Source organism: Mariniluteicoccus endophyticus, assembly GCF_054780035.1.
On the sequence record NZ_BAAGXC010000020.1, the window covers coordinates 111453 to 168491 of the forward strand.

General features: G+C 70.1%; 53 protein-coding genes (2 of these 53 running past the window's edge). 22 read left to right on the forward strand and 31 right to left on the reverse strand.

The genetic code is table 11. The features are described from left to right. Both ACYVGD_RS09875 and ACYVGD_RS09880 read left to right on the forward strand, forming a co-directional pair. A protein-coding gene (locus ACYVGD_RS09875; protein ID WP_460743291.1) for an isoprenyl transferase crosses the window boundary here: on the forward strand, positions 1-698 show its 3' portion. Its footprint begins 133 nt before the window's first position; only the last 698 of its 831 coding nucleotides appear in the window; its start codon lies off the left edge, out of view; the stop codon is at positions 696-698. A 73-nt stretch (positions 699-771) separates the two neighbouring features. Further along, positions 772-2298, forward strand: coding sequence for an APC family permease (locus ACYVGD_RS09880; protein ID WP_460743293.1), 1527 nt, complete (start codon positions 772-774; stop codon positions 2296-2298). 151 nt (positions 2299-2449) lie between these two features. On the opposite strand, the gene leuA is transcribed toward ACYVGD_RS09880, so the two are convergent. Beyond that, on the reverse strand, positions 2450-4189 hold the full coding sequence (leuA, locus tag ACYVGD_RS09885; protein WP_460743295.1) for a 2-isopropylmalate synthase: 1740 nt from the start codon (positions 4187-4189) through the stop codon (positions 2450-2452). 306 nt (positions 4190-4495) lie between these two features. Here leuA and ACYVGD_RS09890 point away from each other — a divergent pair, with 306 nt between their 5' ends. Genes ACYVGD_RS09890 through ACYVGD_RS09910 form a run of 5 tightly spaced genes read left to right on the forward strand, consistent with a single transcriptional unit; the run spans position 4496 to position 9484 of the window. Continuing rightward, on the forward strand, positions 4496-5332 hold the full coding sequence (locus tag ACYVGD_RS09890) for an ABC transporter ATP-binding protein (RefSeq protein WP_460743297.1): 837 nt from the start codon (positions 4496-4498) through the stop codon (positions 5330-5332). 2 nt (positions 5333-5334) lie between these two features. Further along, positions 5335-6207 (forward strand): ABC transporter permease, encoded by an 873-nt coding sequence (locus tag ACYVGD_RS09895; protein ID WP_460743299.1) that lies wholly within the window; start codon positions 5335-5337, stop codon positions 6205-6207. Positions 6208-6249: 42 nt separating this feature from the next. Continuing rightward, positions 6250-7305: an ABC transporter substrate-binding protein gene (locus ACYVGD_RS09900; RefSeq protein WP_460743301.1), complete on the forward strand. Its 1056-nt coding sequence runs from the start codon at positions 6250-6252 to the stop codon at positions 7303-7305. A gap of 2 nt (positions 7306-7307) precedes the next feature. Next, positions 7308-8567, forward strand: a complete 1260-nt coding sequence (locus ACYVGD_RS09905; RefSeq protein ID WP_460743303.1) for a CaiB/BaiF CoA transferase family protein — start codon at positions 7308-7310, stop codon at positions 8565-8567. Continuing rightward, positions 8564-9484 (forward strand): beta/alpha barrel domain-containing protein, encoded by a 921-nt coding sequence (locus ACYVGD_RS09910; protein WP_460743305.1) that lies wholly within the window; start codon positions 8564-8566, stop codon positions 9482-9484. Before ACYVGD_RS09905 ends, ACYVGD_RS09910 begins: the two co-directional genes overlap by 4 nt. Positions 9485-9488: 4 nt before the next feature. Here the strand turns inward: ACYVGD_RS09910 and ACYVGD_RS09915 are convergent, their stop codons facing one another. From ACYVGD_RS09915 to ACYVGD_RS09945, 7 genes are all read right to left on the reverse strand, one after another. Continuing rightward, complete coding sequence (locus ACYVGD_RS09915) at positions 9489-10265, reverse strand: IclR family transcriptional regulator (protein WP_460743307.1); 777 nt, start codon at positions 10263-10265, stop codon at positions 9489-9491. A gap of 21 nt (positions 10266-10286) precedes the next feature. Continuing rightward, positions 10287-11702 carry an argininosuccinate synthase gene (gene argG / locus ACYVGD_RS09920; RefSeq protein WP_460743309.1) on the reverse strand — a complete coding sequence of 472 codons (1416 nt, stop codon included), beginning with the start codon at positions 11700-11702 and terminating at the stop codon, positions 10287-10289. 48 nt (positions 11703-11750) lie between these two features. Next, the gene (era, locus tag ACYVGD_RS09925; RefSeq protein WP_460743311.1) at positions 11751-12689 is read right to left on the reverse strand and encodes a GTPase Era; all 939 of its coding nucleotides are present in this window, start codon (positions 12687-12689) and stop codon (positions 11751-11753) included. Between the two features lie 272 nt (positions 12690-12961). Next, positions 12962-14299 (reverse strand): hemolysin family protein, encoded by a 1338-nt coding sequence (locus ACYVGD_RS09930; protein WP_460743313.1) that lies wholly within the window; start codon positions 14297-14299, stop codon positions 12962-12964. A gap of 1 nt (position 14300) precedes the next feature. Then, a complete protein-coding gene (gene ybeY / locus ACYVGD_RS09935; protein ID WP_460743315.1) occupies positions 14301-14759 on the reverse strand; it encodes an rRNA maturation RNase YbeY in 459 nt (152 codons plus the stop codon). Further along, positions 14756-15703: a PhoH family protein gene (locus tag ACYVGD_RS09940; protein WP_460743317.1), complete on the reverse strand. Its 948-nt coding sequence runs from the start codon at positions 15701-15703 to the stop codon at positions 14756-14758. Before ACYVGD_RS09940 ends, ybeY begins: the two co-directional genes overlap by 4 nt. A 179-nt stretch (positions 15704-15882) precedes the next feature. Then, positions 15883-16332: a DUF5709 domain-containing protein gene (locus ACYVGD_RS09945; protein ID WP_460743319.1), complete on the reverse strand. Its 450-nt coding sequence runs from the start codon at positions 16330-16332 to the stop codon at positions 15883-15885. A 48-nt stretch (positions 16333-16380) separates the two neighbouring features. Between ACYVGD_RS09945 and ACYVGD_RS09950 the strand changes: the two genes are divergently transcribed. Together ACYVGD_RS09950 and ACYVGD_RS09955 are read left to right on the forward strand one after the other, a co-directional pair. After that, positions 16381-16806, forward strand: coding sequence for a hypothetical protein (locus ACYVGD_RS09950; protein WP_460743321.1), 426 nt, complete (start codon positions 16381-16383; stop codon positions 16804-16806). 210 nt (positions 16807-17016) lie between these two features. After that, positions 17017-17718: a queuosine precursor transporter gene (locus tag ACYVGD_RS09955; protein WP_460743405.1), complete on the forward strand. Its 702-nt coding sequence runs from the start codon at positions 17017-17019 to the stop codon at positions 17716-17718. On the opposite strand, the gene ACYVGD_RS09960 is transcribed toward ACYVGD_RS09955, so the two are convergent. The 6 genes from ACYVGD_RS09960 to hrcA are packed head-to-tail and all read right to left on the reverse strand — an operon-like array spanning position 17705 to position 23329. Next, positions 17705-18721, reverse strand: coding sequence for a nucleoside hydrolase (locus ACYVGD_RS09960; protein ID WP_460743323.1), 1017 nt, complete (start codon positions 18719-18721; stop codon positions 17705-17707). The genes ACYVGD_RS09955 and ACYVGD_RS09960 overlap by 14 nt on opposite strands. Further along, positions 18718-20013 (reverse strand): tRNA guanosine(34) transglycosylase Tgt, encoded by a 1296-nt coding sequence (tgt, locus tag ACYVGD_RS09965; protein WP_460743325.1) that lies wholly within the window; start codon positions 20011-20013, stop codon positions 18718-18720. Before tgt ends, ACYVGD_RS09960 begins: the two co-directional genes overlap by 4 nt. A 19-nt stretch (positions 20014-20032) precedes the next feature. Beyond that, complete coding sequence (locus ACYVGD_RS09970; protein WP_460743327.1) at positions 20033-20401, reverse strand: hypothetical protein; 369 nt, start codon at positions 20399-20401, stop codon at positions 20033-20035. A gap of 2 nt (positions 20402-20403) precedes the next feature. Then, the gene (locus ACYVGD_RS09975) at positions 20404-21141 is read right to left on the reverse strand and encodes a 16S rRNA (uracil(1498)-N(3))-methyltransferase (protein ID WP_460743329.1); all 738 of its coding nucleotides are present in this window, start codon (positions 21139-21141) and stop codon (positions 20404-20406) included. Further along, the gene (gene dnaJ, locus ACYVGD_RS09980; RefSeq protein WP_460743331.1) at positions 21138-22301 is read right to left on the reverse strand and encodes a molecular chaperone DnaJ; all 1164 of its coding nucleotides are present in this window, start codon (positions 22299-22301) and stop codon (positions 21138-21140) included. The genes ACYVGD_RS09975 and dnaJ overlap by 4 nt, the downstream gene beginning before the upstream one ends. Before the next feature lie 11 nt (positions 22302-22312). Further along, positions 22313-23329: a heat-inducible transcriptional repressor HrcA gene (gene hrcA, locus ACYVGD_RS09985; protein ID WP_460743333.1), complete on the reverse strand. Its 1017-nt coding sequence runs from the start codon at positions 23327-23329 to the stop codon at positions 22313-22315. Positions 23330-23397: 68 nt separating this feature from the next. Here hrcA and ACYVGD_RS09990 point away from each other — a divergent pair, with 68 nt between their 5' ends. Next, the gene (locus ACYVGD_RS09990; RefSeq protein WP_460743335.1) at positions 23398-24297 is read left to right on the forward strand and encodes an MBL fold metallo-hydrolase; all 900 of its coding nucleotides are present in this window, start codon (positions 23398-23400) and stop codon (positions 24295-24297) included. An 18-nt stretch (positions 24298-24315) separates the two neighbouring features. Here ACYVGD_RS09990 and ACYVGD_RS09995 read toward each other — a convergent pair whose 3' ends face one another. Further along, complete coding sequence (locus ACYVGD_RS09995) at positions 24316-25110, reverse strand: inositol monophosphatase family protein (protein ID WP_460743337.1); 795 nt, start codon at positions 25108-25110, stop codon at positions 24316-24318. 80 nt (positions 25111-25190) lie between these two features. Between ACYVGD_RS09995 and ACYVGD_RS10000 the strand changes: the two genes are divergently transcribed. Further along, positions 25191-26264, forward strand: a complete 1074-nt coding sequence (locus ACYVGD_RS10000; RefSeq protein WP_460743339.1) for a LacI family DNA-binding transcriptional regulator — start codon at positions 25191-25193, stop codon at positions 26262-26264. Positions 26265-26292: 28 nt separating this feature from the next. Here ACYVGD_RS10000 and ACYVGD_RS10005 read toward each other — a convergent pair whose 3' ends face one another. After that, the gene (locus ACYVGD_RS10005) at positions 26293-27150 is read right to left on the reverse strand and encodes a DUF3097 domain-containing protein (protein ID WP_460743341.1); all 858 of its coding nucleotides are present in this window, start codon (positions 27148-27150) and stop codon (positions 26293-26295) included. 124 nt (positions 27151-27274) lie between these two features. Between ACYVGD_RS10005 and ACYVGD_RS10010 the strand changes: the two genes are divergently transcribed. After that, on the forward strand, positions 27275-27466 hold the full coding sequence (locus ACYVGD_RS10010) for a hypothetical protein (RefSeq protein ID WP_460743343.1): 192 nt from the start codon (positions 27275-27277) through the stop codon (positions 27464-27466). A gap of 15 nt (positions 27467-27481) precedes the next feature. Here ACYVGD_RS10010 and hemW read toward each other — a convergent pair whose 3' ends face one another. Beyond that, positions 27482-28696 (reverse strand): radical SAM family heme chaperone HemW, encoded by a 1215-nt coding sequence (hemW, locus tag ACYVGD_RS10015; protein ID WP_460743345.1) that lies wholly within the window; start codon positions 28694-28696, stop codon positions 27482-27484. Between the two features lie 123 nt (positions 28697-28819). Here hemW and ACYVGD_RS10020 point away from each other — a divergent pair, with 123 nt between their 5' ends. The 8 genes from ACYVGD_RS10020 (at position 28820) to rpsT (ending at position 37180) form a co-directional block, all read left to right on the forward strand. Continuing rightward, positions 28820-29722 carry a carbohydrate ABC transporter permease gene (locus ACYVGD_RS10020; protein ID WP_460743347.1) on the forward strand — a complete coding sequence of 301 codons (903 nt, stop codon included), beginning with the start codon at positions 28820-28822 and terminating at the stop codon, positions 29720-29722. After that, positions 29709-30581: a carbohydrate ABC transporter permease gene (locus ACYVGD_RS10025; RefSeq protein WP_460743349.1), complete on the forward strand. Its 873-nt coding sequence runs from the start codon at positions 29709-29711 to the stop codon at positions 30579-30581. Before ACYVGD_RS10020 ends, ACYVGD_RS10025 begins: the two co-directional genes overlap by 14 nt. 57 nt (positions 30582-30638) lie before the next feature. Next, positions 30639-31991, forward strand: coding sequence for an ABC transporter substrate-binding protein (locus tag ACYVGD_RS10030; RefSeq protein ID WP_460743351.1), 1353 nt, complete (start codon positions 30639-30641; stop codon positions 31989-31991). A 378-nt stretch (positions 31992-32369) separates the two neighbouring features. Then, entirely contained in the window at positions 32370-34229 is a 1860-nt protein-coding gene (gene lepA, locus ACYVGD_RS10035; RefSeq protein ID WP_460743353.1) for a translation elongation factor 4, read from the forward strand. Further along, the gene (locus tag ACYVGD_RS10040) at positions 34226-34804 is read left to right on the forward strand and encodes a nucleosidase (protein ID WP_460743355.1); all 579 of its coding nucleotides are present in this window, start codon (positions 34226-34228) and stop codon (positions 34802-34804) included. The genes lepA and ACYVGD_RS10040 overlap by 4 nt, the downstream gene beginning before the upstream one ends. 148 nt (positions 34805-34952) lie before the next feature. Further along, positions 34953-35501, forward strand: coding sequence for a rhomboid family intramembrane serine protease (locus tag ACYVGD_RS10045; RefSeq protein WP_460743407.1), 549 nt, complete (start codon positions 34953-34955; stop codon positions 35499-35501). A 92-nt stretch (positions 35502-35593) separates the two neighbouring features. Then, positions 35594-36796, forward strand: coding sequence for an ornithine--oxo-acid transaminase (gene rocD / locus ACYVGD_RS10050; RefSeq protein ID WP_460743357.1), 1203 nt, complete (start codon positions 35594-35596; stop codon positions 36794-36796). A gap of 120 nt (positions 36797-36916) precedes the next feature. Further along, positions 36917-37180, forward strand: a complete 264-nt coding sequence (gene rpsT, locus ACYVGD_RS10055) for a 30S ribosomal protein S20 (protein ID WP_460743359.1) — start codon at positions 36917-36919, stop codon at positions 37178-37180. 53 nt (positions 37181-37233) lie between these two features. Here the strand turns inward: rpsT and holA are convergent, their stop codons facing one another. The 5 genes from holA to ACYVGD_RS10080 all read right to left on the reverse strand — a co-directional run bounded on the left by holA (position 37234) and on the right by ACYVGD_RS10080 (position 43409). Continuing rightward, positions 37234-38205: a DNA polymerase III subunit delta gene (holA, locus tag ACYVGD_RS10060; RefSeq protein ID WP_460743361.1), complete on the reverse strand. Its 972-nt coding sequence runs from the start codon at positions 38203-38205 to the stop codon at positions 37234-37236. A 53-nt stretch (positions 38206-38258) separates the two neighbouring features. Then, positions 38259-38726, reverse strand: a complete 468-nt coding sequence (locus tag ACYVGD_RS10065; RefSeq protein ID WP_460743363.1) for a class F sortase — start codon at positions 38724-38726, stop codon at positions 38259-38261. Between the two features lie 308 nt (positions 38727-39034). Next, positions 39035-40198, reverse strand: coding sequence for a hypothetical protein (locus ACYVGD_RS10070; RefSeq protein ID WP_460743365.1), 1164 nt, complete (start codon positions 40196-40198; stop codon positions 39035-39037). Further along, positions 40195-42537 (reverse strand): ComEC/Rec2 family competence protein, encoded by a 2343-nt coding sequence (locus tag ACYVGD_RS10075; protein WP_460743367.1) that lies wholly within the window; start codon positions 42535-42537, stop codon positions 40195-40197. Before ACYVGD_RS10075 ends, ACYVGD_RS10070 begins: the two co-directional genes overlap by 4 nt. Beyond that, on the reverse strand, positions 42534-43409 hold the full coding sequence (locus ACYVGD_RS10080; RefSeq protein ID WP_460743369.1) for a helix-hairpin-helix domain-containing protein: 876 nt from the start codon (positions 43407-43409) through the stop codon (positions 42534-42536). Before ACYVGD_RS10080 ends, ACYVGD_RS10075 begins: the two co-directional genes overlap by 4 nt. Positions 43410-43703: 294 nt before the next feature. Here ACYVGD_RS10080 and ACYVGD_RS10085 point away from each other — a divergent pair, with 294 nt between their 5' ends. Beyond that, positions 43704-44687 carry an endonuclease/exonuclease/phosphatase family protein gene (locus ACYVGD_RS10085; protein ID WP_460743371.1) on the forward strand — a complete coding sequence of 328 codons (984 nt, stop codon included), beginning with the start codon at positions 43704-43706 and terminating at the stop codon, positions 44685-44687. Positions 44688-44705: 18 nt separating this feature from the next. Here ACYVGD_RS10085 and leuS read toward each other — a convergent pair whose 3' ends face one another. Further along, a complete protein-coding gene (gene leuS, locus ACYVGD_RS10090; RefSeq protein WP_460743373.1) occupies positions 44706-47201 on the reverse strand; it encodes a leucine--tRNA ligase in 2496 nt (831 codons plus the stop codon). A 213-nt stretch (positions 47202-47414) separates the two neighbouring features. Here leuS and ACYVGD_RS10095 point away from each other — a divergent pair, with 213 nt between their 5' ends. Continuing rightward, positions 47415-48149, forward strand: a complete 735-nt coding sequence (locus tag ACYVGD_RS10095; RefSeq protein ID WP_460743375.1) for a VIT1/CCC1 transporter family protein — start codon at positions 47415-47417, stop codon at positions 48147-48149. On the opposite strand, the gene ACYVGD_RS10100 is transcribed toward ACYVGD_RS10095, so the two are convergent. The 8 genes from ACYVGD_RS10100 to ACYVGD_RS10135 all read right to left on the reverse strand — a co-directional run. Continuing rightward, entirely contained in the window at positions 48139-49113 is a 975-nt protein-coding gene (locus tag ACYVGD_RS10100) for a carbohydrate kinase family protein (protein WP_460743377.1), read from the reverse strand. The genes ACYVGD_RS10095 and ACYVGD_RS10100 overlap by 11 nt on opposite strands. A 9-nt stretch (positions 49114-49122) precedes the next feature. Continuing rightward, on the reverse strand, positions 49123-50097 hold the full coding sequence (locus ACYVGD_RS10105; RefSeq protein ID WP_460743379.1) for a DUF4192 domain-containing protein: 975 nt from the start codon (positions 50095-50097) through the stop codon (positions 49123-49125). 100 nt (positions 50098-50197) lie between these two features. Next, entirely contained in the window at positions 50198-51346 is a 1149-nt protein-coding gene (locus ACYVGD_RS10110; RefSeq protein ID WP_460743381.1) for a glycosyltransferase, read from the reverse strand. Positions 51347-51379: 33 nt separating this feature from the next. Beyond that, the gene (locus ACYVGD_RS10115; RefSeq protein ID WP_460743409.1) at positions 51380-52660 is read right to left on the reverse strand and encodes a glycosyltransferase; all 1281 of its coding nucleotides are present in this window, start codon (positions 52658-52660) and stop codon (positions 51380-51382) included. Continuing rightward, positions 52591-53523: a DMT family protein gene (locus ACYVGD_RS10120; RefSeq protein ID WP_460743383.1), complete on the reverse strand. Its 933-nt coding sequence runs from the start codon at positions 53521-53523 to the stop codon at positions 52591-52593. The genes ACYVGD_RS10115 and ACYVGD_RS10120 overlap by 70 nt, the downstream gene beginning before the upstream one ends. A 96-nt stretch (positions 53524-53619) precedes the next feature. Next, entirely contained in the window at positions 53620-54639 is a 1020-nt protein-coding gene (locus ACYVGD_RS10125) for a L,D-transpeptidase family protein (protein WP_460743385.1), read from the reverse strand. 240 nt (positions 54640-54879) lie between these two features. Further along, positions 54880-55758 carry a 3-methyladenine DNA glycosylase gene (locus ACYVGD_RS10130; protein ID WP_460743387.1) on the reverse strand — a complete coding sequence of 293 codons (879 nt, stop codon included), beginning with the start codon at positions 55756-55758 and terminating at the stop codon, positions 54880-54882. A gap of 401 nt (positions 55759-56159) precedes the next feature. Then, positions 56160-57039, reverse strand: partial view of an FAD:protein FMN transferase gene (locus ACYVGD_RS10135; protein WP_460743389.1) — the 3' portion only. 23 nt of this gene lie beyond the right edge of the window; the window shows 880 of its 903 coding nt (coding positions 24-903); the start codon falls outside the window, past its right edge; the stop codon is at positions 56160-56162.

Below are 57039 nucleotides of genomic sequence, written 5' to 3' on the forward strand. Positions count from 1 at the left end.
GGGCGAAGCAGCGCGGGCTGAAGCGCACCGAGGGCCACGCCCGCGGCGAGGACGCACTCTTCGACGTCATCGAGGGTGCCATCGAGGTCGGTGTGAAATACCTGTCCGTCTACGCGTTCTCGACCGAGAACTGGAAGCGATCGCCCGACGAGGTGCGCTGGCTCATGGGCTTCAACCGCGACGTCATCCACCGCCGCCGCGACCAGCTCGACGCGATGGGCGTAAAGATCCGGTGGGCGGGACGCCGCCCGAAGCTGTGGGGCTCGGTCATCCGCGAGCTGGAGGAGGCCGAGGAGCAGTCGAAGGACAACGACGTGCTCACATTGCAGTTCTGCGTGAACTACGGCGGCCGCGCCGAGATCGTCGACGCCGTCCGCGAGATCGGTCGGCTGGCTGCGGAGGGGAAGATCGACCCGACCCGCATGACCGAGGACCGTTTCCGCCAGTTCCTGGACGAGCCCGAGATCCCCGACGTCGACCTGTTCGTCCGCAGCTCGGGTGAGCAGCGCACTTCGAATTTCCTGCTGTGGCAGTCGGCATACGCGGAGATGGTGTTCCTCGACACGTTGTGGCCTGACTTCGACCGTCGCGACCTGTGGCGCGCGATCGAGACATACGCCCACCGTGACCGCCGCTTCGGCGGCGCGCTCCCCAACGAGGTGCCCGAGACGCACGGACGCTCTGGACATCTGTCCTGAGCGTCTCATGAGAGTTCCGACCAGACTGTCGGGATCTGTCGACAGGTGCCGGGCGCATACGTAACGTGAGCCCATGGAGAACGATCAACCCACCCCTGAGCCGTCACGCTCCGTCCTTCGCAAGAAGGATGTCGAGACCGTCATCCACCAGAACGACCAAGACCCGACCGAGGAGGGCGGCGGCGCCAAGCTGCAGAAGCGTCTGGGCGCTCTCGACCTCATGGGCGTGGGCATCGGCATGGTCATCGGCACCGGCATCTTCACGCTGACCGGCGTCCAGGCGAAGTACAACGCCGGTCCCGCCGTCGTCATCGCCTTCCTCGTCGCCGGGGTCGTCAGCCTCTTGGCCGCCCTCTGCTACTCCGAACTGGCGTCGTCGGTCCCGACCGCGGGCAGCGCCTACACCTACGCGTACACGACGATGGGTGAGATCTTCGCGTGGATCATCGCCTGGGACCTCGTCCTCGAGTTCGCGCTGGGCGCCTCGGTGGTGGCGCGCGGCTGGTCGGGCTACCTGGGCTCGATGCTGGGCCTGCCGACGCAGTGGTTCGGCGAGAAGTCGACCGTCAACATCGGCGCCGTCATCATCACGCTGGTGCTGGGCCTCATCGCCGCACGCGGCATCAAGGAGTCGAAGTTCGTCACGAACGCCCTGGTCGTCGTCAAGGTGTCGGTCTGCGTGTTCGTCGTCGCCCTCGGCGCATTCTTCGTCAAGACCCAGAACTGGGTGCCGTTCGTGCCGCCGTCGGCGCCCTCCGACCCGAGCCAGTCCAAGGGCGGGCTGCGCGAGCCGCTGTGGCAGTTCGTGACGCAGGCCGAGCCCACCGCGTTCGGCGTCCCCGGCATCCTCATGGCCACGGCCGTGGTCTTCTTCGCCTACAGCGGTTTCGAGGTCGTCGCCAACATGGGCGAGGAGGCGAAGAACCCGGCGAAGGACATGCCGAAGGGCATCATCGGCACGCTGCTGATCTGCACCCTGCTCTACATGGCAGTCTGCCTCGTCGTGACCGGCATGGTCCACTACACCGACCTCGACGAGGGCGCCCCCATCGCCGAGGCCTTCAAGGCCGTGGGCCAGGGATGGGCCGGCATCCTCATCTCGATCGCCGCGCTGTGCGGCCTGACGTCGGTCATCCTCATCGACATCATCGCCATGGGCCGCATCATGTTCGCCATGTCGCGCGACGGCCTGCTGCCGCCGTCGGTCGGCCACGTCAACCCGAAGACGAACACCCCGACGCGCGTGACCTGGGCGACGACGATCGCCGTCGCCACGCTGAGCGCGCTGGTCCCGCTGAAGGACCTTGCCGACATGGTGTCGATCGGCACGCTGTTCGCGTTCTTCATCGTGTCGCTCGCGGTCATCGTGCTGCGCCGCACCCGCCCCGACATGGAGCGTCCCTTCCGCGTCCCGCTGGCCCCGTTCGTGCCTGCAGTCTCCGCGCTGGCGTGCGCGGCGCTGATGGCGAGCCTCGGCGTCGACACGTGGATCCGGTTCGTGGTCTGGATGGCACTGGGCCTGTTCATCTACTTCGTCTACGGTCGACGCCACTCCCACCTGGGGCGTGGGGAGTCGGCCTCGACGTCGTCGATGGAGTAGGTCGCAGGCTCAGCGGTCGAGCCCCAGGCTCGCCACCACCTTGCCGGAGGCGTCCCAGACCTCGGCGCGGCCGACGGCCGCCGCCCGCAGCATGGACACGTGCGGCGGCCGGGTTCCACCGGCCGCCGCACAGTCGTCCTTCCAGAGGGCCTCAGGAGGCGCGGTTCACCGCGTTCACCACGGCCTTCAGCGAGGCCGTCACGATGTTCGCGTCGATCGCGACCCCCCACACGACCTGGGCGTCCTCACCCTCACCGACCTCACACTCGACGTACGCGGCGGCCTGCGCGTCACCACCGGTCGACAGCGCGTGCTCGGTGTAGTCGAGGACGCGTACCTTTTGACCGACCGACGCCAGCGCGTCGACGAACGCCGAGACGGGGCCGTTGCCCTCGCCGTGAACGGCGGTCTCCTTGCCCCGGACCCGCAGGGTGGCATCGACGGTGTCAGTCTCACCGTTGGAGCTGGTGGCGTTGACCTTCGCGAACTCCAGCGGGCCGGTCGCCTTCAGGTATTCAGCCTCGAAGACCTCCCAGATCTTCGCCGACGGGATCTCACCGCCTTCGGAGTCGGTGTGGGCCTGGACGACGCGCGAGAACTCGATCTGCAGGCGGCGCGGCAGGTCCATGCGGTGCTCGGACTTCATGATGTAGGCCATTCCGCCCTTGCCCGACTGGGAGTTGACGCGGATCACGGCCTCGTAGGTGCGGCCGACGTCGTGCGGGTCGATCGGCAGGTAGGGCGCCTCCCAGTCGATCTCGGAGACGTCGATGCCCTGTTCCTTGGCCTTCTTCTCCAGAGCCTCCAAGCCCTTCTTGATGGCGTCCTGGTGGGAGCCGGAGAAGGCGGTGTAGACCAGGTCGCCCGCGTACGGGTGGCGCGGGTGCACGGGCAGGTTCGTGCAGTACTCGACCGTCCGGCGGATCTCGTCGATGTCGGAGAAGTCGATCTTGGGGTCGATGCCCTGGCTGAACAGGTTCATGCCCAGGGTGACCAGGTCCACGTTGCCGGTGCGCTCGCCGTGGCCGAACAGGCAGCCCTCGACGCGGTCGGCGCCGGCCATGAGGGCCAGCTCGGTGGCGGCGACGGCGGTGCCGCGGTCGTTGTGCGGGTGGAGAGACACGGCGACGTTCTCGCGGTTGCGGACGTGGCGGATGAAGTATTCGATCTGGTCGGCGTAGGTGTTCGGTGTGGACATCTCGACCGTCGCCGGCAGGTTCAGGACGATCTCGCGGCCCTCACCCGGCTGCCACACGTCCATGACCGCATTGCACACCTCGACGGCGTAGTCGGTCGGCGTCTGGGTGAAGATCTCCGGCGAGTACTGGTAGCCAAACTCCACGTCCGCCAGGTATTGCTCGGCGTACTTCATGACCATCTCGGTGCCGCGCGTCGCCAGGGCGATGCACTCGGCCTCGTCGACCTTGAACACGACGCGTCGGAACAGCTCGGCGGTCGCGTTGTACATGTGGATGTTGGCGCGGTGGGCGCCGGCCAGCGACTGGGCGGTGCGGTCGATCAGGTCCTCGCGGGCCTGGGTCAGGACGGAGATCGTCACGTCCTCGGGGACGGCCTCCTCCTCGATGAGCTGGCGGACGAAGTCGAAGTCGGTCTGGGAGGCCGAGGGGAAGCCGATCTCGATCTCCTTGTAGCCCATGCGCACCAGCATGTCGAACATGCGGCGTTTGCGGTTGGGCGTCATCGGGTCGATGAGGGCCTGGTTGCCGTCGCGCAGATCCGTCGAGAGCCAGCGCGGGGCCTCGGTGACCTTCTTCGTCGGCCAGGTGCGGTCGGGCACGTCAACGGGCTGGAAGGCCGTGTATCGGCCGAACGGCATGGGGCTGGGTTGCTGGACAGGCTTGGACTGGGGTCGCGTTCCGAAGGGGTTCATCATGTCTCCTCGCTCGTGCGGGTGGTGGGGCGGACACACCGAACTCCGCAGCGAGGGGGCCGCCCGTCAGTGGGCCTCGCTGCGGCAGTTAAGGAGGAGAGCCCCTCGGAGCACGCACGCCATGCGGACACCTTACGAGGTCGGCCACGGGCCGGACACCCCCGTCCCGCGATCCGGACCGCGGGGACGCATCCCGCCCACCGGACCGTCTCAAATATCGAAAGGATCTGTTCACAGAGCGAACGACTGCCTACGGTGTGATCCACATCATGACGCGAGACCCACGATGTGGGATGAGGGGCATCAATGACGAGCAACTCCGCGCCAGCGGGCAGCGACACCCAGATCGCCGTGGAGCTCACGGGCTGCACACGTACGTTCACGACACCCGGCGGGGGCACCTACGACGCCGTACGCGACATCACGCTGTCCGTCCCCGCCGGCCGGTTCGTGTCGATCGTCGGTCCGACGGGATCGGGCAAGTCGACCATCCTGAACATGGCGGCGGGACTCCTGAGCCCCACCGCGGGCCGCGTCCAGTCGTTCGGCACGCCGGTCCAGGGGGTCAACCGGCGAGCGGCGTACATGTTCCAGCAGGACGCCCTCCTCCCCTGGAAGACCGTGCTGGACAACGTCGCCCTCGGGCTGACCATGGCGGGTACGCCGAAGGGCGAGGCGCACGCCCGCGCCGAGGAGTGGCTGGCCCGCGTCGGCCTCAAGGGCTTCGGCAACCGCTACCCGCACCAGCTCTCCGGCGGCATGCGCAAGCGCACCGCCGTCGCGCAGGCGTGGATCGTCGACCCCGACATCCTGTTCATGGACGAGCCCTTCTCCGCGCTCGACGTGCAGACCCGCCAGATCATGGAGAACGAGCTCCTCCAGCTGTGGGGCGACTCCGGCAAGGCCGTCGTGTTCATCACCCACGACCTCGACGAGGCCATCGCCCTGTCCGACGAGGTCGTCATCCTCGGCGCGGGTCCCGGGTCCACCATCGTCGCCCGCTACGACATCAGCCTCCCCCGCCCGCGAGACCTGCTCGACATCCGCGACGACCCGGGCTTCGTCGAGATCCATCGCGAGATCTGGTCGCGACTCAAGCAGGAGGTCGAGAAGACCTACGCCAACCAGGCGAACCAGGAGTGACGATGTCCAAGACCACCACCACAACCGCGAACCCGAGCGCCGACGCCTCAAGGAAGGCGCTCGGCGACAACCCGCTCAGCGAGGTCGGCGTGGGACGGCCCCGCCGTGAGACGCCGGGCTGGCTCATGCGCGTCTACCAGCTCGCGCTGGCCGTCGTGCTACTCGTGGCCTGGGAGCTCCTCGGCCGTGCCGGGGTCATCGACGAGTTCTTCTTCCCGCTGCCCTCTGCGATCTTCGCCACGATGGGCACCTGGATCGCGTCGGGCTACATCTTCCCCCACTTGTGGGTGACGGTGCAGGAGGCCCTCCTGGCCTTCGTCATCGGCGTGGCGGCAGGTCTCTTCCTCGGCTTCCTGCTGGCCCGCGTACGCTTCCTCGAACGCCTACTGGACCCGTTCCTACAGATGTTCAACGCGCTCCCCCGCGTCGTCCTCGCGCCCATCTTCCTGCTGTGGTTCGGGCTGGGCATCTGGTCGAAGGTCGCCTTCGGCGTGACGCTGGTCTTCTTCATCGTCTTCTTCAACACCCTCGAGGGTGTCCGCAGCGTCGACCGGGTCCTCATCAACAACGCCCGCATGCTCGGCGCCAAGGAGTCCGACCTCCTCAAGCACGTGTTCATCCCGAGCGCCCTGACCTGGATCTTCTCAAGCCTCCACATCTCGGTCGGTTTCGCCATCACGGGTGCGGTCGTCGGTGAGTACCTGGGCGCCTCGGCGGGTGTCGGCTATGCGATCGCCCAGGCCCAGGGTGTCTTCGACACCAAGGGCGTCTTCGCCGGCATGTTCATCCTCATGATCGTCGTCCTCGTCGTCGACGTCCTCGTCAACCGTCTCGAGCGCTACCTGCTGCGCTGGCGTCCCACGACCCAGTCCTGAACCACCCGCACCCGTCTTCTTCCAGCGTCGAAAGGACCAACCATGAACCGGAAGAGCTTTCTCTCTTTGAGCGTCGCCGCCATCGCGGGCGCCGCACTCACTGCCTGCGGGACCCCCGCCTCGGCCCCGCCCGGCCAGGGCGGGTCCAACGGCTCCGGCTCGGGTGGCGGCAGCAAGGTGGTCATCGGCGTCGGCGGGCAGACGCTGCTCACCTACCTGCCGACGACGCTCGCCCAGCAGCTCGGCTTCTACAAGGAGGCTGGCCTCGACGTCGAGCTGCAGGACCTCCAGGGCGGCTCGAAGGCGCTCACGGCCATGATGGGCGGCTCCACGCAGGTCACCTCCGGCTACTACGAGCACACGATCCAGATGCAGGCGAAGAACCAGCAGATCAAGGCCTTCGTGGACATGGGCCGCTCGTCGGGCGTCGCCCTGGTGGTCGCCCCGAAGAACAAGGACACCATCAAGTCGATCGCCGACCTGAAGGGCAAGACGGTCGGTGTGACGGCTCCCGGGTCGTCGACCGACATGTACCTGAAGTACGCCCTCACCAAGCAGGGCCTGAGCAAGGACGCAGCCTCCGTAGCCGCCGTCGGCGCCGGCTCAGGTGCCGTCGCCGCCGTCCAGAACAACCAGGTCGACGCCGCGGTGATGCTCGAGCCCGACATCACCGTGCTCAACAAGCGCATCGGCTCCGACCTGCCGGTCATCGGCGACCTTCGTTCGCTCGACCAGGTCAAGGCCACCTACGGCGCGGACGCCTGGCCGTCGTCGTGCCTGTACGCGAAGTCGGACTGGCTCGAGAAGAATCCCGAGACCGCCAAGAAGCTGGCCCAGGCCATCGCCAAGACCCTGCAGTGGATCCAGACGCACAGCGCCCAGGAGATCGCCGACAAGATGCCGGAGGCGTACGCCGGCGGCGACAAGGCGCAGTACGCGGCCGTCATCGAGAGCCTCAAGCACACCCTCAGCACCGATGGCCGGTTCACCGAGGACGGCGCGAAGGCTGTGCTCGAGACGCAGCGCGTGGCCAACCCGGAGGTCGGTGAGAAAAAGATCGACCTCGCCCAGACCTACACCAACCAGTACCTCGGCTGAGCATGGCTGACATCGTCGCCCCGCTCGCCGGGGTACGCGTCCTCGAGCTGGGCAACTACATCGCCGCGCCCACCGCCGGCCGGCTGTTGGCCGACTTCGGCGCGGACGTCATCAAGGTCGAGCGGCCGGGGACCGGTGACGAGTTGCGGCGCTGGCGCCTCCACGGCGGGACGACCTCGTTGTTCCACCGCACGATCAACCGCAACAAGCGCTCCATCGTCATCGACCTGAAGTCCGAGGCGGGCCGCCGCACCGTGCTGGAGCTCGTCGGACAGGTCGACGCCGTGCTGGAGAACTTCCGTCCCGGAACCCTCGAGGCATGGGGTCTGGGGCCCGACGTGCTCGAGGAGGCCAACCCCGGGATCGTGCTGACTCGCGTGTCGGCGTACGGACAGACCGGGCCGCTGGCGACCCGTCCCGGGTTCGGGTCGGTGGCCGAGGCGTACGGGGGCCTGCGTGAGCTCGTGGGTGACCCCGACCGGGCCCCGGTCCGGGTCGGCGTGTCGATCGGCGACACGCTCGCGGGACTGTACGCAGCCTTCGGCACGCTGATGGCGCTCTACCAGCGCTCGGAGCTGGGGGTGGGCCGGGGTGAGCCGACCTCCGTCCCGCTCGGGCAGCGCACGGTCGACGTGGCGCTCCACGAGGCGGTCTTCTCTACGCTGGAGGCACTCGTGCCGGAGTACAGCGCGTACGGAGTCGAGCGCCACCGCATGGGTGGGCGGCTGGAGGGCATCGCCCCCACGAACTCGTACGTGTGCGGAGACGGGGCGAGCATCGTGGTCGGCGGCAACGGCGACAGCATCTTCGGCCGGCTGATGCGGCTCGTCGGCCGCCCCGACCTCGCCGACGACCCGACTCTGGGCGACAACGCCGGGCGCTGGGCGCGTCGCGACGAGCTCGACGAGGCCATCGGCGGCTGGGCGGCCGGTCGGACGGCGGCCGAGGCGCTGGCGGAGCTCGACCGCGCCCAGGTCCCGTCGGGCCCGATCCACCGGGCCCGCGACATCGTCACCGATCCGCAGTTCACCGAGCGGGCCATGGTCCAGTACCTGCCGACCGACGACGGCGAGCGGGACCTCGGCGAGGTGGCCTTCCCCGGCATCACGCCGATCATCGGCGACCGTTCCCTGCCGATCCGCAACCTCGGCCCCGACCTCGGTGCCGACTCAGTCGGGGTGCTGGAGGACCTGCTGGGGCTCGATCGCGCAAGGGCCACAGACCTGGCCGACGAGCTCGCCGGACGGGCGGTGGCCCCGTGACCGCCCGCATCCGTGACGTGACCCTTCGCGACGGGTTGCAGCTGACGGACGGGCGTCTGTCGGCCGCTGACCGGGTCGGCCTGGTCCGGGCGCTGCTCGCCCTGGGTGTCGACAGTCTGGAGATCGGGTCGATGGCACGCCCGGACCTCGTGCCTTCGATGGCCCCCACCCTGGAGGTCGTCGCAGCCCTCACCCCCGAGGAGCTGGAGCGGTGCTGGGTCTGGGTCGCGACGCCCGGCCAGGTGGCTCGCGCCGCCGCGGCGGGCGTACGCGGGGTGCAGTACTGCCTCAGCGTGACCGACGAGCACAACCGCGCCAACGTCGCCCGGACGACCGAGCAGAGCATGGCCGCGCTGCCGGAGGCGCTGGAGATCGCCGCCGCGCATGACGTCGCCGTACAACTGTGCCTCGCAACCGCCTTCACCTGCCCGTTCACCGGACCCGTCGACCCGGAACGGGTGCTGACGCTCGTCGCCGATGAGCGTGGCGCGGGCTGCTCCGACGTCGTCGTCGCCGACACACTGGGTCAGGCCAACCCGGCAGAGGTGCGCGACCTGGTCCACCACGTCGTGGTGGAGGCCGCGGACCGACCGGTGTCGTTCCACGGCCACGACACGTGGGGCATGGGGGTCGCGAACGCGCTGGCAGCCATCGAGGCGGGTGCCGACACCGTCGACGGCGCGCTGGGTGGCCTGGGCGGCTGCCCGTTCGCGCCGGGTGCCTCCGGCAACACCGCGACGGAGGACCTGGTGTTCGCCCTTCGCCCGGACTGGCTCGACCAGGACGGGTTCCGCACGCTGGTCGGACTGGGCGAGGGGGTCCTCGCGTCGCTCGGTCAGGAGTCGCGGTCCCGCAGCGCGCAGGGCGCGAGGTCGAAGGCCGGGTCATTCGGCTGGACGTTCGCTGCGGCCGGCTGAACCCTCAGGACGATGTCGGGGCTCGCCCACCGAGCATGCGGGTGATCCGGTGGGCGGCGCCGACGACCGGCTCGACCCACTCGGAGAGTCGGCCGCTGGGCATGCGGAACGTCGGCCCCATCACGGTGACCGCGCCCACCACCTCGGCATGGGCGTCGAACACGGGGGCGGAGAGTCCGCTCGCCCCCGACTCGCGTTCTCCGACGGTGATCGCGAACCCGTCCTCGCGGGCCTGCACCAGTGCCCTGCGGAGCGCTTCGGGATCGGTGATCGTCCGCTCCGTGAGCGGTGCGAGACCGCCGGACAGCACCCGTTCGGCCAGCTCCGGGTCGTGAGCGAGCAGCACGTGACCGGCCGAGCCTGCGTGGACGGGCATCGCCTGCCCCACTCGCATGGGCCGGCGTACGCCGTGGCGGGTCTCGGCGACGGCCGTGCACACCCGCACTCCCGCCGAGGCCTGGTAGAAGCACGCGGTCTCCCCCAGCTCGTCACGCAGGTCTGACAGCACCGGCCGGACGACCTCGAGCACGTCGACGCCTCGCGCCGCCGCGGCCGCCCAGTAGGCCACGCGTACGCCGATGCGCAACCCCTGGGCGTCCCGGTCGAGGAAGCCCTCGTCGACCAGGTTGGCCACCAGCCGCTGGAGCGTCGAGGCGGGAAGGCCGGTCGCCTCTCGGAGGTCGCCCAGGCTCAGCACCGGACGTTCCAGCGTGAAGCTGTCGAGGATAGCGCTGATCTTGCCAAGCACGAGCAGCTGGCCGGCGCTGCGTTCCTCGGGCATGGCGACAGCCTAGGGGGTCGGTCAGTCGGTGCCGAACTCCATGGCCGCGCGGTCGAGCGCCTCCTGGTCGTCGTCGGGACCGATGCCGCCGGCGATCTGTTTGCCGCCGCCCTGCTCGAGCTCGCCGACGAGCTCGGCGGTCGCGCCGCCGACGATGCCCATCTGGGCGTACTGCTCGAGGCGCGAGCGCGAGTCGGCGATGTCGAGGTTGCGCATGGTGAGCTGGCCGATGCGGTCCTCGGGGCCGAACGCGGCGTCACCGACGCGCTCCATCGACAGCTTGTCGGGGTGGTAGGAGAACGCGGGACCGTCGGTCTTGACGAACTGGTAGTCGTCACCGCGGCGCAGGCGCACCGTGACCTCTCCGGTGACGGCCGAGCCGACCCAGCGCACCAGCGACTCGCGCAGCATGAGCGACTGCGGGTCCATCCAGCGGCCCTCGTACATGAGGCGGCCCAGACGGCGTCCCTCGTTGTGGTAGTTCGCGATCGTGTCCTCGTTGTGGATCGCGTTCAGAAGCCGCTCGTACGCGATGTGGAGCAGCGCCATGCCCGGGGCCTCGTAGATGCCGCGCGACTTGGCCTCGATGATGCGGTTCTCGATCTGGTCGGAGACGCCGAGCCCGTGGCGTCCGCCGATCTCGTTGGCCTTCATGACCAGGGCGACGGCGCTGTCAAACGTCTCACCGTTGACCGCCACGGGGCGCCCCGACTCGAAGGCGATCGTGACCTCCTCGGTGGCGATCTCGACGTCCTCGCGCCACGACGCGACACCCATGATCGGCTCGACGATGTCGAGGCCCGAGTCGAGGCGCTCAAGGTGTTTCGCCTCGTGGGTGGCACCCCAGATGTTGGCGTCGGTCGAGTAGGCCTTCTCCTTGGAGTCTCGGTAGGGCAGGTCGCGCTCGGACAGCCACTGACTCATCTCGTCGCGGCCGCCGAGCTCGTTGACGAAGTCGGTGTCGAGCCACGGCTTGTAGATGCGCAGGTTCGGGTTGGCCATGAGGCCGTAGCGGTAGAACCGCTCGATGTCGTTTCCCTTGTAGGTCGACCCGTCGCCCCAGATGTCGACGCCGTCCTCCTTCATGGCGCGCACCAGGAGCATGCCGGTGACGGCGCGGCCCAGCGGCGTGGTGTTGAAGTAGGTCTTGCCGGCGGTGCGGATGTGGAACGCGCCGCACATGAGGGCGACGAGGCCCTCCTCGACCAGCGCCTCACGGCAGTCGACCAGGCGCGACAGCTCGGCGCCGTATTGCTCGGCACGACTGGGCACCGACGCGATGTCGGGCTCGTCGTACTGGCCGATGTCAGCCGTGTAGGTGCAGGGGATGGCCCCCTTCTCACGCATCCACGCGACAGCGACCGAGGTGTCGAGACCACCCGAGAAGGCGATACCGACACGCTCACCGACAGGGAGACTCGTCAAGACCTTGGACATGGCCCCCACGCTAGCGCATAACTATTCCGAGTGTCGAATGAGTATTCCTCAGAAGCCGAGGCGGTTGAGGTACTTGGGGTCGCGCTGCCACTCCTTGAGCACCTTCACGCGCAGGTCGAGGTGGACCGGCGTGCCGAGCAGCGCGGTGATCTGGTGCCGAGCCGCGGTGCCGACCTCGCGCAGGCGCGAGCCCTTGTGGCCGATCATGATGCCCTTCTGGGAGTCGCGCTCGACGATGAGGTTGGCGAAGATGTCCAGCAGCGGCTTGTCGTCGGGTCGCCCCTCACGCAGCCCCATCTCCTCGATGGTGACGACGATCGAGTGGGGCAGCTCGTCGCGTACGCCCTCCAGCGCGACCTCACGGATGATCTCGGCCACCAGCGTCTCGGTGGGCTCGTCGGTGATCTCGCCGTCGGGGTAGTACTGCGGGCCCTCCGGCAGCAGCGACACCAGCACGTCGCACACGTCGTCGACCTGCGCGCCCTCCACGGCCGACACCGGCACGATGTGCTCCCACGTGATGTCGAGCTTCTCCTCCAGCGCCTGGATGGCCATGAGGTGCTCCCGCATGCGCGTGTCGCCGACGAGATCGGACTTGGTGGCCAGCGCCACGAGCTTCGGGCGACGCTCGAGCTTGGCGATCTCACCGACGAGGAACGTGTCGCCCGGACCGATGCGCTGGTCGGCGGGCAGGCAGACGCCGATGACATCGACCTCCGACCAGGTGTCGTGGACGAGGTCGTTGAGACGCTCCCCCAGCAGCGTGCGCGGCTTGTGCAGACCCGGGGTGTCGATCAGCACCAGCTGGGCGTCGGGCCGATGGACGATGCCGCGGATGGCGTGACGCGTCGTCTGCGGCTTGTTCGACGTGATCGCGATCTTCGAGCCGACGAGCGCGTTGGTCAGGGTCGACTTGCCAGCGTTCGGGCGGCCGACGAAGCAGGCGAAGCCGGAGCGGAAGCCCTCGGGAGCATTGGTGAGTTCCATGATTCGACCATTCTCCCCCACCCGCGCCACTTGCGCACCCGCCGACCCCACCCGGCCCCAGGCTCGGCCCGTGTCCCAGCCGCACGTCGCCGCACCGCCCGAGACTGAGGCCGTCGCACGCCGCCACGGTTCTCCGTGCCGCTGCCGGAGACTGGCAGGAGGGTCGCTGGCCGTCGACCGAGGGCGACTGGTTGTACGCCGGCCGTGAGAGCAGCAGACTCCGACGACGCGGGGCCTGCGACGTGGGAACGCCCGCCGGGGGAGGGAAAGACCTAGGTCGCCCGGTCGGCCGACTCGGCGGCAAGGGCCGCGGCGGCGGAAACGCCCGGCTCCTCGTCCTCGCCCAGGAGGCGTGTGACAAGGACCGTCCCGACCTGGTTGCGACGCCCGGTCCCCCGCTCGGCGGTGAGCTCAAGGCCGTGGACCTGGACGACCGAACCCGGGATCGGCACCTTGTTGAGCTCCTTGGCCATGAGGCCGCCGACGGAGTCGACGTCCTCGTCCTCGAGCTCGAGGCCGAACAGGTCCCCCACCTCGTCGAGCGGCAGGCGCGACAGCACGCGGTAGCGGTCGGGGCCGAGCTCCCGGACGGGCGGCACCTCCGCGTCGTACTCGTCGACGATCTCGCCGACGATCTCCTCAAGGATGTCCTCGATGGTCGCCAGACCCGACGTGCCGCCGAACTCGTCGACGACGATCACGAGGTGGGAGCGGGTCAGCTGCATCTCACGCATCAGCTCGTCGACCGGCTTCGAGTCGGGGCAGAACACCGGCGCACGCATCATCGACGCGACCCGCTCGGAGGTCTGGGCAGTGGCGTTGTCGTAGACGCGCTTCATGACGTCCTTGACATAGAGGACGCCCACCACGTCGTCGAGTCCCCCCTCGCCGATGACGGGGATGCGGGAGAAGCCGGAGCGCAGCGCCAGCGACAGGGCCTGACGAAGCGTCTTGTGCTCCTCGATGAACACGACGTCGGTGCGCGGGACCATGACCTCCTTGACGATCGTGTCGCCGAGGTCGAACACCGAGTTGATCATCCGGTGCTCCCGGGCCTCGATGAGGTCGCTGGCCACGGCCTTGTCGACGAGCTCGCGCAGCTCGGCCTCGGACGCGAACGGGCCGTCGGAGAAGCCGCGACCCGGGGTCAGGGCGTTGCCGAGCAGGATCAGCAGCTGGGGCAGCGGTCCGAGGATCGTGTTGAGGAACGCGATGGGTCCGGCCGCCGCGCAGGCGACCGCGTCGGGGTGCTGGCGGCCGAGCGTACGCGGGGCCACGCCCCACGCGATGAACGACACCAGCACCATGACGCCGATGGTGATCAGCAACCGCTGCCACAGCGGCTCGACGTGGGAGAAGACCACGAGCGAGACCAGCACGATCGAGGTGATCTCGAACAGCGTGCGCAGGAACAGCGCGGTGTTGAGGTAGGGCGCCGGGTCCTCGGTGATCGACAGCAGCCGCTTCGCCCCCGACCGCTCCTCCTCGACGAGGTGTTCGGCGCGCGCCTTCGAGAACGAGTACAGCGCCGACTCCGCGGCCGCCAGCAGGCCGGCCGCGACGGCCAGCACCAGCGAGACGAGCAGCAGGACGATGTGGAACGTCGTCACGTCATCGGCTCCGCTGCTGGCCCCACGCCGCGATCAGGTCGTCCTTGAGGCCGAACATCTCGGCCTTCTCCTCATCGGTCGCGTGGTCGTAGCCGAGCAGGTGGAGCATGCCGTGAACCAGCAGGTATTCGGCCTCATCGGCCGGCTCGCGTCCGTGCTCGGCGGCCTGGCGGCCCGTCACCGCCGGGCACAGCACCACGTCACCGAGATGGCCGATCGGCGGTTCCTCGTCGTCGGCCGGCGGGCGCAGCTCGTCCATAGGGAAGGACAGCACGTCGGTCGGCCCGGGCTCCCCCATGTGCTTCTCGTGATAGGCCGACATCGTGTCCTCGTCGACCATGAGGATCGACAGCTCGGCCTGGGGATGGATCCGCAGCTCGTCCATCACGAACGTGGCGAGAGCGACGAGACCGTGTTCGTCGAGCTCGGCACCGGACTCGTTGTTGAGCTCGACGGTCACGGGCGTCCTTTCCTCTGGTGGGCCTTCACGGGCCTGGTGGTCTCGAACCGGTCGTACGCGGCCACGATCCGCCCGACGAGGCGGTGGCGTACGACGTCGTGGTTGGTGAGCTGGCAGAACGCGATGTCCTCGACGCCGTCGAGGATGTCCTGGACGCCGCGCAGGCCCGACTGGGTGCCGCCGGGCAGGTCGACCTGGGTGACGTCGCCGGTGACGACGATCTTGGAGTTGAAGCCGAGACGCGTCAGGAACATCTTCATCTGTTCCATCGAGGTGTTCTGGGCCTCGTCGAGGATGATGAACGCGTCGTTGAGGGTGCGGCCGCGCATGTAGGCCAGCGGGGCGACCTCGATCGTGCCGGCGGTCAGCAGGCGCGGGATCGAGTCAGGGTCGAGCATGTCGTGGAGCGCGTCGTACAGCGGGCGCAGGTAGGGGTCGATCTTGTCGGTGAGCGTACCCGGCAGGAAGCCCAGGCGCTCACCGGCCTCGACCGCGGGGCGCGTCAGGATGATGCGGTTGACGTCCTTGTTCTGGAGCGCCTGGACCGCCTTGGCCATCGCCAAATAGGTCTTGCCCGTGCCGGCCGGGCCGATGCCGAACACGACTGTGTGGTGGTCGATCGCGTCGACGTAGCGCTTCTGGTTGAGCGTCTTGGGCCGGATGGTCTTGCCCCGGCTCGACAGGATGTTGGCGGTGAGCACCTCGGCGGGGCTCTCGGCCTCGTGGTCGCGCATCATGCCGATGATGCGCTCGACCGCGTCGCCGGTGAGGCCCTGCCCGGTGCGGATGACCGCCACCATCTCGGTGATGACGTCGGCCCCCAGTGCCAGGTCCTCCGGTGATCCGGTGAGCGTGATGTCGTTGCCGCGGACGTGGATGTCGGCGTCAAGCTCGGCCTCCAGCGCGCGCAGGAAGGAGTCGGCAGGTCCGAGGATGTGGACCATGTCGATCGACGCCGGGATCGTGATGCGTCGGGACGCCGGCGCGCCGGCCTGTCCGGGGTGGTCGACCTGTTCGGGTCTGATGGGAGCCTCCGTGTCGGTGTCGCATGGTGCAGCGCGTCCGCGCGTGCGTAGACACAGTGTAGTGAGCGCCCCCGACAGCGGCACGCCGGTTGGTTCCCCTACTGGCCCCGGGTGCCCTCCCACTCCTCGTCGATGACGTGCATCGCGGCCTCCTCGGCGCTCGCCGCGGCGCCGTCGATGCCGACGTCCTCGCCGACGAGCTGGGCCTCGCGGTCCTCACCGGGGTAGCCGTGGTTGGCGTCGACCAGTCGGCCGGCCCGGACCAAGCCGATCTCCGCGGGCGACTCGTTCTCGATGTCCTCGACGCTCTCGTCGGCATCGGCAACGGTGTCAGGGACCTCCTGCTTGAGGCGCATCGCCAAAGTCTCGCCATCGCGCATCTCGGCGGCGGTGTTGCCGTATCCCTCGGCCGGAGACCAGTCGTCGGGGGCGATGTAGCCCTCGTCGAGCGGGTCGGCCACACCGCGGTCGAGCAGTGACTGCGACGGATCGAGCTGGTCGAGCTGCTCGGACTCGTCGGGAACGAAGTCGTCGTTGATCTCGGTCATGTGGCCCATTGTCCCACCACCGGGAAGATCCCGTCACCCGGTCACACCGTGGACGCCCTCGTACGCACCCAGCTCCGCTCGCGCGCCGTCGGCGTACAGGTCGCTTCCATGGACGACCTGCGGGAATCGCTGCTGCACTGGGGCGGCTTCAGGGCACGCGGACGGACACGCCGACGGGCGGCTCGTCCGCGTACCCGCCCTGTCGCCGACCGCGGGACCTCGGCGGCCACGCTCGCCTTGCCCGCGATGTCCGACGGCCAGCTGCTCGCCGCCAACGATGCCAGCGAGGTCGAGACGATGCCGCAGACGCTGCCCACCGCCTCCTACGTGGGGCTCGTGTGCCCTCGGACCTCGTCGGCTGGGCCCACGAGTGGCCGGCATGACCCACGGCTACCCGGAGGTGTCGAGCGCCACCGGCTTCCGTGGAACCCCGTCACCGGCACCGAGGGGGAGCCCCGGACCGCTTGCCGCTGAGAATGGCGTCCCGGTCCGGACGCTGTCGCGGATCCTGCGACGTCACCACAGGCTCGTGCACGAGACCCTGAACAAAGACACACCCCTCTCGGCGGCCAGCCCCGATCGGCCGACTGTCACCAACCTGATGGCCGAAAACACATAAGATGCCCCTTCGTGACCGAAGAGCCCACGCCCGTCCCCCCGTCGACGCAGGACAGCCCGTCGCCCCTGGACCCCCCGCCGACCTCGCCCGACCGCGCAGTCTTCGCCGATGCGGGCTCGCCCCGCTACGCGTACATGCTTGCGACCATCTGCGTCGTCGTCATCCTGTCGGGCATCGGCGCCTCGAAGGGGGTCGTGCTGGGACCGGTGATCACCGACGGCGGCTTCTTCTTGTTCCCGCTGGCCTACATCCTCGGCGACGTCATCACCGAGATCTACGGGGGCCGGGCCGCGCGCCGCGCGATCTTCGCCGGTTTCGCGGCGAACATCGCCTCGGTGCTCTGCTACGCCGCGATCATCGCCCTGCCGGGCTTCACCGACGACTTCGGCGTCCACAAGCAGGCCTCGCTGGAGGGCGCGCTGGGTCCCGTGTGGCAGGTCGTCGTCGCCGGGCTGCTCGGCTATGCCGGTGGACAGTCGGCGAACACGCTCATCATGCTGGCGATGAAGAAGCGCACGAGGGAGCGGGGCCTCGTCGCGCGCCTGATGTCGTCGACGGGTGTCGGCGAGCTCGTCGACACGCTGGTGTTCTGCACCGTCGCCGCGTCGGCCATCGGCATCTCGAGCGTCGGGCAGTGGGCGAACTACACGTTCTTCGGGTTCTTGTACAAGACCCTGGTGGAGTACGCAGTCATGCCGGTCACCATCGCCGTCATCCGCTGGATCAAGCGGCACGACCCCAGCTACGGGACGGTCACCGAGGGCTGAGCCGCTCGGTCAGCTCGGCCCGCACCGCGGCCGGGTCGACTCCGGTGACCACACGGGCGTTCGGTGCGTGGCCCAGGAGCCGCCGGCGGTCACGCACCGTCGTGCCGCGCGTGAGCTCCGAGGTCGTCTCGACGCCCACCCACGTGGTCATTGTCGAGACATCCACCGCGTCCAGCGCGACCATCGCCGCGAACAGGTCGTGGACCTGCGCCAGATAGCCGTAGCCGTAGTCGTCGTGGAACTCGAAATAGAACCTGAGGGCGTCGGCCAGCAGGTCCACGACAGCATCGCCGGTGTCGCTGGGCGGCAGGTCGCGCGGCCCGTCGGGGCGCAGGCCTGGGGCGCGTACGCCGCGGGCGGCCGCCAGCGCATCGAGGTCGGCGGGGCGCAGCTCGATCGACTCGGTCGTCTCGAGCGCGCAGACCACCGGAAGCGTCGGCTCGGGGCGGCCGGTCCACGCCTCGTACACCTCGGCCGCCGCGTGCGGGTCGACCCACGTGTTCCACTCGGCGGTGGGCGTGGTGTTGCCGGGGTGCTCGAACGCGCCACCCATGATCGTCACGCGGCCGACGAGGTCGGGCAGCCGCGGCTCGGCCCGCAGGGCGACCGCCAGGTTCGTCAGCGGGCCGGTCACCAGCAGGTCGACCTCGCCGGGAGCCGACCGGAACGCGTCCAGCCACGTGTCGAGGAACCCGTCCGGGCGTACGCGGCCGGCAGGCACCTCGGGCAGGTGGGCGTACCCCAGGCCGCTGGGCCCGTGGGTCTCAGGCGTCACGACGAGCGGGACCTGCACCGGGGCCGGCGTACCCACGACGACCGGCACGTCCCCGCGCCCGCACAGCTCCAGCACTCCCGCACTGTTGGCGGCCGCCTCTGCCGCGGTGGTGTTGCCGGCGCTGGTCGTCACGGCCACGAGGTCGACGTCGTCGCGCCCGCACAGCCAGGCCAGCGCGATCGCGTCGTCGATGCCGGTGTCGACGTCGGCGACCAGTCGCCTGGTCATTCCTCGTCTCGCTGCGCTCGCTCTGAGAGCGAGGGGGCCAGGCCCGCCCGCTCGGGGGCCTGGGCCGCACGCTTCTTAGCGTAGAAGCGGCCCAGGAACTCGTCGCGGAAGGCCTCGAAGTCGCCGTCCTCCATCGCCCGCCGGATGTCGTCGACCAGCCGGATCGTGAACCGCTCGTTGTGGATCGTGGCCAGCGTGAAGCCGGTCATCTCCTTGGCCTTGAACAGGTGGTGCAGGTATGCGCGGCTGAAGTTCGCGCACGTGTAGCAGTCGCAGTCGGGGTCGATCGGGTCGAAGTTGCGGCGGTTGGCCGCAGTGTTGATGTTGAACCGGCCGCCGGGGTGATAGATCGCCGCGTTGCGGGCCACGCGCGAGGGCTGGACGCAGTCGAACGTGTCGGCGCCCGTCTCGATCGCGGCGAAGAAGTCGTCGGGCTCGGAGATGCCCAGCAGGTGGCGCGGACGGTCCTCTGGCAGCTCGTCGCACACCCAGCCGACGATCGTGCCGAGGTTCTCCTTCTCCAGCGCACCGCCGATACCGAACCCGTCGAATCGCTGGCCGTCGACCTCCATGGCGCCGAGGTCGCGGGCGGCCTTGCGGCGCAGGTCCTCGTACTGGGCACCCTGCAGCACGCCGAACAAAGCCTGATAGGGCTTGCCGACGCGCTCCTCGGTGAGGCGGCGGTGCTCGGCGAGGCAGCGCTCGGCCCACAGCCGCGTACGCTCCAGCGACTCCTCCTGGTAGGCGCGGGTGTTCATCAGCGTCGTCAGCTCGTCGAAGGCGAACATGATGTCAGCGCCGATCTGGTGCTGGACCTGCATCGACACCTCCGGGGTGAACCGGTGCTGCGCGCCGTCGAGGTGCGACTTGAACGTGACCCCGTCGTCGTCGACCAGCGCGAGGCGCTCCTTGCCCTCGGCGATGACGTCGTCGTTGGTCAGCCGGGAGGTGTCCATGGCGAGCACCTTCTTGAATCCCGCCCCGAGGCTCATCACCTGGAAGCCACCGGAGTCGGTGAAGGTGGGCCCGCCCCAGCCCATGAACGACCCCAGCCCACCGGCGGAGTCGAGGATGTCGGCACCGGGCTGCAGGTAGAGGTGGTAAGCGTTCGCCAGCACCGCCTGGGCACCCACGTCGCGGATGTGGACGGGCGTGAGCGTCTTGACGGTCGCCTTGGTGCCCACGGCGATGAACGCCGGCGTACGGATCTCGCCGTGCGGCGTGGTGATCACGCCGGTCCGCCCGTGGCGGTCTTCGAGGCGGGTACCGACAGAGAATCCGAAACCGGTCATGACCGGCAAGGATACGGGTTCAGCGCACGACGGCGCGGGCGACGACCTTCTGGGCGGAGACCTCGGTGCACGTCAGGGTCGCGCGCGGCGCGGTGACCGTCTGTCCGGCACGGCACGTCAAGGGCGTGCCGCCGACCGAGATGCGCGCCTGGTTCGCCTCGGCCGCGATGAGCTGCATGCGGACGCCCTGGTCGGTCGTCCGCGTACGCCGCTTGCCGTTGGCGCGGTAGCTCTTGGTCTTCTTGCCGACCTGGACCGACGACCCGGGCTTGGTGAAGGTCACGGTGCAGTTGTTGCCCGAGCACTTGTAGTTCGCTCCCCCGCAACCGGTCAGCGCCAACGGCGCCAGCGCGAGCAGCGGCACCAGAGCCATGCGCACGATCCTCATCGTCACTCCTTCGGTCGAAGACGGACCCAGCCGACGGCCACGGCGCCGGCCGTGGAGGTCCGCAGGACGCCATCGTTGACGAGCACCGTACGCGCCCCGGAGGCCACGAAGGCCTCGAGCTCCTCGGGTGCGATCCCGCCCTCGGGTCCCACGACCAGCATGACCTCACCCTCGGCGGGGAGGTCGACGTCGGCCAGCGTGGCGTTCGCCTCCTCGTGGAGGACCAGCACCAGGGCGGTCTCGCGCATGCGCGCGGCGAGCTGTCGAGTCGTCACCATCACCGAGACCTCGGGGGTCCGCAGGCGACGACTCTGCTTGGCGGCCTCGCGCACGGTGGCGCGCCACTTGTTGAGTGATTTCTCGCCGCGCTCGCCCTGCCAGCGCACGATCGAGCGGTTGGCCTGCCACGGCACGACCTCGTCGGCGCCGACCTCGGTGAGCATCTCGATGGCCAGGTCGGACCGGTCGCCCTTGGCCAGCGCCTGGACGGCGACGACGCGTACGCCGGGCTCGGGCGCGCCCACGTGCTCGGTGACCTCGAGGTCGAGGCCCTGCTTGTCGGCGGCGACCACGCGTACGCCGACCCCGCGGCCGGCGCCGTCACCGACGACCAGCTCCTCCCCCGCCGTGATGCGCCGCACCACAGCAGCGTGACGGCCCTCGTCGCCGTCGAGGCGGAACGCCGACCCGACCGTGGGGAGCGGGTCGGGCAGCGGGGCGAGGAACAGTGGGCGCGTCATCCCTTGAACAGGCGGCCGAAGACGCCGCCCTTCTCCCGGCGGTGCTGGGCGTAAGGGTCGACCGAGGTTTCCTCGCGCAGGCTCGCCAGGCGGCGCAGGAGCTCGCGCTGCTCCTCGTTGAGCCGGGTAGGGGTCTCGACGAGGAACGTGACGCCGATGTCGCCGGTGCGACCCGTCTGGATGTTGCGGATGCCGCGGCCGTCGATGGTCACGCGCGTGCCGGACTGGGTTCCAGCAGGCACCTCGAGCTCGACCGTTCGGTCGGCCTCGTCCGACTCGGGCCAGTCGGCCTCGAGGGTCTTGATGGTCATCGTCGTGCCGAGCGCGGCCGCAGTCATCGGCACCTTGACGACCATTTCGAGGTTGTCGCCGTCGCGGCGGAAGACCGGGTGCTCGTTCACCGACAGCTCGACGTAGAGGTCACCGGCCTCGCCGCCGCCCGGCCCGACCTCCCCGCGGCCGGCCATGCGGAGGTTCAGACGGTCGTGCGCGCCCGGCGGGACCTTGACGGACAGCTCGGTCGTCGAGCGGATGCGCCCGTCGCCGTCGCACTCGGTGCAGGGGTGCGGGATGATCGTGCCGAACCCTTGGCAGCGCGGGCAGGGGCGCGCGGTGTGGATGTCGCCCAGGATGGTGCTGACGACGCTGATGACCTCGCCCTGGCCGCGGCACGTCGTGCAGGTCTCGGGCTTCGAGCCCTCCTGCGCGCCCGATCCGGTGCAGCGTGGGCACAGCACCGCGGTGTCGACCTTGACCTGCTTGGTCGCACCGAACGCCGCCTCGTGAAGGTCGATGCGCAGCCGGACGGTGCCATCCTGGCCGCGGCGTACGCGCGAGCGCGGCCCGTGCGAGCTGGCCGTGCGCATCGCGTCGAAGAACGATCCGAAGCCCCCGCCGCCGAAGCCGCCGAAACCGCCGCCGGGGAACCCGCCGCCGAAGCCGCCGCGCTGGTTGGGGTCGCCACCGCGGTCGTAGATGGCCTTCTTGTTCGGGTCGGACAGGACGTCGTAGGCCTCCTGTACCGCCTTGAACTTCTCGGCGGCCCCCTCTTCGCTGGCCACGTCGGGGTGGTACTGCATGGCCATGCGACGGTAGGCCTTCTTGATCTGGTCGGCCGTCGCGTCGCGGGACACCCCGAGGGTCTCGTAGAAGTCGCTCATGTGGTGGGTCGTCATCCTTCGTTCAAGAAGCGGCCGACGTAGCGCGCGACTGCGCGTACGGAGGCCATGGTGGAGGGATAGTCCATGCGGGTCGGGCCCATGATGCCGAGCCCGGCCCAGAGGTCGTCGTGGTTGCCGTACGCCGCCGCGACCACCGACGTGGTCTGGAGGCCGGTCACCGGGTTCTCCTGGCCGATGCGGACGGTGACGTCGTCGGACGTCGATGCCTCGCCGAGGAGCTTGAGCAGCACGACCTGCTCCTCGAGCGCCTCGAGCACCGGTTTGACGGTCAGCTCGAACTCGTCGCCGAAGCGGGTCAGGTTGGGTACGCCGCCGACGACCACGCGCGACGTCGTGCCCGTGCCGAGCACCTCGAGGAGGGCGGCGATGCAAAGGGCCGTCATGGCCTGCTCGTCGGGGCGGGTCGACGACGTCAGCAGGGCGACGTCGGCCGCTGCCTGGGCGGTGGTCTTGCCGCTCGCGGCCTCGTTGAGCCGGCCGCGCAGGCGCGTCAGGTCGTCCTCGGTGTGGACGGGCAGCTCGATCGCCCGCTGCTCGACGCGACCGGCGGAGTTGATGACGATGAGCAGGACCCGGTCGGCGCTCAGCGAGACGAGCTCGATGTGGCGGACGGTCGTGTTGGCCAGGATCGGGTATTGCACGATCGCGACCTGCTGGGTGATCTGCGCCAGCAGGCGCACGGTCCGCGTGACGATGTCGTCGATGTCGACCGCCCCCGACAGGAACGTCTGGATCGCGCGGCGCTCGGCGACGCTGAGGGGCTTGATGGCGGCCAGCTTGTCGACGAAGAGCCGGTACCCCTTGTCGGTCGGGATGCGTCCGGCCGAGGTGTGGGGCTGGGTGATGTAGCCCTCCTCCTCGAGGGCGGCCATGTCGTTGCGGACGGTGGCCGGCGAGACGCCGAGGTTGTGGCGGTCGACGAGCGCCTTCGAGCCGACGGGCTCACGGGAGGACACGTAGTCGCTGACGATGGCACGCAGCACCTGCATCTTGCGGTCGTCGAGCACAGCCCCTCCTCCCCTGGTCGTCGCACCCGGGTTGGCACTCGCCCGAGCCGAGTGCCAGTCTAGCGGCTATGGAACCGAGCACCGGTAACGCGAACCAGACCCGCGACGACGAGGCCTCTCTCGGCCCCTGGTCCGCGGTCGCACCCGGCGTCCACGTGGCCGTGGCCGAGCCCGACCGCGTCAACATCGGTCTGGTCGTCGGCACCGAGCGTTGCCTCGTGGTCGACACCGGCTCCAGCCCCGCGCAGGGGCGGGCGATCCGCGAGGCCGTGGCCAGGGTGACCGACATCCCCCTCGCCGGCGCGCTGGTCACCCATGGCCACCGCGACCACTGGTTCGGCCTCGCCGCCTTCGCCGATCTCGAGACGTGGGGCCACGAGTCGCTCGAGGGGCGCCGCTGCGCCGACCACCTCCTCGCCGACCTGATCCGCCTCGGCGTCGACCGCGACGACGTCGTCGCGCCCTCGACGATGTTCTCGCTGGCCGCGGCGATCGACCTGGGCGGCGGCGTGCGCGTCGAGGCGCTCCACCTGGGCGAGGCCCACACCGACGGCGACGTGCTGGCGCTCGTGCCGGGCGCGAACGTACTGTTCGCCGGTGACCTGGTGGAGTTCGCCGGCGATCCTGAGGCGCCGTGGTTCTCGGCCGAGTCGTCGCCGCGCGGCTGGGCCGGGGTGCTGAACCTCACGATGGGCATGGTCACCGCCGAGACCGTCGTCGTCCCGGGCCACGGGCGGGTCGCCGGCCGCGACGACCTCGTCGCCCAGATGGGCGCGCTGGCCTCGATCCCCTACGAGGCGGAGCACCTCGTGCAGGAGGGCGTCTCGTTCGACGACGCCGAGGAGCGCGGCGAGTGGGCGCTGCCCTGGCCGAACATCGCCGAGGGTGTGCGTACCGCCTACCGCGAGATGAACGCGCTCGGCGTACGCACGCGCCTGCCGATCGTCAAGGGCGACCTCGGGGACTGATGACCCGAGAGGGGCTGGTCAGACCTGCGCGGGGTCGGCCAGGACCTGGTACGCGAGGTCCCACGCCTCCTTCGACGCCGCGGCGATCAGCTGGCCGACCATCGGCGACCCCGCGACGTACGGCTGCCCGTCGGTGGTCGCGACGTGACCGCCGACCTCTTCCACCATGAGCGTGCCCGGCACGTGGTCCCACGGCTTCAGGTTGCGATAGATCAGGAAGTCCCAGCCGCCCGTGGCCACATGGGGGTAGTCGATGCCGCACGAGTAGAACGTGAAGTCCAGCGGGTCGACGACGCCGGGCACCGGGTCGCCGAGGAGCCGTCGATGCGAGGTGGCTCCCCGCAGCGCGCCCAGAGCGGGGGCTTCGCGGCGTACGCGCTCGCCGTTGCACAGCAGCCCCGCCCCGCGCTCGGCCACGAAGGTGCGGTCGAGCTCGGGCTGGACGATCCAGCCCCGCACCGGGCGGCCGTGGCGGACCTCGCCGACCATCAGCGCGTACTGCTCGCGGCCCTCGACGAAATTCTTGGTGCCGTCGACCGGGTCGACGACGAACGCGTGCTCGGTATCACACAGCTGTTCGAGCAGCGAGGCGTCGGCGGCGGTGGCCTCCTCGCCGACGACGAGCACGCCGGGGGCCATCTGCTGAAGGGCCGCGGTGAGCTCGGCCTCAGCCTGGTGGTCGGCCACGGTCACCAGGTCGCCGGGGGCCTTCTCGCGGACCTCGGAGTCGTCCAGCGACCGCCAACGGGGGCGGACCACCCGCTCGGCGACGTCCCAGATGAGGTCGGTGATGGCGTCGGTCGGCGCAGTCATGCACCCAATCCTTGCGGATCGTCCGCGCGAACGGACGAGGGGTCCGCCCCGCATCCGATACGGTCGCGTCTGGATCGGTCATGACTCACCAGCGGGAGGACGGAGTGCGCGTCACCATCAAGACCATCGCCGAGGACCTCGGCGTGTCCCCCGCGACCGTGTCGAACGCCTACAACAAGCCAGACCAGCTGTCGGCTGCGCTGCGCGAACGAATCCTCGCGCGGGCCTCCGATCTCGGCTACGACGGGCCCAGCGCCGCCGCGCAGTCGCTGCGCTCGGGCCACTCGGGGGCGGTCGGGCTGCTGCTGAGCCACCACCTCCACTACGCGTTCTCCGACCCCTTCGCCGTCGCCTTCCTGGCGGGCATGACCGAGGCCTGCGAGGACTCGGGCATGGCGTTGCTCCTGCTGCCCTCCCGGTCGGACCGCGAGGCCGACCTCGCCGCGCTGCGCCGGGCCAACATCGACGGGCTGTCCGAGATCTGTCTCATGCACAACGACGACCTCCGCGAGCTCGCGCGCCGCCGCGAGGTGCCGTTCGTCGGGACGTTCGCCAACAGCGCGACCGACTACGTCGCCATCGACGACGAGGGCGCCGGACGCCTCCTCGGCACCCACCTGGCCGCGCTGGGGCATCGAAGGGTTGCAGTCGTGCTCGACTCGGGCCGCGAACCCGGGGCCCCGATCGAGCGGCTGGCCCACGTGGGCCCTGAAGACGCGCGGGACGCCCCGCTCACCCCGCTCGACGCGATGTTCCACGTCCGCGTCCGCGGTGTCGTCGAGTCGCTTCCGGGGGCGGAGGTCGACGTGGTGCAGGGCGGCTCCAACTCGTTGGAGTCAGGTCGCGCGGCCGCCGACCACCTGCTCGCGCACGGGCTGCCCACGGCGATCGTGGCCATCAGCGACGTGCTGGCGCTCGGCGTCCTGGCCCGTCTGGAGGAGGCCGGCGTACGCGTGCCCGAGGACGTGTCGGTGTGCGGCGTCGACGACATCCCCGATGCCGAGACCGCCGGGCTGACAACGGTCCACCAGCCGATCAGGGAGAAGGGGTTCCGGGTGGGCCAGCTTCTGGTCGACCCCGACCTCCAGCCGCGCCAGGTCGTGCTGCCGATCCACCTCGTGGAGCGCACGACCACCGGTCCGGCCCCGGCCTGAGAGCGATCTGGGGCGGCCCGGTCGGGGATCACATCTCGATGTGGTCCTGGGTGACGAAGTCGATGAGCTTCTCGATCTCGGTCAGCAGCTTCGGGTCGAGGTCGTTCCACGAGTTCACGCGCGCCAGGATGGCCTGCCACGCCTTCGCGATGTCGGTCTGGTTGCGGTGCGGCAGGCCGAGGTGGGCGCAGATCCCCGACTTCCAGTCCTGCCCCCTGGGGATGTGGGGCCACTCCTGCAGCCCCACGCGCTCGGGCTTGACCGCGGCCCAGATGTCGATGAACCGGTGGCCGGTGACGAAGACGAAGTCGGCGTACGGCCCGGAGGTGACGGCGTCTGCGATCCGCTGCTCCTTCGAGCCCGCGACGAGGTGGTCGGCGAGCACGCCGAGGCGTCGCCCCGTCGTGGGCGCGAACTTCTCCACGATGGCGGGAAGGTCGTCGATGCCGCCGAGGAACTCGACCACCACGCCGACGTGGCGAAGGTCGTCGCCCCACACCTTCTCGATCAGTTCGGCGTCGTGGCGGCCCTCGACGTAGATCCGCGACGGCAGCGCGACCTTCGCCGAGGTGTCCTTGCTGCGCCGCGAGCCGGACGCGGTGTGGGTCAGCGACCTGGGCGGAGCGGCCTTCTTGCCGGGCGCCTTGATGCTGACCGGCTTGCCCTCGTACCAGAACCCCGGCCCCATCGGGAACGCGCGCTGCTTGCCCTTGCGGTCCTCGAGGATCACCAGGCCGTTCTCCCAGCGCACCACGGCGCCGACGTAGCCCGACGCCGGGTCCTCGAGGACCATGTCTGGCTCGACCACCAGCTCGGTGGTCTGCGGCTTCCCGGCCTTCTGCCAGCCGGGTCTCAGGACGTCACGGGAGTAGCGATCGTTCGGCACCGGACGAGGCTAGGTCGCGTACGCCGAGGTCCAGCGGAGGCACGCCGCCGAGCGCTCAGGCCTCGTCGCGGGACCGTCGTCGCGGGTGCGGGCCTCGGCGTACCGGTGGCGCCCCATCCGCCCCGTGACCAACGCGCCGGTCAACCACGTGGACATGACCGTGGTCATCGACGACCTGCCGCCGCTGATGCGGCACGCCGAGCTCGGCTGCTCGCTGCGCGACGCGTGGACCCGCGACCGCCCGCGGCACGGCGCGGCGAGCAGGCCCATCGATTTCAGCCAGCTCGCCGACCACGTTCTGGTGTGGAGCGAGTGATCCTCCGACGATCGATCAGTCCAGCAGGTCGCGGACAACCCCGTCGGCGAGCAGGCGCCCCGCCGCGGTGAGCCGCAGCATGCCCTCCCCAGTGGAGGCGAGGCCGCGCGCCACGAGGTCGTCGACGCGCCCGCTCTCCGACGAGGTCAGGACCTCCAGCGGCAGGCCGCGTGCCAGGCGCAGCTCCAGCAGCACGCGCTCGACCCGGCGCGTCTCGGCGTCCAGCACCTCCCGCGCGTACGCCGGGCTCTCCCCCTGTGCCAGCCGCCCCGCGTACGCGACGGGGTGCTTGACGTTCCAGAACCGTGTGCCGCCCACGTGGGAGTGGGCGCCCGGCCCGAAACCCCACCAGTCGTTGCCGAGCCAGTACGCCAGGTTGTGCCGGCACTCGTGCGCCGCACCGCGGGCCCAGTTGGAGACCTCGTAGGCCGCAAACCCTTGCCCGGTGAACACTGCGTCGGCCACCTCGTAGAGCTCGGCGTGCAGGTCGTCGTCGGTCATCGGCAGCCGGCCGCGCCGGATGTCGGCGGCCAGCCGGGTGCCGTCCTCGACGCTGAGTGCGTACGCCGAGACGTGGTCGGGCTCGGCCGACAGCGCGACGTCGAGCGTGCGCCGCCAGTCGTCGACCGACTCCCCCGGGGTGCCGTAGATCAGATCGAGGTTGACCGAGGAGAACCCTGCGGCCCGGGCCTCGCGGGCCGCCTCGACGGGGCGCCCGGGAGTGTGGACGCGGTCGAGCACGCGCAGCACGTGCTCGCTGGCCGACTGCATGCCGAACGAGATGCGCGTGAAGCCCTGCTCGACGAGGGCGGCGAGCCCGGCGGCGTCGATGGACTCGGGGTTGGACTCGGTGGTCACCTCGGCATCCGGCGCGAGCCCGAAGGCGTCGCGTACGCCGGCGACCAGCCGCCCCAGCTCGGCCGGCGGCAGCAGGGTCGGCGTACCGCCTCCGACGAACAGCGTGGAGACCGCCGGGGTGCGCCCGTCGAGCGCCCGGGCGGCCAGCTCCATCTCGCGCAGGACGGAGTCGACGTAGTCGTCGTGAGAGGCGCCGGGACCGAGCTCGGAGGCGGTATAGGTGTTGAAGTCGCAGTAACCGCAGCGGGTGCGGCAAAACGGCACGTGGAGGTAGACCGAGAACGGGCGCGTGCCTACCTCAGCCAGCGAGGCGGCGGGCAGCGACCCGTCCGACGGCACGGGATCACCCTCGGGAAGTGTCGACGGAGTCACGCCCACACCCTAGGCGCAGACCCCGTTGCCAGGGGGCATTCGTGGGTTGACTAGGGAATTCGTTGACCCGTCAACGACCACGAAATGCACGCCGACCTCAAAATTTCAACTATGCTCGACCCCATGTCGACCGCACAGCGCGCACCGGGACGTGCCCGGGCCCGCCGCGACGCCCCCGTCGCGTGGGCCCTGCTGGCCCCCAGTCTCGTCGGGATCGTCGGCTTCCTCCTGCTGCCGATCCTGCTGGTCGTGTGGCTCTCGATGAACCAGTGGGACCTGCTCGGCCCCATGCGCTTCGTGGGCCTCGACAACTGGGTGTCGGTGCTCTCGGAGCCCGTGTTCGGCCACTCGCTGCTCGTGACGCTGCTGTTCGTGCTGATGGTCATCCCGCTCCAGACCGCGCTGGGCCTGTTCGCCGCCGTGCTGCTGTCGCGCGGCCTGCCCGGATCGACGATCCTGCGCGTCATCTACGTCATCCCGTGGATCTGCGCCCCGCTGGCGCTCGGCGTGGTGTGGAAATGGATCTTTGCGCCCTACAACGGCGCGCTCAACACGATCCTCGGCCGCAACATCGACTGGCTGACCAACCCCGACCTCGCGCTACCCGCCGTCGCTGCGGTCTCGATCTGGTCGCAGGTCGGCTACACCACGCTGTTCTTCCTCGCCGGGCTCGCCGGCATCCCCGAGTCGCTGCTCGAGGCGGCCCGCCTCGACGGGGCCAGCTCCTGGCAGACGTTCTGGCGGGTCAAGCTCCCCCTGCTCGGGCCGACGATGTTCTTCGTTCTCGTGACCGGCGTCATCTCCAGCTTCCAGGCGTTCGACCACGTGTACGCGCTGACCCCCAACGGCGGCCCGCAGCGCTCGACCGACGTCATCGCCGCGCGCATCTACCTCGAGGCCTTCCAGGGCGGGTTCAACCTGGGCCGCGCCTCGGTGATGGCGCTGGTGTTGTTCGCGATCCTCGTGGTCATCACGCTGCTGCAGCAGCGCTACTTCTCGAGCCGGGTGACCTATGACCTCAGCTGACCCGACCATCACCCCGCGGACGCGACGCCCCGGTGTGCGCCGGGGCGTCGTGGCCGACATCACGACGTACGCGATCCTGCTGGCCGGTGCGGTGCTGACCCTCGCGCCTTTCGGGCTGTCGTTCATGACGGCGTTCAAGTCGCCGTCCCAGATGGCCTCCGAACCGGCGCTGAACCCGCCGAACCCGTGGACGACGGAGAACTTCACCCGGCTGTTCGGACAGAACGGCTTCGTCTCCCCCGTCCTCGTGACCGCACAGGTCGTCGCCGTGATCCTCGCGGGACAGCTGGTCTTCTCGATCATGGCGGCGTACGCGTTCGCCAAGCTGGAGTTCCGCGGGCGCGACGCGCTGTTCTGGGTCTATCTGGCCACGCTGATGATCCCGCAGGCCGTCACCGTCATCCCGCTGTACACGATGTTCACCAAGGCAGGCCTGGCAAACACGTTCTGGGCGCTGGTGCTGCCGTTCGTCTTCGGATCGCCGTACGCGGTGTTCCTGCTGCGCGAATACTTCCGTGGCGTGCCCGACGACATCATCGCCGCCGCGAAGATGGATGGGGCCGGCATGTGGCGCATCCTGTGGCTCATCGTCGTGCCGATGTCGCGGCCCATCATCGCCACGCTCACGATCATCACGATCGTGTCTCACTGGAATAACTTCATGTGGCCACTCATTATCACCACCGGCAGGGACTGGCAGACGGTGACCGTCGCGACCGCTGCGCTGCAGGGCCAGTACAACGCGAACTGGACCCTCGTCATGGCGGCCACGACCGTCGCCATGGCTCCCCTGCTGCTGGTGTTCTTGATTTTCCAACGCAACATCATCAGCTCGATCTCGTTGACGGGTTTCAAGTGATCCGCCACCGAGTCGTGTGACCCCCGGGGTCGACCGACCCCACGAACGAGGAGTGCTATGACTACAAACTTCAGCCGGCGCAGCGCCCTCGGCGCGCTCGCCGGGATCGCCGCCGCCGCGGTCAGCGTTACCGCGTGCTCGCCCGCCCAGCAGCAGGGCCAAAGCGGCGGCCAGGGCGGGTCGACCACCGTCACCGTCCGCGTGTGGGACGAACAGGTCGCCAAGGCGTACGAGCAGTCGTTCGCGGAGTTCTCCAAGAAGAACCCGGGCATCACGGTGAAGGTCACGACGGTCCCCTACTCGTCCTATTTCGACAAGCTGCGCACCGACATGTCGGGCGGGCAGGCCGACGACATCTTCATGATCAACGGCTCCTACATCGAGCCCTACATCAAGAACAACAACATCCTCGAGATCGGCGGCGAGTTCGCTCCGCTCAGGTCCGACTGGGTGCCGGCCGCGGTCGAGCAATACACCTACTCCGGCAAGCTGATGGGCGTCCCCCAGCTCACCGACGGCGGCATCGCGTTGTACTACAACAAGGAGCTGCTCGCCAAGGCCGGGCTGAAGCCCGAGGACATCTCCTCGCTGGTCTGGTCGCCCGATGGCAGCGGCGACACCCTCACCGCGACCGCGAAGAAGCTCACCGTCGACGCCGCCGGCAAGAGCGCCGACGATCCCGGGTTCGACGGCTCGAAGCCCGGCACGTGGGGCTACTCCGCGGCCCAGGACCTGCAGGGCATCTACTACAACTTCCTGGGCTCCAACGGCGGCGCGTTCCAGGACAAGGACAACAACTTCACCTTCGCCTCGCCGGAGGGCGTCCAGGCCTTCGAATACTTGGTGAAGCTGATCAACACCGACAAGGTGTCCCCCGACGCGGCCAACACCAACTCCGACGGCGACTTCACCCGCGACCAGTTCCTGCAGGGCAAGATCGCCATGTTCCAGTCGGGTGTCTACAACCTCAAGAACGTGGCCGACGGCGCGAAGTTCGAGTGGGGCATCGTCCCCATGCCCAAGGGCCCCAAGGGGGCCGTGTCGGTGGTCAACTCCGTGGTCGTGTGCGGCAACGCGGGCACCAAGAACAAGGACGCCACCCTGAAGGTGCTGCAGTGGCTCGGCTCGAAGGACGGAGCGTCGTTCATCGGCTCCACCGGCGCCGCGCTGCCGGCCGTCTCCAGCGCCCAGCCCGCGTTCCAGGAGTTCTGGAAGGGCAAGAACGTCGACCCGAGCCTGTTCGCCAAGGCCGGCCAGGGCCAGACCACGCGTCCGCCGGCCGGCCCGAACTACTCGGCCGCGTTCAAGGCGTGGAAGCCGACGTTCGACGAGATCTTCCTCGGCCGCACGCCGGTCGCCGAGGGCCTCAAGAAGGCCCAGGACGACGCCAACAAGGCGATGAAGGGCTGAGCCCCTCCCCCCACTGGTCGATCGACGCGACCCCGCCCCCCGGGCGGGGTCGCGTCGTCCGTGATCGCCCAGCTGCCGGCGGGCCCACGCCGTCAGGCGTGGTTGAGCACCACGTTGGCTTTTAGCATCTCCAACTTGCGCAATGGGCGCTCGCCCGAACCATCAGCTGCGCGACGTCGTGCGGGATGGGCACTCGGCAACGAAGTTCCTGGCGGCGACGGCTGCCATGACCATGGAAGAGCCCTGTCTTGTCGGTGCTCGCAGACTAGCGGGGGGACACGCACGCAGGCCGTCGGGTCCTTGCACCTTTGTGCGGGTCACGCCGCCGCATGAGAGGATGACGTGTCCTCCGCCCGCACACGATCGACTGGAAGCACCTTGGCACCGACCGTTCCCGCCGCCGGCACGACTGATCCCGCGATCATCCGGAACTTCTGCATCATCGCCCACATCGACCACGGCAAATCGACGCTGGCCGACCGGATGCTGCAGATCACGGGACTTGTCGACGACCGCACCATGCGCGCGCAATACCTCGACCGCATGGACATCGAGCGCGAGCGTGGCATCACGATCAAGTCGCAGGCCGTCCGCATGCCGTTCGAGGTCGACGGCCAGGCGTACGTGCTGAACATGATCGACACTCCCGGCCACGTGGACTTCACCTACGAGGTGTCCCGCTCGCTCGAGGCGTGCGAGGGCGCGATCCTGCTGGTCGACGCCGCGCAGGGAATCGAGGCCCAGACGCTGGCGAACCTCTACCTGGCGCTCGACGCCGACCTCCACATCATCCCGGTGCTCAACAAGATCGACCTGCCGTCGGCCAACCCGGAGAAGTACGCGGCCGAGCTCGCCGGCATCATCGGCTGCGATCCCGACGAGGTACTGAAGGTCTCGGCGAAGACCGGCGTCGGCGTCCAGGAGCTGCTGGAGGAGATCGTCAAGCAGGTGCCGGCGCCTGTCGGTGACGCCGACGCGCCGGCCCGCGCGCTGATCTTCGACTCCGTCTACGACACCTACCGCGGCGTGGTGACTTACGTGCGCGTGGTCGACGGCGAGCTGTCCCACCGCGAGAAGATCCTGATGATGTCGACCAAGGCCACCCACGAGGTGCTCGAGGTCGGCGTGATCTCGCCCGAGCCCATGAAGGTCGACCGGCTCGGTGTCGGCGAGACCGGCTATCTCATCACCGGCGTGAAGGAGGTCCGCCAGTCTCGCGTGGGCGACACGGTGACCTCGGCCGCCAAGCCGGCCTCGGAGATGCTGTCGGGCTACAAGCACCCCAACCCGATGGTCTACTCGGGCCTGTTCCCGATCGACGCGAACGACTTCACCGAGCTGCGCGAGGCGCTCGACAAGCTCCAGCTCAACGACGCGGCGCTCACCTACGAGCCCGAGACGTCGACGGCCCTGGGCTTCGGCTTCCGTGTCGGCTTCCTCGGCCTGCTCCACATGGAGATCGTCCGCGAGCGCCTGGAGCGCGAGTTCAATCTCGACCTCATCTCCACCGCGCCCAACGTCGTGTACCGCGTCGTGATGGAGGACGGCTCCGAGCACCGCGTGACCAACCCCTCGGAATACCCGACCGACGGCAAGATCGCCGAGGTCTTTGAGCCGATCGCCCGTGCGACGATTCTGGCGCCGAGCGAGTACATCGGCACGATCCTCGAGCTGTGCCAACAAAAGCGCGGCGTTCAGAAGGCGCTCGACTATCTGTCGGAGGACCGCGTCGAGATCCGCTACGAGCTGCCGCTCGCCGAGATCGTCTTCGACTTCTTCGACGCGCTGAAGTCCCGCACCAAGGGGTACGCCTCGCTCGAATACACCGAGGCAGGCGAGCAGGCCTCCGACCTGGTGAAGGTCGACATCCTGCTCCACGGCGACCCGGTGGACGCGTTCAGCTCCATCGTCCACAAGGACAAGGCCTACCAGTACGGCGTCGCCATGGCCGGCAAGCTGAAGGACCTCATCCCCCGCCAGCAGTTCGAGGTGCCGATCCAGGCCGCCATCGGCGCCCGCGTGATCGCCCGCGAGACCATCCGCGCCATCCGCAAGGACGTCCTCGCCAAGTGCTACGGCGGCGACATCAGCCGCAAGCGCAAGCTGCTCGAGAAGCAGAAGGAGGGTAAGAAGCGCATGAAGATGGTCGGACGCGTGGAGGTGCCCCAGGAGGCGTTCGTCGCCGCCCTGTCGACCGGCGAGGGCGGCGCCAAGGACAAGAAGGAAGACAAGAAGTGACGTCCCACGCCCGTCAGGGCTCGCCCGATCCCCTGATCATCATCGCCCACCGACTGGAGGCCGCGTACCTCCCCGATTACGCCGACGTGGTCATCACCGGCATCGGCATGAGTCGCGCCGCCGTCGCGACGACGCGCGCCATCATGGAACGCTGGCCCACCGCCGAGGAGCGCGCACGTGCCCACGTGGTCAACCTCGGCTCGGTCGGCTCGCTGAAGGACGGCCTGGCCGGCCTGCACCGCCCATCGCTGGTCATCAACCGCGATGTCGACGAGGAGCTCATGCTGGCCATGGACACTGATCCGGCCAACCGCATCGAGCTCGGCGGCGACGGCCCCGTGCTCGGCACCGGCGACTCCTTCGTCGCCGGTGGCGCCGCGCGCGACGAGCTGGCGAAGCGCTGCGACCTGGTCGACATGGAGGGCTATGCCATCGCGTACGCGTGCGGCGAGCTCGGCGTGAAGATGACGATGATCAAGCACGTCTCCGACTCCGCCGACGAGGGCGCCCTGGCCTGGGAGGACCTGGTCGACATCTCGGCGAAGGCGCTGGCCGAGGCGTACGCCGCGCTCTGAGGTTCACTGGCACTCACAGCCCGCCGACCCTTGGGAACGGGCCGATCGTGGGGACAATGGACGCATGACGACGAGCTCCCACACCACGTATGGCCTCGCCCCGCGCCGCCGCGCCTCCGTCGAGTCCCCCGGCGGCGCCTCGGTGTTCATGCTGGGCGTGGCCGCGGTGCTATGGGTGCTGGAGGCCGTCGACACGCTGATGTTCCACGCCCTCGACGCGTTCGGCATCCGATCGTGGTCGCCCGAGGGTCTGGTCGGCATCCTCTTCGCGCCGTTCCTCCACCTGGGGTGGGACCACCTGATCTCCAACACGCTGCCGCTGGTCGTGCTCGGCTTCGGGATCCTCGTGGGCGCCGGTGGCGTACGCCGCCTCGTGACGTCGACGTCGATCTCGGCGCTCACCTCGGGGCTGGCCGCGTGGATCGGCTCGATGCCGAACACGGTGACACTCGGCGCGTCGGGCGTGGTCTTCGGGTGGTTCACCTACTCGGTGATGCGTGGCTTCTGGGCGCGGGACTGGAAGTCGATCCTCGTGGCGGTCGTGGTGCTGGCGCTGTACGGCGGCATCATCTGGGGCGTGCTGCCGACCCAGGCCGGCGTCTCGTGGCAGGGACATCTGGGTGGCGCGATCGGTGGCGTGATCGCCGCATCGCTGCTCCACCGCCGCGAGAAGAGGCGCACTCCCGTCCGCGTCTGATCCCCTGCCCCGCCGGGGATCTGGCGCAGTGGCGTGCGATCTGATGAGATGAGCGCGACCACGAGCCGCCCACCCATCAAGGAGTTTCGCGAATGAGCGCAACGCGTGAGCACATCGAGCTGACCGAGAAGTACGCCGCCCACAACTACCACCCGCTGCCGGTGGTGCTGGCCTCGGGCGAGGGCGCCTGGGTCACCGATGTGGAGGGCCGTCGCTACCTCGACTGCCTGGCCGGCTACTCGGCCGTGAACTTCGGCCACTCGAACCCGCGCCTGGTCGAGCGGGCCCGCCAGCAGCTGGAGACGCTCACGCTCACCTCGCGCGCCTTCTATCAGGACCAGCTCGGCCCGTTCGCCCGTGACCTCGCCGAGCTCGTCGGCAAGGAGGTCGTCCTGCCGATGAACTCCGGCGCGGAGGCCGTCGAGACGGCGCTGAAGGTCGTGCGCCGCTGGGGCTACCAGAAGAAGGGCGTGGCCGAGGACCAGGCGAACATCGTCGTGATGGGCGGCAACTTCCACGGACGTACGACGACGATCATCTCGTTCTCCGACGACCACGTGGCCCACGACGACTACGGCCCCTACACCCCGGGCTTCCGTGCCGCGAAGTACGGTTACCTGGCGTCGGTGGAGCGGGTGGTCGACGAGAACACCGTCGCGGTGCTGCTGGAGCCGATCCAGGGCGAGGACGGCGTGGTGATCCCGCCGGAGGGCTTCCTGCGCGGCGTCCGCGAGATCTGCACGAAGAACGGCGTGCTGATGGTCGCCGACGAGATCCAGTCGGGTCTGGCGCGCACCGGCAAGTTGTTCGCGTGCGACCACGAGGAGGTCGTGCCCGACGTCTACATCATGGGCAAGGCGCTCGGCGGTGGCATCGTGCCCGTCTCGGCCATCGCCTGCGACCACGAGATCATGGACGTCATCACCCCCGGCTCGCACGGCTCCACGTTCGGCGGCAACCCACTGGCGTGCGCCGTCGGCCACGAGGTCGTGCAGATCCTGAAGTCGGGTGAGATGCAGGAACGGGCCGCCGTCTTGGGGCAGCGCTTGGCCGAGGGCTTGGAGAAGCTCATCGGCCGGGGCGTGCAGGCCGTACGCTGCCGCGGCCTGTGGGCCGGTGTCGACATCGATCCCGCGCGCATGAGCGGCCGAGACATGTCGGAGCGCCTTATGGCGCGTGGCGTGCTGGCGAAGGAGACCCACGGGTCGACGATCCGTCTCGCGCCGCCGATCGTGGCGACCGAGGAGGACATCGACCTGCTCGTGTCGACGTTCGCCGAGGCGCTGGAGGCATGACCCGCCAGCCGGGCGTACGCAAGATTTGGTACGCCCCGGCGCGCGCTGGTATCTTTGATCGTCGTGCCGCGCATCGGCGCGGAATAGAACTTACCTATCGACCTAGCAGAGGCTTGCCCAGTGGCGAACATCAAGTCCCAGATGAAGCGGATCAAGACGAACGAGAAGGCTCGTCAGCGCAACAAGGCTGTCAAGTCGCAGCTGAAGACCGCGACCCGTCGCTTCAAGGAGGCCGTCGAGGCCGGCGACGCCGCGAAGGCCAAGGAGGCCGGCCGCACCGCGACGCGTCTTCTCGACAAGGCCGTCTCGAAGGGCGTCATCCACAAGAACCAGGCCGCGAACAAGAAGTCGAAGATCGCGATGAAGGCTGCCAAGCTCTCCTGAGCCACAGCCCCCCTGCGCCCCGACCCCGTGGTCGGGGCGTTTTCATGTCCGGATCAACCGCGACGCAGGCGGGAGACGGTGAGGACGCAGCGTTCGAGCGCGAACTCGGCGTTGTCGGCCGCGCCCTTGATGTCGGCGTCGGCGGTGGCGACGACCTGCAGCGCGGCGGCGAGGCCGCTCTGGTCCCAGCCGCGCAGCTGTTGGCGCATGCCGCGGATCTTCCACGGGGGTACGCCGATGTCGCGGGCGAGGTCGTTGTCGCCCATGCCGGAGCGGTTGGTGGCGAGCTTGCCGAGGCCGCGCAGGCCGTTGGCCATGGCCGAGGTGATCAGCACGGGCGCGACGCCCGTCTCGAGGGCCCAGCGCAGGTGTTCGAGGGCCTTGACGGTGTTGCCGGCCAGCGCCTGGTCGGTGACGGCGAAGCTGGTGACCTCGGCACGGCCGCCGAAGTAGCGGCGGACGAGCTCGGGGCGGATCTCCTCGCCTTCGGAGTCGGCGACCAGCTGACTGACCGCGCCGGCGAGTGAGCGCAGGTCGTGGCCGACGGAGTCGATGAGCAGCTGGGTGGCCTCGGGGCTGATGCGACCCCGGTGACGGCGCACGTCGGCGGTGACGAATCCGGGCAGGTCGCGCGGCTTGAGCGGTGAGCAGTCGACGACCTCGGCCTTGGCCTTCTTGACCTTGTCGAGCAGGCCCTTGCCCTTCTGGCCTCCGCCGTGGACGAGGATGAGGGCGAGGTCGTCGAGCGGGTCCTTCGCGAGCGCGGCGACCTGGTCGTGGAGCTCGGAAGGCAGGTTGGCGAGGTCGCGGATGACCGCCACCGTCCGGGCGGTGAACAGCGAGCCACCGGTCATCGAGCCCAGCGTTCCGCCGTCGAGGCGGACGGCCTCGACGTCGTTGATCTCGACCGTCGGGTCTTCTTTCTTGGCCGCCGCGACGAGCTCGTCGACCGAGCGGTCGGCCAGGAGCGACTCGGGCCCGCTGACGAGGACCACACGGCCGAACGGTGAACGCTTCGGTGACATGAGCCCCAGTCTGCCAGCCCGCACCGCCACGTGTGGTCCTCCACGGGCCCGACTCATGCGGGAACGGCCGTCACCACGAGGTTGTCGCGATAGGCGCGCCGGCCGTCGGTGAGCACGACCGGGCCCGAGCACGTCACGAGCACCAGACGCTCGGGCCCGCTGCCCCGCAGCAGGTCCTGCGGGAGCTGGTCGGCACGGACGACCTCCAGCTTCTCGGCGTGCCAGCGCCGCGTACCCGTCGGCCCGGTGACCACCAGCGGATCACCCGGCGCGAGGGCGTGCAGCGACCACAGGGCGCCGCGCGTGTCACCGACGGCCACGTGCCCCGACATCAGCAGCACCCCGGGGCCGGGGCGCAGCCGGGCCTCCACCCCCCTGACACCGCTGCGGTGCACGCCGACAAGTGTGGGGTCGCGCGGCACCGCGTACTCCCCCTCCACGACCTCCGACGCCGTCAGACGCGCCGCGATCCCGAGCGAGGGCACGTGGAGCGTGGGAGGTCCGGCAGTGACAGTGGGCACTGGAATGCCCGCCGCGGGACGCGCCGACTGCCACGTGCGCGGTGGCGTGGGAGCCGACGATGCCGTCTCGGAGATGACCTCGCGGTCGTCGACGGGTGTCTGCGTCGGTCCAGGAACGGGTGTGACGGCCCCGGTCGGAGAACCCGACGACGTCGCAACGGCCGGCGGCGGACCCTCCGCGACACTCGGCGCCGCCGCCGGAACCGGGTCCGTGGGCGCCAGTGCACCCCTGATGCCGCCCACGAACGCCCAGACGACCGCCACCAGCACGACCAGGGCCACGGCCACGGGTACGCCGAGTCTTCTCATCACGACTCACCGCCCGGCACGCCGGAGCGGATCCGCAGCCGGGGAGCCTCCTTCGGCGCCTGCAGGCTCTCACGCGTCGCCTCGGGCTTCGGTTCGTCGGCAGGTGCAGGGCTCGTCGAGGTCGGTACAGGCGTCGGCGTCGGCGTGGGCGTCGGTGACGGAGTGGGCGTGGGCGTCGGAGACGGAGTGGGCGTGGGCGTCGGAGACGGAGTGGGCGTCGGCGTGGGCGTCGGAGACGGAGTGGGTGTCGGTGTCGGCGTGGGCGTCGGAGTCTCGGCAGGCTTCACGTCGATGACGGTCTCTGCCCGCAGCGCGGTGCGGGGCCCGGCGGACACCATGCGCTGGATGCGTGAGTCGCCGTGGTTGTCGGTCTCGAACCGGTCCGCGACGTGGAGGACCGGGCGGCGAGCGGGGACACCGAGCGCCGCGCTGATCCGCCTCTGTCCCGCGCCGGCGGCGATGTCTACGGTGGCGGTCCCCTTCTCGTCGGTCATCACCCGCTGCACCCGTTCGCCGATCGTCACCTCGACCTCACGGCGTCCTCCGCCCACGACCTGCACGACGACACGTCCAGGCGCGGTCGCCGTGGGGTGATGCTCCAGATTCAGGCGCAGGTCCAGGGCTCGGCCCCGCAGCTCGGCCTCCAGCTGGGCGTGGATGCGCGTGAGCTCGGCATGGCGGCCAACGGCTGCCTTCCACCGGTTCTCCATCCGGGTCTTCTGTGCCTGGTCGCCCACCGTGCGGAGCCGGATGGCATGGTCGACGGCGGCCGCGGTGCGGTCGTCGCGGACGTTGCGCCCGGCCCAGTCGACGAGCCAGGCCACCTCGGCCAACTCGTCGGCGCTGAACGGCGCGCCGGTGAGGTCGCTGCGGCCACCTCGATCCCCGAAGCCCGTCTGCTTGCGCAGGCCGTCGATGGGGGCGGTACGCCAGCCCGAGGCCCCGCGGGGGCCCAGCGAGTTGAGGTCGATGCACCAGACGGTCAGGCCGTCGAGGTGATACTGGCCGAGCTCTGCCAGACCACCCGGCGCCTCGACCCGCAGGCCGTGGGGGCCGAACCCGTCGATCGGGCGGGCGTGCGCGGGCCAGCGCCCGAGTGCTCCGAGTCCGATGACCAGGAGCAGGGTGAGGAGAGCGGCGATGCCGGTTCGACGTCTGTTCATGACTTTCCTTCAGTTCGACGTTGGGTGGTGAGGACGGGACGTTCAGGGGTTCCGCCGACGGCGACGGAGCCCTGTGTGTCGGTACGCAGGACCTGCATGCCGGCCTGGCCGACGAGGCGCAGTGCGGCAGCGGAAGGGTGGCCGTGGGGGTTGTCGGCGCCGACCCCGATGACCGCGACGCGAGCGTGCGTCGCCCGGACGAGCTCGGGGTCCTGGCGGGACGACCCGTGGTGGGCGACCTTCAGGACATGGGCGCGCAGGTCGGCACCGGACGCGACGACCGCCTTCTGGGCCGCTGGCTCGGCATCGCCCGTGAGTAGCACGCGGAGCCCCGAGACATCGGCGGTCGCGACGACGCTGGAGTCGTTCTCGGCTGAGCTCTCCCCTGTTGTGGCCGTCGGCCGTGGCGTCGACAGTGAGCCCGTCGGGCCGAGGGTCGCCCAGCGAACGGCGCCGACGGTGATCCGTTGGCCGGGTCGTGCCGTCAAAACTGCCGCGCCGTGCGCGGCCGCACGCGCACGCAGTCCCACCGCGGTTCCGGCGGGTGACTCAAGCGGGGAGACCAGCACGTGTCCCACAGCCACGCGTCCCCACACCGCGGACATGCCACCCACGTGGTCGGCGTGGAAGTGGGTCAGGACCAGCAGCGGGACCCGGCGTACGCCGAGCTCGGCGAGGCAGGCCGACAGCGCCCGCGGCTCGGGACCGGTGTCGACGAGAACAGCCTCGCCCTCCCCGGCCTTCAGGACCACGGCATCCCCCTGGCCGACGTCGCAGGCGACGACCTTCCAGTCGGGTGGCGGCCAGCCGGGCGTCATGGGCGCGCGGGAAAGGGCCACCACCATGGCGAGCCCACAGGCGAGCGCCAACCACCGGCGGGCCATGACCGAGCCCATCACCACCAGCAGGGCTCCCGAACCGACCGTCACAAGAGCCAGACCTGCTGCCCCGGCCGGCCAACTCCACGAGGCACCGGGCAGGGCTGCACCTGCGTGGGCCACCCACAGGATGCCTTGGGCGCACCAGCCGGCGAGCCAGCCGGTGAAGCTGGCGGCCGTGGGGCTCAGCACCGCGAGGGCGGCGGTCAGGAAGCCCAGGATGGTCGCGGGGCCGACCAGTGGTCCGGTGAGGGCGTTGGCCACGAGCCCGACGACCGACACCTCGCCGGAGATCGCGGTGACGACCGGCTGGGTGGCGAGCTGGGCGGCCAGCGGGACGGTGACGGCCTCCGCCACCGGCCGCGGCAACCACGTCATCCGATCACGCCAGGCACCGGAGACCGCGATGATCCCGCCGGAGGCGAGGACCGACAGGGCGAAGCCCACCGACCGAGCGAGCCACGGGTCGAGCAGCAGCAGCGCCATCATGGCGGCGCCCAGGTGACGCAGGCCCCTGCCCGATCCCGGCGTGCCACCGAGGGCGGCCAGCATGACGAGCCCCATCGCCGCGGCCCGCAGCACGCTCGGCTCGGTGCGGCACAAGAGGACGAAGACCAGCACGGTCGCCAGCCCGACCGCGGTGAGGGCACGGCCGCGTACGCCGACCCACCGCGCGGCGGCGAGGACCGCCGCCAGCATGATCGCGAGGTTCGCCCCCGACACCGCGGTGAGGTGGGACAGACCCGTGACCATGAAGTCCTGCCTCAGCTCGTCGCTCATGGCGGAGGTGTCCCCCACGACGAGCGAGGGGACGAGGGCGCGTGGCTCGTCGGCCGACCCCTCCATGGCCGCACGCAGGCCACTGCGCACGTGCTCGGCGGCCCGCAGGGGCCATGGTGGTGCCGCCAACGCCTGCGGCGCCCCCACGAGCGTCGCGAACGCCGCCCGGTGGTCACCCGGCTCGGTCGCACTGAGGCGCACGCTGGCACGCCAGATGGAGCCGACCTGCTGGCGGCGCAGCACCTCCAAGCGTTCCCCGGACGCCCGGACCACGACCGACGTGCGGGTCGCCCACCGCTCGCCGCGGCCGTCGAGCGCAACGACGGTGACCGGCAGCGTGACAGCGTCGCCGAATCGGCCGCTGCTGACCCGGGGGTCGCCGTCGACGCGGTAGTCGATGGTCACGACGGCCTGGACGCGCGCCAGCCCTGCCACGGGTGACTCGCGGACCTGGTGGGCGCGCAGTGCGCCCAGGGCACTGCACACGCACACGACGGCACCGACGGCCACGACCAGCAGGTTCCGCCGCCACGCCCCGGCCACGAGGGCTCCTGCTCCGGCGGCCAGGCCGAGCCCCTGAAGTGTGGTGCTGCCCGACGTGGCGAGCCACATCGCCACCCACGCGGAGACCGAGGCCATGACGAGACGCAGGTCGGGCCCAGCGGGCAGTTGTTCCCTCACACCGTCACCAGGGGTTCGAGCTCGGCGAACGACTTCGGGCCGATGCCCGGGACCTCTTGGAGCTCGGCTACCTTCGAGAACCGACCGTGTTCGGTCCGCCACGCGACGATCTTCTGGGCCGTCACCGGTCCGACGCCGGGCAACGCGTCGAGCTGGTCGACGGTGGCCGTGTTGAGGTTCAGCCTGGCCCCCTGGGCTGGCTTGCCATTGGGTGCGGCGCTGGTCGCTCCGGGAGCGCCCGACGGCGGGACGTTGCCGTCACCGCGCACCTCTCCCCCCGGTCGGCGCACGTCCCCGACGACGACCTGCTGGCCGTCGTCGAGGGCGGCGGCGAGGTTGAGCTCGCCCGGACGCGCCTGTGGGGTCAGTCCCCCTGCCGCGTCGATCGCGTCCTGCACCCGCGCGCCGGGCCGGAGGGTGACGACTCCGGGGCGGTTGACGGCGCCCGTGACGTGGACGCGCAGCGGGGTCGCCGATGGGGTCGGGCTCGCACTCGGGGCCGGCGCGGGTGCCTCGGCGACCTGCACAGCGGCGTGTTCGATGGGGATGGCGCGGGCGCGGGTCAGCGCGTACAGCCCCACCAGGGTGCCCAACACCAGCATGGCGGCGACGACCAGCAGGTGTTTGCGGGTGAATGCGTACGCGGGCCGGGGGTTCGTGCCGACCGCGGCGACGGGAGGGAGCTCACTGCGGACAAGGGTGGCGTCCGGGTCGTCGCAGTCCCTGCCGGCCAAGGGTGCTGGTTCGAGTTCGACGAGGGCACGACGCGGTGGGGTCTCGGCGAGCAGGGCGTCGAGCCGGGCGCGTACGTGGTCGGACACCACCGGTGTCTGTCGACCGCGCCGCGGGGGTGTCTCCAGTTCGAGGGCCATGCCCCCACATTGGGACGCGAATCGCCGATCTGGTCACCGCGTGCCCGGAGCTGTGGAGGGTTCTCCCCCGCAGGTGGATCCAGGCCTGTGGAGAAGTCAGCCTTCGGCGGCCGGTCGGTGGATCAGGCAGCCGCCCGGAGCGAACGTCCTCGGGCGGGGATGGCGGCGCGGCCGCTCGACAGCCGAGCCGATGGTTCTGCCACCGGTCGGGGTCCGAGCGTCCCTTCGATCTCCACGAGTTCCATCTGGTCCTGTTTGGGTGTGAGAAACCTTCAATTGGGCAGTATGAACGGTGTGACACGTCGCATCCTGACCATCCTGTTCGCCGTGCTGGCCGTCCTGGCTGCGATTCCGTCCACTGCGACGCTGACGCTGGGCCTGCTGCCACGCCTGCAGGGCCGGTCGACGCTGCTGGCGCAGGTGTCGGCGTTCCTCCACTACGGGCTGCTGGGCTGGCTGGTCACGTTCCTTCTGGCGCTGGCCGCGCTCACCGCTGCCCGGCACCGGTCGATGATGCTCCTGGTCGTGCCCGCGTTGGCCGGACTCGTGGTCCAGACGAGCTGGGTGGCGCCCTACTACGTGAACGACTCGGCGGTCTCGGACACGCTGCTGGGGGTGACGGTGGTCAACGTCGAGTTCGGTCACATGGGCGGGCCGGAGCTGGTGAAGGCCCTGAAGGGCAACGACGTGGTAATCGTCCTGGAGGCCACGCCCGAGACGCTGGCGGCGCTGACAAAGGCGGGGATGGACAGGGACTACCCGCACCGTGCGGGCAGGGGCGCCCCGGGCGTCCGCGGCACGGTCGTCTACAGCAGGTTGCCGGTGAAAGATCTGGGCATGGGCCCGACCCTGCTGGAGTCACGACTGGTGAGCGTCGAGACGCCTTCGGGCCCGATCCTGGTGGCGGGCGTCCATCCCGTGCCGCCGATCCGGTCGGCGGGTGAGTGGGCGGTGGACGCAGCCGCCCTGCACGGCTGGCTGGCGCCGCACCTCGACAAGAACCTCGTCATCGCCGGCGACTTCAACGCCATCGACCGTCACGCGACCATGCAGCCCTACTGGAAGGCGGGCTATCGCTCGTCGGCCGACCTCGCGGCCGGCGGGTTCCAGCGCACGTGGCCACGGGACGGCATGTCGTTCGTACGCTTCCCGCTGGTCGGCATCGACCACGTCCTGCTCTCCCCCCACCTGACGGCCCAGCGTCACCAGCTCGTACGCGTCAGCGACACCGACCACCTGGGTGTACGCACGGTCGTGGGCCGTTACCGGAAGGCCTGAGGGCAGGCGCGAGGAGGACTAGCTCGGCACGATCGACACCAGCTTCGGCGCGCGCACGATGACCTTGCGTACGTCACGGCCCTCGAGGGAGCGCTGGACGTTGGGGTCGGCGAGCGCGAGGGCGCTGAGCTCGTCGTCGGTGGCGTCGGGTGAGACCTGAAGCTTGGCCCGTACCTTGCCCTTGACCTGGACGACGCACTCGACGGACTCGGCGACGAGCAGGTCGGGGTCGGCGTCGGGCCAGACGGCGTTCGCGACGGACGGCTGGTGGCCGAGGGCCTCCCACATCTCCTCGGCGAGGTAGGGCGCGACGAGGGAGAGCATGACCGTCAGCGCCTCGCCGGCCTCGCGGACGGCGGGGTCGCCCGCGCCACAGCCGGTGTCGATGGCCTTGCGGGTGGCGTTGACCAGCTCCATGAGCTTGGCGACGACGACGTTGAAGCGGTAGGAGTCGAGAAGCTGGGTGACGTCGACGACGGTCTTGTGGGTGACGCGGCGCAGGGTGACGTCGCCGCCGCTGGCGTCGGTGCCGGGCTCGGAGGTGACGTCGGAGGCGACGCGGTAGGCGCGCTGGAGGAACTTCAGCGTGGAGCCGGGCGAGACGTCGGCCCAGTCGATGTCCTCCTCGGGCGGGCCGGCGAAGACGACAGTGGTGCGGATGGCATCGACGCCGTACTTGTCGATCTGGGCGCCGAGGTCGACGCCGTTGCCGAGCGACTTCGACATGGCCTTGCCTTGGTTGATGACCTGGCCCTGGTTGAGCAGGCGGCGCATGGGCTCGTCGAACTCGACCAGGCCCATGTCGTGGAGGACCTTGGTGAAAAAGCGCATGTACAGCAGGTGGAGGATGGCGTGCTCGACGCCGCCGACGTACTGGTCGACGGGCATCCAGCGGGCGACGTCGGCCGGGTCGAAGGGGCCCTGGTCGTGGCCGGGCGAGCAGTAGCGGAAGAAATACCACGACGAGTCGACGAACGTGTCCATGGTGTCGGTGTCGCGTTCGGCGGGGCCGCCGCACGTCGGGCAGGCGACCTCGCGCCATTCCTTGGCGTCGGGGCCGGCGAGCGGCGAGGTGCCCTTGGGTGCGAGCGCGGCGCCGCGCAGGTCGGGCAGCTCGACGGGGAGCTGGTCGTCGGGGACGGGGACCTCGCCGCACGTGCCACAGTGGATGATCGGGATGGGGCAGCCCCAGAAGCGCTGGCGCGACAGCAGCCAGTCGCGCAGACGGTAGTTCGTGGTGCCACGGCCGGTGCCGCGCTCGCCGAGGACTTCGATGATGCGGGAGACGCCCGCGACCTTGTCGGTGAGGCCGTCGAGGGGTCCGGAGTTCACGTATGCGCCGTCGCCGGCGGTCGCCACGCGGGACTCGGCCGGATCGGCGTCGCCGGTGTCGACGACCATGCGTACGGGCAGGTCGAACTCCGTGGCGAAGTCGAGGTCGCGCTGATCGTGGGCGGGGACGGCCATGACGGCGCCCGTGCCGTAGTCGGCGAGCACGTAGTCGGCCGCCCATACGGGCATCTTCTCGCCGGTGACGGGGTTGGTGGCGTGGACGCCGAGGAACACGCCGGACTTCTCGCGCTCGGTCGACTGGCGCTCGATCTCGGTGGCCTGCTTGGTCTTCTCGACGTACGCGTCGAACGCCTCGCGCTGGTCGTCGGAGCAGATCTCGGCGGCGAGCGGGGCGTCGGGGGCGACGACCATGAACGTCGCGCCGTAGAGGGTGTCGGGGCGCGTGGTGAATACGGTGACGGGTTCGTCGCGGCCGTCGATCACGAAGTCGACGTGGGCTCCCTCGGAGCGGCCGATCCAGTTGCGCTGCATGGCGAGGACACGGTCGGGCCAGGAGCCCTCCAGCTGTGCCATGTCGTCGAGCAGGCGGTCCGCGTACTCGGTGATCTTGAAGTACCACTGGTTGAGCTGGCGCTTGGTGACGGCGGCGCCGCAGCGCTCGCAGGCCCCTTGGACGACCTGCTCGTTGGCGAGCACGGTCTGATCGTTGGGGCACCAGTTGACGTACGAGTTCTTGCGATACGCCAGTCCGCGCTGGAAGAAGCGTGTGAAAAGCCACTGGGTCCAGCGATAGTACTCGGGGTCGGACGTGTGGAGGCGGCGGCTCCAGTCGAGCGACAGGCCGTAGCGCTTGAACGAGTTGGCCTGGGTGTCGATGTTGGCGTACGTCCACTCGGCGGGGTGGGCGTTGCGCTTGATGGCGGCGTTCTCGGCGGGCAGCCCGAAGGAGTCCCAGCCGATGGGGTGCATGACGTCGAAGCCGCGCAGGCGCCAGTAGCGGGCGACGACGTCGCCCATGACGAAGGCCTCGGCGTGGCCCATGTGGAGGTCGCCCGAGGGGTAGGGGAACATGTCGAGCACGTAGCGGCGCTCGCGCGAGCCGTCGTCGAGCGGTTCGAACGTCTTGTCGTCGTCCCAGAACTTCTGCCAGCGCTCCTGGGCGGCGGCGGCGTCGTAGGCGCGCGGCTCGCGCCCCTGCTCGGTGGGTGCCTGCTGGCTCACGTGTTCTCCCTGTCGCGGCTGCACCCCGGCGGTCGGACCGGGGCTCGATGCAGTCTAGCGAGATCCGCCACCGCAGCCCTTCGGTTCCCATGGCCGCTCCCCCGCCGCCCGCCGCCGGGACGCCTTCCGTGGCGCCATTTAGGTGAGGCGTACCTCTGTTTGGCTTGCCCAACCTTGCTGGAAACGGCTCTCAGAAGAGGAGATGGTGGTGTCATGACGACGCTGGAGGAACCCGTGACGGACATCGCTGCACACGCTGCGCAGGAGTCGGGTGGCGGGCTTGGCGCGAAGCTGAACTGGCTGCGTGCCGGTGCGCTGGGCGCGAACGACGGCATCATCTCCACCGCGGGCCTCGTGGTGGGAGTGGCCGGCGCGCAGGCCTCGAAGAGTGCGATCCTGGTGGCCGGGCTGGCGGGCCTGGTGGCGGGTGCACTGTCGATGGCCGGCGGCGAGTACATGTCGGTCTCGACCCAGAAGGACACCGAGCTGGCGGTGCTGGCCAAGGAGCGGCGCGAGCTGGCCGAGCAGCCCGAGGAGGAGCTCGCCGAGCTCACCGCGATCTATCGCGACAAGGGCCTGTCGGAGCAGGTGGCCCACGACGTCGCCGTCGAGCTGACCGCCCACGACGCGCTCGCGGCCCATGCGGAGGCCGAGCTCGGCATCTCGTCCACCGAGCACGCGAACGCGTGGCAGGCGGCCTGGGCGTCCATGGTCGCCTTCGCGCTTGGCGCGGTGCTGCCCCTGCTGGCGATGCTGCTCTCCCCCGCCGACATCCGCATGGCCGTCACCTGGGCGGCCGTGCTCGGCGCCCTCGCCCTCACCGGCGTCATCACCAGCCAGCTTGGCGGCGCCCATCCGCTGAGGCCGATCGTGCGCAACGTCGCCGTGGGCACGTTGACCATGGCGCTGACCTGGGGTGTCGGCCACCTGGTGGGCGTCAGCGTCTGATCGGTCGGCCCCGGTCGATCAGGAAGGCGTCGAGCTCGTCGCGGGTCGGCGGCTGGGGGCCCTGGCGCGTGCACACGAGCGCGGACGCGCCGATGCCACTGTCGAGCGCCGCCGCCAGGTCGGCCCCGTCGGCATACACGGCCAGGAACCCGGCCATGAACGTGTCCCCCGCCCCGACGGTGTCGACGACGTCCACGACGTGACCTGGCCGGCGTACACGCTCGCCACCCGTGCGGACGGCCTCGGCGCCGTCCGGCCCCAGCGTCACCACGGCGAGCGAGGCCCCGAAGCGTTCCGCCCAGGCGGCGAGCACATCGGCGGGGGTCCCCTCGTCGCCCGAGCCCTGCGCCAGGAACGCCACGTCGTCGTCGGACGCCTTGAGCACTCCGGCGAGGCCGCCAACGGTCTCGAGCCACGGCCGGATGGTGTCCCAGTAGCGCACGGGGTCGGGGATCACCGTCGGGCGCACGTTGATGTCCAGCGAGACCGGCACCGACTGGCCCGCTACCCAGTCCCGCAGCACGCCCGCAGCGGGTTCGACGACCGTCACCAACGACGCGACCTGCAGCCAGTCCCCCTCCCCCAGCGTGGGCAGTTCGTCCGGCGACCACCGGAAATTCGCCGTGTGGTCGAAGTGGAACGCGTACGACGCCTTCTGGTTCTCGTCGAGGCTGACGACCGCGAGCGAGGTGGGCTCGTCGGAGACGACGGCGAGGTCGAGGCCGACGTCGTTGGCGCGCAGGTGGGCCTGAAGCTGGCGGCCGAACCGGTCGGAAGACAAGCGTCCGCAGAACTGGACGTCCTCCCCCAGCCTGGCCAGCCCCACCGCGGTGTTCATCGGTCCGCCGGCCGACAAGGCCTCCCAAGTCGAGCGGAACGTCGACGCCCCCGCCGTGTCGGGCGCGTCCACCCGATCCAGGGGCGCCAGGTCGATCAGGGCCTCACCGCACACCACGAAACGCATGGGCCCACGCTATTCCACCCGTCGCCCGTCCGCCTCCCAGGCGACCTTCTCCATCTCGGCGCGCAGCGGCTCCCAGTGGTCGGGCGGCAGCGCCATGTCGCTGATGTCCTGGAGGATCTGCAGGAGCGAGAAGTCGGGGTTCATCGCCTCGGCCCGCTCGATGCAGACGTTGAGCAGCACGCCGTCGCCGCTGACCCAGGCGGCCAGCCCCGCGAGGCAAACGGGTGCGACGTCGAACGGCGGGGCGGAGGCGCGGGCGACCTGGGACCACAGGTCGACGTGCGTCTCGGCGTCGACCCGGCGTACGCGCAGCGTCGCCACGTCGCGGACGGTCGGCTGGGCCACCAGCATCGACAGCTCGGCGCACTCGTCATCGGTGAGTCGGCGCGGGGCCAGCAGGAACTCCTCGACGCGCAGGGCCAGGGCGTCGCGCGCCCGCGGGTCGTCAAGGTCGGCCACGCGGGCCGCGACGCGCTCGTAGGCCTCGTCGACGTCGTCGGCGCGGTCTCCCTCCGGGCCCGCGACCAGCCCGGCCAGCGCCTCCCGCGACGGCGCGACGCGCATGCCTGCGAGGACGGCGTCCGCGGCCGTACGCGTCGTCGACGGATCGAAGGCGATGCCGTCGGCGCACTCGCAGCCCGGCACCATGCACCAATATCGCGAGTCGCGGACGAGGAACGCCTCGGAGATCGACAGCTCGAGCGGCAACATCGAGGCGAACAGGTCGAGCAGGTCGTCGATGCCATCCCTCGACGCGGCGTAGACGGCGAGGATGACGGAGTCGGCACCCTGCCCGAGGGCGGCCGCGGCGACCTGGTCGGCGCGGAACAGGCAGTCGTCGAGGTCGACCCGCGCGGTGGCGACCACGCGCGTGCCGGACAGACCGAGGACGACGAGGCTCTCTGCGGGCTCGACGCCGACGATGTAGGGGATGAGGGACAGCAGCTCGGCGGGATCACCCGCGCGTACGACAGTGGGCTTCATGCCCGATCAGACTTACTCGCCGAGAACGCCGGTCCGGCACGTCGGCGGATCGCCGGTGGGATGGATTTCCCCTCGCAGTGTCGGCAACCCTGTGGATGGTTCAGCGCCGGGCGAGCAGCCCGTCGTAGATCTCCTCCCAGGTGTCCACGACCGGCCCCATGGCGTGCTCCTCGACCATCGAGCGGCTGACCCGGCCCATGCGTACGCGCAGCTCGGGATCGCGCAGCAGCGTCTCGAGGTGTCTGGTCAGCGCGGCCACGTCGGTGGGCTCGAAAAGGTAGCCGTTCTCGCCCACACGCACCAGATGGGGCAGCGCCATCGCATTGGCCGCGACGACCGGCGTGGCCGCCGACATGGCCTCCAGCGTCGCCAGGCTCTGGAGGTCGGCCACGCTCGGGATGCAGAAGACGTCGGCGCGACCGTAGGTCTCGCGCAGTTCCTCGTCGGAGATGAAGCCGCGAAACGTCACCCGGTCGGTGGCCCCAACGCGCTCGGAGAGCTGCTGCCAGGCATGGGCCATGGAACCGGTGCCGACGACCTCGCACGTGCCGGGCACGTCCTTCGGCAGGCGTGCCATCGCCTCGATGAGCTCGCCGACGCGCTTCTCGGGGTCGAGACGGCCCACGAACAACACCATCGGCACCGCGGCGTGGACCGCCGACCGCGCGGCCCTCTCGTAGGGGGTGATGTCGACGCCATTCGACACGGGTCGGGCCTCCAGACCCGTCGCCTCGGTGAGAAGGTCGACCGCCTTCTGGGTCGGCGACGTGACGACGTCGGCGAAACGGAAGATGCGCCACACGTCGAGCCACAGGATCTTCGCGCCCACCGGGCGCAGCGGCTTCGGCACGGGCACGTGGTCCCAGAAGTTCGACGGCACGAGGTGGTTGGACGCCACGACCGGGATGCCACGCTTCTTCGCGGCCACGACCACGCGTCCGGCGAGCAGGAAGTGGTCCTGCACGTGGACGATGTCGGGCTTGATCTCGTCGACCATCCGGCCGGCGGCCAGGTCGGTGAAGCCGGGGATGCACAGCGGGAACGTCTTGTAGGTCGGCCACGCCACCGAGCGCACGCGGTGGAGGGTGACGCCCTCGTCGTCCTCGACGCCGGGCGGCCCGTCGAACGAGGGGCCCGCGATGTGGACCTCGTGTCCGCGGGCGAGCAGCGCGTGGGCCAGTCGACGGGTCGTCTGTGCCGCACCGTTCACCGTGGGCGGGTAGGTGTCCGTCCCGATCAGGATCCGCATCGTTCTCTCTCGTTCGACTACATGTCTGCAGTATCACCGGCCGGCCGCAGCACGGGTAGCCCGCGCGTACGCCTCGGCCAGCCCGGTCACGAACGCGTCGCGACCGAAGATCGTACGCGCCGTCAGCGCCCGGCGGGACGCGTCTACGACCGGCGCCGGGTCGCACGCCAGCTCGACCAGGCGGTCTCGGAGCACCGTATCGTCGCCGAAGGCCGGGATGCCCGCCGCGTCGAGGCCCTCCGTGAGGCGCTCGTCACAGTAGACGACGCCGCGGCAGCCCATGACCGACTCGGCCACGGTCATCGGCTGGTTGTCCCAGCCGACCGAGCTGAGCGCCGTGACGTGGCTGCGGGCGATCCAGCCGGGGATCTCGTCGTGGGCCACACGACCGTGGAACGTCAACCCCTCCCCCGCCCCGAGCGCGACCGCCTCGGCATGTTGGGGACCGGTGCCGACCAGGTCGACCCGAAGGCGCTCCGGGCCGACCTCGTCGACGGCGGCGCGTGCGGCGGCGACGAACGGCAGGATCCGCTTCTCGGCGGCGAACCGCCCCGTCCACAGCACGCGCAGGGGGCCGTGGACCGCATCCAGCGGGCGGGCGTCCGGCGCGTCGGGCACGGTGTTCGGCACGACCGTCACCGGTGCAGACCCCGCCCTCTCGAGCATCCGGGCCTGGTGAGCTGACGGCGACACGACCTGGTCGACGGCCCGCGCCGTGGCCAGCGTGACGTTGCGCAGGACCGAGTCGCCGGCGCGGTCGGCCAGCGGTTCGCGCAGCAGCTTGCGGCCCGTGATCAGCGGTGACAGGAACGGTGCGAGGGCTCGGATCGGGAGCTGTTGCTCCCGGGTGCCCTGCCAGAAGAAGGTGTGGACGGTGGCCACAACGGGCAGGCCCAGCCCGCGGGCGGCCGCGACCGCGGCACTGGCGAGGCCGAACTCGGAGTGGACGTGGACCATCCCGATGCGGTGGCGGGTGAACGCGGCCGCGAGCCGCTCACGGAGCCGAGGGGTGTTCAGCAGCAGCGAGAAGCCCAGCGCGGGTACGCGTACCCACGGCCGCAGACCCATGACTTGGACCCCGCGGCCGCCCAGCGCCATCAGGCGGTCGGCGACCGGCGAGACGGCCAGCACGTCGGTGTGGTCGGCCAGTGCGAGGGCCTGCGCATGGTAGGCGTTTTCGGCCCCGCCGAGGGTGGCGAGGCTGTAGTCGCTGACGAGCGCGGTCCGCGGCAGGCGTACGTCGCTCAGGCCGGTTCCTCCGCCTCGGCCGCCGCGCGGAGCTCGAGCTGTCGACGGCGGACCTCGGGATGGTATTTCGACAGGACCACCGCACCGGCCACGGCCAAGACGGCGGCGGCGATCATCAGCGCGTACGCCCAGACCGGGATGTGAGCACCCTCGCCGAGGACGATGATGCCGAAGAGGACGGCGACGACCGGGTCGACCGTGGTCAGGGTCGCCACGACGATCTCGGCATGGCCCACGGCGTGTGCCTGCTGGATGAACCAGCCTCCCACCGCGTACGTGGTCAGGATGCCGAGGATCGGCACTAGGACGTTCGGCGACGTCATCGAGTGGCCGAGGTCGAGGTATTTGAACATCGTCTTCATCAGAGCGGACGCGAGGCCGTAGAGGATCGCGCCCGATCCGGCGAGAGCGACGCAGCGGAACGTCGGCGGCGTCAGGCGGGAGGCCAGCCCGATGACGAGGCCCACGACGAACAGGCCGATCGCCGAGCCGATGATGAGGGGCTCGTTGAGGTGGGACTCGTCCTTGGCGTAGGTGGCGGCGAGCACGGTGAATGCGACGATGCCGACGACCGTCATGACGACGCCGGTCCACACGCCGGAGTTGTTGCGGTAGCCGTAGATGCGGCTCGACAGCAGCACCGACCAGACGACGGCGAGGATGCCTACCGGCTGGATCACCGTCACCGGCGCCATGTTCAGGGCCACGAGGTGGAGGGCAGCGCCGAGACCGATCAGGGCGGTCGAACCCAGCCAGCGCAGGTTGGTGAGCAGGGCCAGGAATTGTTCGACCGACATGGCGTCGTCGGTGCGCTCACCGTCGCCACCCTTGACCTTGCCGACGGCGGCGAACTGGCCGACCGCGCCACCTGCGAAGCAGAACGAGGCGATCAGGACCAGCCCGATGGCCAACGGGATGTTGACGTCCACGAAACTCCCTCCAGGCAGCAGGTTCCTGCGCCTCGGGGGAGTCTAGCGAAGCACACGTTCGCTTCAGGGAGGCGACGACGCGTGCCCCGACGCGGATCAGCGGTGGACGATGACCTTGTCACCCACGCTGACCTGATTGAACAGCGACGCCATGCCACCCTTGTCGCGCACGTTCACGCAACCGTGCGAGCCACCGGAGTAGCCGCGCGCCGCGAAGTCGGGCGAGTAGTGAACGGCCTGGCCGCCGGAGAAGAACAGCGCGTACGGCATGGGCGTGTGGTAGATGTTCGACACGTGGTCGCGCGACTTCCACTGCACGCGGAAGGAGCCCTCACGCGTCGGGAGCTCCTTGGTGCCGAAGCGGACCGCGAACGTCGACTTCACCTGGCCGTCGACGACCCACTTCATGGTGTTGGTCTTCTTCGAGATGCACAGCGCGCGACCCGTCATGCAGCGCGGGTCGAGGCCGGCGGCCGACCGGCCACCCTCGGACTTTTCAGCGGGCTTGTCGGTCTTCGGCGCCTCGAGGCCGAGCTCGACCTTGGTGGGCGTACGCGTCATCGACTGGAGGGTCGTGAGCGTGCCGCGGTCGACGACGCCGTTGGAGGTCAGGCCGCGCTTGGACTGGAAGCCCGCGACCGCGCTGGAGGTCGTGCTGCCGTAGTAGCCGGTCACGTTGCCCGAGAACCAGCCGAGCTGGGCCAGACGGGCCTGGAGGTCACGGACCTCGTCGCCGGAGGCACCCTTCGACATCACCGCGGGGCCGGGCGCGGGCGCGCCGGCCTTCGTCGGGGCAGCGGTGGCCTTCGGCTTCGCCGGCAGCGTGCTCCTCTTCGACGGGGTCGCCCGGGGCGTCGGCTGCTGGGTGGGCTCGCTCGACGGCTGGGCCGCCGGCGTGGGCGCCGGGGACTCGGCGGCCGGGGCCTCGGGGGCCGGGGCCTCGGGGGTCGGCTCGGCCGTCGGCGTCGGCAGGTCGATGGGCACGTCGACCGGCTGGGCTTCCGGCGTCTCCCACGGCACGGTGGGCACCGCCTGCGTCGACGCGTTGGCGCACCCCGCCATGGCGAGCACGGTGCTGGCGAGCGAGGCGGCGAGGAGACGGCGGGGCGCGACCATGGGGCGATCCTTGGGTCCGAGGACAAACGACGCCCTGATCGTAACCATGAGCAGGCCCCAGCTCGCAGAGTAAAACGCCTCCGCGACCAGATCGTGACCCACACACGCCACACCCGTCACCCCTCCGCCGCGCGCTGGGCGTCGTCGGCCTGATGATCTTTGGGTCGATCTCCATGGGCCCGGCGATCTTCGCGTTCACGATCCTGGGCTGCTCGCCCACGGCCTACACCGTGGCAGTGTTCACCCGCCAGTCGTGCCAGGGACAGGTGACAGGGCCCGCAGGAGGTCGATCAGACGACGGCGCAGCGGCCGCGCGCGATTGCTGAGCTCCCTCTGCCGGAGGGCGTACTCGGCGCGGCCCTCCGCGGTCTCCACCGGCACGGCCGTGTGGCCCAGCGAAGACACGTCGTACGCCGAGGAACGCATGTCGAGCAGCCGGATCTCACGCGCCAGCTCGAAGCAGTCAACGACGAGCTCACCCGGCACCAGGGGCGCGAGCTTGTAGGCGGCCCGATACAGGTCCATGCCCACGTGCAGGCAGCCCGGCTGGTCGAGCTCGACCTGGGTCGCGCGCGTCGGCGCGTACGCGTTGGCGGGGACGGCCTGCGGGGTGAAGAAGCGGTACGCGTCGTAGTGCGTGCAGCGCAGGCCGCGCTCGGCGACGATCTCGGCGGTCCGCTCGGGCGAGAACCGCAGGCCGAGCTGGGGGTGGCGGGTCTCCTCCGGCCGGAGCCCGAGCACCATGGCCCACTCGTGCATGCCGAAGCAGCTGAACGAAGGCGTACGGGTGTCGATGGCCTCCAGCAGCGCCCTCGTGGCCCGGACGGTGCCACCGCGACGCTCGAGGACCGCCGGGGTGTCGACGATCAGGCCCTCGTCGGTGCGGACGAAGTCGCGCGGTTCCCCCAGCTCGTCGCTGTCGGCGAGCACCACGCCGTGGCCGGGTGACCAGCGCCGGAGGTGGGCGGGTCGGTGCGAGTAGTACTCGAACAGGAAGTCGTCGATGGGGTGCTTCTCGCCGCGCGCGGCGCGCTCGCGGTGGCCGGCGACCAGGGCGTCGACGCGGGCCTCGTGGGCGTCACGGCGCGCGCGCCATGTGGGGCCGTCGAGGATGAGCACCGAACAATCCTAAAGGTGCGTGGACGTGACAGATCGTCCCCTCCTGCCCGCGAGGTTGGCCGTCGGCGAGCGGGAGAGGACATCAGTGCCGATGGGGTGTCAGGACGTCTTCATGCCCTGGCCGCCCTCGCCCAGCAGGTGGGCGACGGCCTTCGGCTGACGGTCACGGGTGAACGCGCCCTTCTCGTTGCCTCGTCGGCTAAGCCGGTGACGACGGCGACGCGCGCGGCCGGGACGGACGACAGCCAGACGCTGCGGTGGAGGCCGGAGCAGTTGTGGGTCGTGCCAGTACTCCAGTTTCCCGCCGCTGGGGGGGTGTCCTCGACCACCCCCGGTGGGACCGTCTGGAACGACAGGGTGTTGTTGACGCACGCGGTCAGCTGCGGGCGGTTCTGCTGCGTTCACGCAGCCAGGAACTCCTCGGACGGCCAGCCCGCCGTGACCCGGACGAGGCCGCCGGGCTCGACGAGCCGGGCCGCCACGCCGAGGGCCTCGAGCCAGGCGGGCGCATCCGCGCCACGCACCAAGGCGGCCTCGGCGAGACCGCGTGCCTCGGCGGCGGTCTCGGCCGCCACGGAGACGGTCGCCCAGGCGGGTGGCCGGGGCACGAGCGCACGGGGGTCGGCGAGCCGCGCAGCGGCCCGGGTCGACGTGCGCCAGCTCGTCCTACGTGTCGACGCGGTCGCGATGGCGCCCGTCCCGACGAGCGTCACCTGGCAACCGGGGTCGGCAACGACATCGCGTACGCGGACCTGCCAGCCGCCGTCGGGGGCCTCCCCAGCCGTCGCGACGTGGCCGCCGACGTTCACCAGAACCCCGCAGCCCAGCTCGGCCGTCGTGCGCCGGGCAGCATGGTCCGCCGCCGTGGCGCGCGCGTGGGCGCCCAGGTCCAGGGCGACGCCGGCGGGCACGACCAGCACGTCGCCGCGCAACGCGATCCGCATCCATCCCGGGTTGGTCCCCACGACACGTACGCGGGTGGTCCCCACGGTCTCGTCGCTCAGGTCGACCAAGCCCCGGTCGGGGCCGTACGCGGGGGCCGCCGGCGAGGCGAGACCCCCGGTCCGCGCCGCGAGCTGGAGTGCACCGACCATGAGTTTGCGCAGCGTCTCCGAGACCTGTACGCCCTCGGGCAGGCGCGTCGCGATGCGACGCACCTCGGCGTCGGGATGATCACCTGCCACTCGATCCAGGTCGGCGACGACCGCGCCGACGACGGACGTGGCCGCCAGCAGGCGCGCCTCGTCGGTGACCCAGACGGTGACGGGCATGGAGCCCTCG

What these genes read in the sequence shown, in the direction of transcription:
- ACYVGD_RS09880 (WP_460743293.1), top strand. Translation starts at nt 772, where the DNA reads ATGGAGAACGATCAACCCACCCCTGAGCCGTCACGCTCCGTCCTTCGC.
- leuA (WP_460743295.1), bottom strand. Translation starts at nt 4,189, where the DNA reads ATGAACCCCTTCGGAACGCGACCCCAGTCCAAGCCTGTCCAGCAACCC.
- ACYVGD_RS09890 (WP_460743297.1), top strand. Translation starts at nt 4,496, where the DNA reads ATGACGAGCAACTCCGCGCCAGCGGGCAGCGACACCCAGATCGCCGTG.
- ACYVGD_RS09895 (WP_460743299.1), top strand. Translation starts at nt 5,335, where the DNA reads ATGTCCAAGACCACCACCACAACCGCGAACCCGAGCGCCGACGCCTCA.
- ACYVGD_RS09900 (WP_460743301.1), top strand. Translation starts at nt 6,250, where the DNA reads ATGAACCGGAAGAGCTTTCTCTCTTTGAGCGTCGCCGCCATCGCGGGC.
- ACYVGD_RS09905 (WP_460743303.1), top strand. Translation starts at nt 7,308, where the DNA reads ATGGCTGACATCGTCGCCCCGCTCGCCGGGGTACGCGTCCTCGAGCTG.
- ACYVGD_RS09915 (WP_460743307.1), bottom strand. Translation starts at nt 10,265, where the DNA reads ATGCCCGAGGAACGCAGCGCCGGCCAGCTGCTCGTGCTTGGCAAGATC.
- argG (WP_460743309.1), bottom strand. Translation starts at nt 11,702, where the DNA reads ATGTCCAAGGTCTTGACGAGTCTCCCTGTCGGTGAGCGTGTCGGTATC.
- era (WP_460743311.1), bottom strand. Translation starts at nt 12,689, where the DNA reads ATGGAACTCACCAATGCTCCCGAGGGCTTCCGCTCCGGCTTCGCCTGC.
- ACYVGD_RS09940 (WP_460743317.1), bottom strand. Translation starts at nt 15,703, where the DNA reads ATGGTCCACATCCTCGGACCTGCCGACTCCTTCCTGCGCGCGCTGGAG.
- ACYVGD_RS09945 (WP_460743319.1), bottom strand. Translation starts at nt 16,332, where the DNA reads ATGACCGAGATCAACGACGACTTCGTTCCCGACGAGTCCGAGCAGCTC.
- ACYVGD_RS09960 (WP_460743323.1), bottom strand. Translation starts at nt 18,721, where the DNA reads ATGACCAGGCGACTGGTCGCCGACGTCGACACCGGCATCGACGACGCG.
- tgt (WP_460743325.1), bottom strand. Translation starts at nt 20,013, where the DNA reads ATGACCGGTTTCGGATTCTCTGTCGGTACCCGCCTCGAAGACCGCCAC.
- ACYVGD_RS09970 (WP_460743327.1), bottom strand. Translation starts at nt 20,401, where the DNA reads ATGAGGATCGTGCGCATGGCTCTGGTGCCGCTGCTCGCGCTGGCGCCG.
- ACYVGD_RS09975 (WP_460743329.1), bottom strand. Translation starts at nt 21,141, where the DNA reads ATGACGCGCCCACTGTTCCTCGCCCCGCTGCCCGACCCGCTCCCCACG.
- dnaJ (WP_460743331.1), bottom strand. Translation starts at nt 22,301, where the DNA reads ATGAGCGACTTCTACGAGACCCTCGGGGTGTCCCGCGACGCGACGGCC.
- ACYVGD_RS09990 (WP_460743335.1), top strand. Translation starts at nt 23,398, where the DNA reads ATGGAACCGAGCACCGGTAACGCGAACCAGACCCGCGACGACGAGGCC.
- ACYVGD_RS09995 (WP_460743337.1), bottom strand. Translation starts at nt 25,110, where the DNA reads ATGACTGCGCCGACCGACGCCATCACCGACCTCATCTGGGACGTCGCC.
- ACYVGD_RS10000 (WP_460743339.1), top strand. Translation starts at nt 25,191, where the DNA reads ATGACTCACCAGCGGGAGGACGGAGTGCGCGTCACCATCAAGACCATC.
- ACYVGD_RS10020 (WP_460743347.1), top strand. Translation starts at nt 28,820, where the DNA reads ATGTCGACCGCACAGCGCGCACCGGGACGTGCCCGGGCCCGCCGCGAC.
- ACYVGD_RS10025 (WP_460743349.1), top strand. Translation starts at nt 29,709, where the DNA reads ATGACCTCAGCTGACCCGACCATCACCCCGCGGACGCGACGCCCCGGT.
- ACYVGD_RS10030 (WP_460743351.1), top strand. Translation starts at nt 30,639, where the DNA reads ATGACTACAAACTTCAGCCGGCGCAGCGCCCTCGGCGCGCTCGCCGGG.
- ACYVGD_RS10045 (WP_460743407.1), top strand. Translation starts at nt 34,953, where the DNA reads ATGCTGGGCGTGGCCGCGGTGCTATGGGTGCTGGAGGCCGTCGACACG.
- rocD (WP_460743357.1), top strand. Translation starts at nt 35,594, where the DNA reads ATGAGCGCAACGCGTGAGCACATCGAGCTGACCGAGAAGTACGCCGCC.
- holA (WP_460743361.1), bottom strand. Translation starts at nt 38,205, where the DNA reads ATGTCACCGAAGCGTTCACCGTTCGGCCGTGTGGTCCTCGTCAGCGGG.
- ACYVGD_RS10070 (WP_460743365.1), bottom strand. Translation starts at nt 40,198, where the DNA reads ATGAACAGACGTCGAACCGGCATCGCCGCTCTCCTCACCCTGCTCCTG.
- ACYVGD_RS10080 (WP_460743369.1), bottom strand. Translation starts at nt 43,409, where the DNA reads ATGGCCCTCGAACTGGAGACACCCCCGCGGCGCGGTCGACAGACACCG.
- ACYVGD_RS10095 (WP_460743375.1), top strand. Translation starts at nt 47,415, where the DNA reads ATGACGACGCTGGAGGAACCCGTGACGGACATCGCTGCACACGCTGCG.
- ACYVGD_RS10100 (WP_460743377.1), bottom strand. Translation starts at nt 49,113, where the DNA reads ATGCGTTTCGTGGTGTGCGGTGAGGCCCTGATCGACCTGGCGCCCCTG.
- ACYVGD_RS10105 (WP_460743379.1), bottom strand. Translation starts at nt 50,097, where the DNA reads ATGAAGCCCACTGTCGTACGCGCGGGTGATCCCGCCGAGCTGCTGTCC.
- ACYVGD_RS10110 (WP_460743381.1), bottom strand. Translation starts at nt 51,346, where the DNA reads ATGCGGATCCTGATCGGGACGGACACCTACCCGCCCACGGTGAACGGT.
- ACYVGD_RS10125 (WP_460743385.1), bottom strand. Translation starts at nt 54,639, where the DNA reads ATGGTCGCGCCCCGCCGTCTCCTCGCCGCCTCGCTCGCCAGCACCGTG.